The sequence below is a fragment of the Microlunatus sp. GCM10028923 genome (genome assembly GCF_042666975.1).
Lineage (GTDB): Bacteria > Actinomycetota > Actinomycetes > Propionibacteriales > Propionibacteriaceae > Microlunatus.
In genome coordinates, this window is sequence record NZ_JBHTFF010000005.1 from 331418 (window position 1) to 386242 (window position 54825).

The following is a 54825-nucleotide window of genomic DNA, read 5'->3' on the forward strand; positions in this document are numbered from 1 at the left end:
GCGTGTCGCCAGGCGGCCGGGTGCTCGGACCAGGACGGCGGGAGCTCCCGTTCCGGCGGATAGGGAGCGAACCTGCGCAGCCCGTCGCCCGGCGGCACGGCATGGATCACCGGGAGCGCCTCCGCGAGTCGGCGTAGCCAGCCGTCCAGGTCGTCCGGCCGCCAGTCCACCCGGCCCGGCAGCCATGACATCACGACCGTCGGCGCACCGGTCGCGCCGCCGCCGAGGTCGGCAGCGAGCAGGCGCGGTGCGACGACCGGGCTGTCGGCCAGCAGCTCGAGAACGTGCGCCTCGTTACCCGGCGTCCATGGCTCCTCGGCGAGCCAGTCCAGGACATAACGGCGCAGGACGACGGGAAGGGTGGCGCCCTGGTCGGTGCCGAGCAGGATTCGGTGGACGGCCGAGGACGTACCGCCCGGCAGGGCTTCCACCTCGATGATCTTGTCGGCGCCGAGCTGCTCTATGAGCCAGCGCAGCGTTTCGGTGGGTGGTCTGCCGCGCAGGGTGCGGTGCAGTTCGGGTTCGAGCTCGTAGCCGTGCCGGGTTGGCTGGGTGAAAGACATGCGGCTGACTCCTGGAGTTGATCGATGACAAGGACCATGGGCGCGCAGACTCCAGGTGGTCCGCGCGCTGCGGCCGGCCGGAGCGTCCGAGCCGGCCGGTGTCCTCGCCCGAGCAGGTCAGCCCGGGGCGATCAAAGGATCAACATCACGTGAGCATTCTCGCAGACGGAGCTCAGCTGGCCTTGGGGAGGCTGGTTCTGGGTGCGGGTGCGGCGGTTTCCCAGACGGTGTGGGCGAAGGTGCCGTTGCCGAGGTCGTGGTTGCCGTGGTGGTTGGTCAGGTAGACGTAGCCGTGGGGTGAGCGGAAGATCATGGTGCCGGGTTCGGGTTGTCGTCGCCGCCACCCGCCGTGCGTGACCAGCCGGTGCTCCAGCCGCGCTAACGGAATCAGCGCTTCGACCGTGGTCTGCCCGGGTGGGCCGCCGTTGATGATCGGCTGGTAGCGGCGGTGATGATCAAGGTCGAGACTGCGGGTGGCGGTGGACCAGGGGAACACGCTGCCGGGATGGCGGAGCTGGACGTGGCGGCGGTGGCGTTGCGGAATCTCGTAGCAGTCCACCGGTGGCGGTGCGTCGTTGAGGTCGATCACGGGTCGGACCCGGACCCGGCGGTGCCCGAGCCACTCCTTCACCATGGACAATAGGGCCGGGCCAAGATCAGCAACCCGGCACGGACCGTGGCCCCGTTCGAGCGACTCGGCCGCGACGTGCACGACCAGCTCGGCCGGCGGCGTCAGCCGGTCCGGGTTCAACCGTTCGACCAGTCGCTCGACCGCCGCCTGGAAGATCACCGACTCAGTGCCAGGGTTGGTGGTGGGGCGGTCCCGTAGTGACGGGTGCACCTCGGATTCCTCGACCGGCCGACCTGTCTCGGCGGCGATGTCGTCCAAGGCGGCAGCGAGTTCGGCGTCGAACAGTTCCGGTTGGTGGTGCCGGGCCAGGACTTCGACGGCACGCAGCGGGAACGCCAACAACGCCAACGCGTCGGCACGGCGTTCATCCGCCGACGCGGCGTCGGCCGGGAGACAAGCAGCGAGGCGTTGGACGGTGGCGTTGAGCTGGTTGATCGCGAGCGGATCATTCTTGCAGTACAAGCCTTTCAGGCCGTCGTCGTCGGTCTGGGTCACCCACACACCTCGCTTGCCCTTGCGGGCAGCGTGTTGTTCCTCGATCCGGTCCCGGTCGATGGTCATGATCGCGGCATCGAGCCGGTCCTCGAGCTTGCCCCACGGCACAGTGCCGGCATATTCGGCGATCTGCTCATCCACCCAGCGGGCTTGTGCCAGGGTCAGCGTGTGGGTGCGCCGAGCGACCTGCACGCCTTGCCAGCCGAGCACTTCGTACCCGGTGATCTTGGCCCACAACAATGGGAGCCGGTGCCGCAGATCCAACGCCGACCCAACGAACCGGGCTGCTGCGAGCGGTCCTTTCGCCACCCGGCAGCCGAACTCGGCGATCGCTAGATCATTCACCTCCGGCGTGCCTTCCCCGCCAAGCCGGACTCCACGTGCCCCGCCGGGCAGGGCCAGCTCGTCGCGGTGGATCGACTCGGCCGGGTGCAGATCGGCCCACCTGGTGGCCAAGATCAACTCGTCGTTCTCCGCCCACGTCCGGGCCCGGTGCGCCGCCCCGGCAGCCTCCAGGACTGACCCCGCATCCATACCCTCGAACATGTGTTCTATTCTACCTCGGATCGCCGGTAAACCCAACAAAACAAGGAAAGGGTCCCATCCAGTCGTGGCACTGCTGCACTCATTGACCGAATCAGGCGCCACGGTGACCGACATCGAAGTCGATCTTGACTTCCTCGCACCGAAATTGGTGATCACGGGCAGGGTCGATTGCGAGACCTTGCCCCCTTTATGCGATCAGCGGCAACTGAACGGAGCTCCGCACCGGCCGGTGACCACCCGCGCTGAGACAGGACTCCATGATCAACGTCACGAACCCGTTCTCAGGGTGGCGCCCTGATCAACCGACCTCGGAGCGATCGTTCCATGCCACGTCGCGCCGGACTCGGGCGACGTGGGCTGATGGGGCCCCCGATCGCAAGATCAGCCAGACAACGCGCGAGTTTGTTCGGATCTGCAGTACCGACAATCGTCGTGACATCACACCGGACGTCGGTGACCACGCAGTCACCGGACTCTTGGTGACAGGTCGGGTCGCCCGGGTGATACTTCACGGACACTGAGCAACCTTCTGACCACCTGCAGGCGTCAGTCGGGCGGAAGGGTGGTGTCAGATGATCCAGCCCGAGATCAGCAGCGCCGGCAGGACGACCTTCGAGGAGTACGCCGGCACCGCCTGGCCGGCGCTCTATCGCTCGGCGTACCTGCTCACCGGCAATCACGCCGACGCCGAGGATGTCGCCCAGCAGACGCTGGAGAAGGCCTACCGGTCCTGGTCCCACGTCGTCGCCGCCTCCGTGCCCGAGGCCTATCTGCGATGCATGCTCACCAACACGTTTCTCTCCGGTCGGCGCTCGAAGCGGCACCGTCTGGAACTGTTGACCGACTCCTGGTCCGGAACCGAACAGCCGCACCCGCGGCCGGGGCCGGAGGATCAGTTGATGCTCTGGCCCCGGCTGAAGTCCCTGCCACCCCGACAGCGAGCGGTGATCGTGTTGCGCTACTTCGAGGACCTCAGCGAGGAGCAGATCGCCGAGGCTCTCGGCTGCTCACGCGGAACCGTGAAGTCCACCGCACACCGCGCGATCAAGGCGCTGCGAGCCGCGCTGATCTCGGACGGCCCGAGCCGGAGGAGGGAGAACTGAGATGAACGAGACCTTGGACGACGTCCTACGCCGCGAACTCCGGGAGGTGGCGGACCGCTTGACGGTCCCGCCGCGGCCCGCACTGCGGCAGGCTCCGAGCCGCGCCGCGCGACTCCGGCGCCCCTTGTTGGTCGCTGCCGCCGTCACGCTGATCGCCGGCCTGGTTGCGGTCCTGGCGGTGTACGGAGCCGGCCGATCGATGCAGCCGGCATTCCCGCCAACTCCGACCGCCGGTACGACAACGGCCGACGGCTTCAGCCTGCAGCTGTCCACCACGCCGCCCCGCGTCCTGATCGCCGACCGGCCAGACCTCGCGGTCTACGACCCGGCGGGCGAAAGCTGGTCCGGACGACTGCGGTACAACGACGACTGCGAGTGCTTCGTCCTGCTCGAGGACGGCGTTGCCGGCGCCGTGACCATCGTGGCGTGGCTCCCCGGATCCGTGGGATTCACCGAAGGAGGAAAGCGCGGGATCGAGCTGTACTACGGCCGTCGGATCCTCGAGGGCGCGCACCTCACCGGATCGGCAGTCCGCATAGCGGCTCCCGATCCTCCGCCGATCGACCTGCCTGACGATCTCCGGTTGCGGCCGGGCTGCCTGGTGATCTTCGGGGTCGAGTGAGTCGACGGCGAAGGATGCACAACGTCCGTCGAGCGGCCGACTCCGTGCGACGCTGTGATCAGGAGTGAACTCGACGCCCTGCTTGCTACGCTGCGCAATCTCCGCACGAGCGCGCTGGACAGGCTCGCCGGGCTCAGCGAGGAGGACGCCCGACGCAGCACCGTGCCGTCGGGGGCCAACCTGGCGGGCCTGATCCAGCATCTAACCTTCGTCGAGGCCAAGTGGGATCGAGCAGATCGTCGGGGGACGCAAGCCCAGCCGCGGCCAGCGGTCGATGCTCGTCGACGCGTCGGTGTCACTGCGAACCCTGCGTGCCGACTATCGGGCCGCCTGGGCCACCAGCGACGCGATCATCCGGGAGCTCGGCGATCCGGCGGCGCCGATCACGTACAACGGCAAGCCCCGCGATCTCCGCTGGGCCCTCCTCGCGGTGATCGGTGAGACGGCCCAGCACGCCGGTCACGCCGACATCATCCGGGAACAGATCGACGGGAAGACCGGCCGATGACAGGTTCTCCGACCGTCTAGCTCTCGTTGGCGATCTCGTCCATCTTCGCGGCGACCTCGGCGACCGGGGTCTTGTCCAGGAACAGGTCGGAGGCGGCCTTGTTGATCTCCGGGTCCTTGGCCACCCAGTCCTCGCCGACCGGCATGTTGACGGTGGCTCCGGCGGCCGACTCCAGGTACGGCGCGACGTCGATCCCCTTGCCCTTCCAGTACGAGACATAGCCGTCGCTCGCGCCGTTCAGGGCCGGGATGATGTAGCCGGCGTCGCCCATGATCTTCTGCGCCTTCTCGGAGCCGAGGAACATGATCAGCTTCATGGTCTGTTCCGGGTGCTTGGAGGCGGCGTAGGCGACCTCGCCGAGGCCGTTGATCATGACCGTGCGACCGGCCGGGCCGCGCGGGATCGGGGCGACGCCGATCTCGAACTTCACCTCGGGCAGGGCGAACGGCAGCAGCGCGTTGTTGGCGTCGAACATGGCCACCTCTCCGCGGTAGAACATCTCGGTGGCCTGGCCGGTCGGCGGGTTGGTCCGGGTGCCGTCCGGGGACAGGTGCCATTTGAAGATCAGGTCCCGGGCCCATTGCAGCGCCTCGACGGACTTCGGCGACGCGTAGCCGAACGCGCCGGTCGCCGGATCCTTCACCTGACCGCCGTTGGAGGCGATCCAGTTCAGCCAGGTGGTCTGGCCGTGGTTCCAGGACAGGAAGCCCCACTGCTTGATCGCGGACGGGTCGAAGCCGGACTCCCCCGCCGTCTTGCCCGCCTTGTCGACGGTCAGCTTGCGGGCCAGTTCCTCGAACGAGCCGGAGCCGTCCGGCTTCCACTCCAGGTCGCCCGGCGCGTCGACGCCGGCCTTCCCGAGCAGGTCCTTGTTGTAGAGCATGCCGACGACGCCGAGGTCCTTCGGCATTCCGTACTGTTGATCTTCCCATTTGTACGAGTCGACGACGTTCGGGTGATAGGCGGCGAGGTCGATCCCGGCCTCGGACAGTTGATCTTGGATCGGGGCCAGCACACCCTTCGAGGCCAGGTCCGGGAACCGGTCGACGGTCAGCCAGAACACGTCCGGGCCGTTGCCGGAGGCCAGCTCGGCGGTGAGCTTGGTCCAGTACTGGTCCCAGGGCAGCAGTTCCATCCGGACGGTGGTGTCCGGATTCTCGGCGGTGAACGCCTGGAACACGTCCTTGTAGCCGACCTCCTGCTGTTCGTCCCAGAGCCGGTAGACCAGCTCGACCTTCTCTCCTGGCGTGCTGGGCGTGGGCTCCTGGTTGCCGCAGGCCGACAGGGCCACCGTCCCGGCGGCGCTGATCAGAATCGTGCGTCGTGGAAAGGTGCGTGACATGAGTTGTGCCTCCTGATTGTTGCCGGCCTACTTGAGGCCGGTGACCGCGACGGAGCGGACGATGAATCGTTGGAAGAAGACGAACAGAACGAGCAGCGGCGCCAGTGCGATCAGGCTGCCGGCCATGACCGCGTTGTAGTCGACGCCGACCTCGCCCTTGAACAAGGCGATGCCGACCGAGAGCAGCCGCTTCTCGCGGCTGCTAGTGATGATCAACGGCCAGAGGAAGCTGTTCCAGCTGCCGACCACGGCGAGCGTGGTCACCGTGACCAGGATCGGCTTGGACAGCGGCAGGATGATCGACACGAGGGTCCGGACCGTTCCGGCGCCGTCGATCCGGGCCGCGTCCTCGAGGTCGGCCGGGATGGTCCGGAAGAACTGCCGGAGCAGGAAGATCGCGTACGGCGTGCCGAACATGGTCGGCAGCACCAGCCCGGCCCAGCTGTCGATCAGGCCGAGCCGCTGCATCATCAGGTACAGCGGGATCATGGTGACGACGGCCGGCACCATCATCGTCGACAGGTAGATCCAGAACAGCACATCCCGGCCGGGGAAGGTCATCCTGGCGAAGGCGTACGCGGCCAGCGTGCCGAAGATCAACTGGCCGGCCACGATGATCACCGTGACGACGACGGTGTTGAGCAGGTAGCCGCCGAAGCCGGAGTCGAACAGCCGGCCGAACGCGGCCAGGCTCGGCGGCCAGGACGGCTGCCAGGGCAGGGTGGCGAACAGTTCACCCGGGCCCTTGAACGCGGTGAGCACCGTGATCAGGTACGGGAACACGGCGAAGACGGCGCCCACCACCAGGATCGCGTACGCCGCGATGCTGGCCGGAATCGATGATCGAGACATGGGACCGAGGACTCCTCAGGAGACGTCGTACGTCGTGCGACGTTCGAAGTAGGCGAACTGGGCCAGGCTGACCGCGAGGATGATCACGAACAGCGCGACCGAGATCGTCGAGCTGTAGCCGAAGTCGAACTTCTCGAACGCCTGGTGGTAGATGTGGTACGTGATCACCTCGGTGCTGTCGCCTGGTCCGCCCTCGGTCATCACGTAGATCGTGTCGAACGCCTGGAACGAGCCGATCACGTTGGTGATCAACACGAACAGCAGCGTCGGCCGGAGCAGCGGCATGGTGATCGTGAAGAAGTGCCGTACCGCCGAGGCGCCGTCCAGCGCGGACGCCTCGCGCAGGCTCTCCGGGATGTTCTGCAGCCCGGCCAGGAAGAACAGCATGTTGTAGCCGGCGAACTGCCAGACGTGCACCGCGGCGACCGACGGCAAAGCCAGCTCCGGCGTCGACAGCCAGGCCGGCCCGGCGATGCCGAACAGGCCGAGGAAGGAGTTGATCGCGCCCCGGGCCGGGTCGAAGATCCAGCCCCAGACCAGACCGAGCGCGACCGGCGCGGCCATCCACGGGATCACCAGCAGTGCCCGGAAATACTTCATCCCCTTGAGTTTCCGGTTCACCAGGGTGGCCAGCAGGAGGGACAGGATCGTGGTGCCGGGTACGCAGATCAGCACGTACCCGACGGTCACCAGCAGCGAGTGGCCGACACCTTCGTCGCCGAACAGCTTGGCGTAGTTCTTCAGGCCGATGAACCGCGGCGTGCCGAGCAGCTTCCAGTCGAACAGGCTGACGATGATCACGATCAGCACCGGCGCGAGCAGGAAGCCGAGGATTCCGATCATGCTCGGCGCCAGCATTGCGTAGCCGGTCAGCCCGTGCCGGAGGGCCAGCCGGCTGCGCGGACGAGCGGTCGGTCTAAGCATCGACCGGGTCCGTACTGCTGGCGGTCAGGAGCTGCCGGGTCCGGGCCAGACCCCAGTCGTCCAGGGCGGCGATCGGGTCGCTGGCCAGCCGGAGGCCCGGCGAGCGTTCGATGTGGTCGGCCCAGGCCTCGCGGGCCTGCACCTCCGGCCGGACGATCAGGCAGTCCGGGTCGTTGGCCCAGAACCGGCCGTGCAGGAAGTCCCGGGCCCGGGAGGTCACCCGGGCGCCGTGCTGGCCGGGCTGGCTGATGTCGCCGCTCGGCGGTTCCACCAGCGGGTCGGTGTCCGGGGAGACCCGCATCAGGTCGACCAGGCCGACGCTGGGCAGGATCGGGGCACCGCAGCCGTGCAGGATCCGGTTCTCGCCGACCGCGTCCCTGATCAAGCTCATCCCGGCCCGGTAGGCCTCGATGCCGTCCACCTGGTCGTGCCGGCGGCCCTCGATCGCCCCGGCGTAGATGAAGTCGAGCTTGAAGTGGTCGTAGCCCTGCCGGCACAGTTCGGTGAACACGTCGGTGACGTGCTGCGCCGCCCCCGGATGGGTCACGTCCAAGATCAACTGCTGCTGCTCCCAGTTGTGCCCCGCGTCCGCGTCGCCGACCAGCCACTCCGGATGCCGCCGGGCCACCTCGCTCTTCGCGCCGACCAGGAACGGCGCCACCCAGATGCCGGCCCGGCGTCCCGAGGCCCGGATGTCGCTGGCCAGCCGTACCGTCGAGCCGAAGTCGTCCCGGGTGGTCAGCCAGTCGCCGATCTCAGACTGGTAGCCCTCGTCGAGCAAGATCAGGTCGACGCTCAGTTCATGATCATCGATGGCCCGGACGTCGGTCATCACGTCCCGCTCGGTGACCTTGCCCCAGTAGGCGTACCAGCTGCACCAGCCGGGGCCGTACACCTGGGTGTCGACCGCGCCGTGCCGGGCGCCGAAGTCGGAAGCCCACTCGGCCAGCGCGCGGTTCGGATCCGGGTAGCTGCCGGTGCGCCGCTCCACGTCGCCGTCCGCGGTGATCACTACGGAGTCCGACCGGACCTCGCAGCGCAGCGTCGGCACCCGGTCCGGCGTCGCCGCGGCGAAGACGGTCACCTGGTCGCCGTCGGCGACCGCGAGCAGGCCCTCGCCCTGGAAGACGCCGGGCGGCAGCGGCTCGACCGGGCGGTTCACCTCCGGCCGGTACGCCATCACCAGGTGGTTCGGCGCCGTCGGCCGGGGCGGCTGATCACCCGGCCGATACCACCCGCTCGGGCTCCACGACTGCCAGCCGTGCTCGTAGATCTGCACGGTACGGGGATCGCAACTGAGCTCGGCGACTGGCTCGAAGGGCATGGACGAAAGGGCCTTCCACTAGCAGGATGTTGCTTGACACTAGGGTGCGATCCAGGGGGATGACCATGAACGACGCTGCTGAGATCGAGCACGATCTTGCTACGCAGCTCCTGATCGAGCTCTACAGCGAGACTCCGCCGCCGAGCCGGCTGGTGACCGGGCACTTCCACAGCGGCCCGGACTACCGGGTGGTCCGGCCGGACGGCGTCGGCAGCTGGTACCTCGTCTACACCGTGGCCGGCGCCGGCCGGTTCCGGGTCGGCGACAACACCGTCGCGCTGCGGCACGGCGACCTGGCGCTGGTCCGGCCGGGCACCGAGCACGACTACGCGACCGTCGGTGCGCACTGGGACAACTGGTGGGCGCACTTCCAGCCACGCCGCGACTGGCACTCCTGGTTCGCGCTGCCCGAGGCCCTGCCGGGGGTGCACCATGTCCGGCTGCAGCGGCCGTCGGAGACCGACCGGGCGCTCTCCGCCTTCGCCCGGCTGCACCTGGACGCGCAGCGGGCCGGCCTGTCACCGACCGGCGACACGTACCTGCATCTGCTTGATCAGACTCTGGCCACCCAGCTCGCGCTGAACGGCATCGAGGAGGTGCTGCTGGTCGCGATCAGCAGCCTGCGCCAGGGCACCCGGCAACTCGACTCACGGGTCCAGCTGGTGCTGGACGCGATCACCACAGACCCCGCGAAGACGCACACGCTGACCCAGCTGGCCGGCCTGGCCCAGGTCTCGGTCTCCCGGCTGGCCCACCTGTTCAAGGAGCAGGTCGGCGATTCGATCATGAACGTCGTCCTCGGCCTCCGGCTGCAGCGGGCCGCCGAGCTGCTCGCCGCGACCGATCTCTCGATCGCCCAGATCTCCCGCGCCGTCGGCTTCGACGCCCCGCACTACTTCAGCCGCCAGTTCGCCCGCCGCCACGGCCAGTCCCCCTCCGCCTACCGCACCTCCCAAACCCACTGACCGGGCACAAAAGCAGCCGTTTGGGCGGCGTGTCGCTGCTGAGGTGCCCGGTCGAGCGGTGCGGGATGGATCAGAGACAGAACGGGTGCCCGGCCGGATCTGCGTAGACGGGGCCATCCATCGGGATCGCTCCGAGCCGTACAGCCCGGGCCCGGGCCGCCTCCGCGCCGTCGGGGAACCGGTAGTCGACGTGCAGCTGGGCCGGATAGGCCGGGTCGGGCCAGCGCGTCGCCGGGAACTGCGCGTGCTGGAAGGCCAGGTTGGGGAGCTCGTCGTCGGCAAGATCAAGTTCCACCCGCTCGACGGTGTCGATCGTGCGCTCCGGTACGCCGAGCAGGCCGGCATAGAAGTCGGCCAGGGAACGTGGGCTCAGGCAGTCGATCACCAGCCGGCCGATCCGGGCTTCCCCGGACGGGTGGGGATAGAGGCAGAACGGGTGACCGGCCGGGTCGGCGAAGATCCTGAAGTGATCTTGGTCGGCGAGCCGGGCTGCACCGAGCTCGCGGACCCGTTGATCGGCGGAATCGAGGTCGGGCACGAACAGATCCAGGTGCAGCTGTTGCGGATACTCCGGGTCCGGCCAGCGGGGCGGCCGGGCGTCGGACCAGCCGTCACCGTCCAGGGCCAACTGCAGTGGAGTGTCCGGCGGTTCCCGGGTCAGCTTCAGCCAGCCGTACGGCTCGAAGGCGCGCAGCCCGAGCAGTTCGCCGTAGAACGCGGCCAGCACCCGCCGGCCCTCCTGCCCGTTGATCAACTCCGGGCTCCCGATGGTGATCGTCATCGCGTCCGTGTCACGCAGCAAGTGGGCCATCCGCTCACCCTCACACCCCGTACCGGACATCTATGGTCCGGTACGGAACTCGACTCCGATCGTGGAAACCACCGCCGCGTCTGACCGCCTCGAACTTCCACACTGTCCTCGAGGGACACGGCCGTTCACCGCCGAGGCCTCAGGCAGGTCGTAGCCCTCGGCCGCCGAGGTCGCCCATCCCCTCTCGCCGACTGGGCAGTTGTGCAGCGACACGCCGCCAAAACGCCTGCTTTTGTGCCCAGTCAGCGGAAGGGGGGAGGGGGCTTTAGGGGGTGAGGGCGATGTTGAGTTCGGTGGCGGCGGCGTAGTCGGCGCCGCCGGCCACGCCGACCAGGCGGACGTAGCGGGCCTGGGTGCCGGCCGGGAACCGGGCGAGCTTGGCGTCGATGGTGCCGTCCCAGGTGCCCGTGGTGATCTCGGTGAAGGTCTGGCCGTCGGCGCTGCCCTCGATCCGGTACTCGGAGATCCGGCCGTTCGGTACGGCGCCGTCCTGGCGCGGGGTGTAGACCAGGGCCTCGATGGCGCGCGGCTGACCAAGATCAAGGGTGATCGACTGCGGCATCGGCGCGTGTGGCGCCCAGGCCGAGTGCCACATGGTGGAGCACTTGCCGTCGAGCGCCGAGGCCGGGCCGTGCGCGGCGTTGCCCTGGCTGGTCGCGGTCGCCGTGATCTCCTTCTGTGGCAGGAACTTCAGCGGACCGAACGGTCCGTCGACGGGCGGCGGGGTGCCCGGCACCCTGGTCACCCGGCCCACGCCGGGATCGGTGACCTGGGCGTGCGTCCGCAGGTGGTTCAGGAACACGTCCTGGCCCATCCGCGGTGCACGCACCAGGTCCTGGTGCTGTTCCTCGATGGTCGGGTAGCCGTACTGGCGGCCGTGCAGGACCAGGACCGAGGTGGTCGCCACCCGGTACGTGCGCTGCGCGCGCAGCGGCTCCCCGTTGATCAACACCTTCGCCGGATCGATCCGCTGACCGGGCGGCTTGCCCTCGTCATAGCTGTACGAGACGTTGCCGGACACCGCGAGCGCGGTCGACCGGCTGCAGCCGTAGGCCGGCGGCAGCCACTGCTCCTCCAGCACTTGATCAAGTTCGGCGCCGGTCAGGCTGATGGTGGTGATCGGGGAGATGCCGACCACCGGCCAGGCCTCGCCGTAGAGCACCCGCCCGGGCGCGTCCGCCGGCGACGTGCCCGGCGCGTAGGCCAGGCCCTGCGGCACCACGTCGACCCCGATGTCCGGCGGCACCAGCGCCAGGTCGGCGTTGCCGTGTCGGCGGTGCTTGGCCTCGGCCAGGTAGAGATCGGCGGCGAGGTTCATGATCCGGCTCTCCTGGGTGGTGGAGAACTCAAGATCACGAGTGATGCTGCTCAGCGGATCGTCCTGCCGGACCTTCCACTTGGCGAGCCAGTAGTCGACGATCTTGGTGATCCCGGCGTCCGGGGTGACGTCCTTGGTCACCGGGTGGTTGGTCGCCTTGGTGGCGTCCCGGATCACGTCGCCGGTCGCCGGGTCGATCGTCAGCTGCACCTCGCCGATCAGCTTGGCGTTGTCGCCGGCCTCGATCACCGGCCGCGGGTTCCCGTTCGGATCGGGGATCATGCAGTTGAACTGGGTGTGCCAGTGGCCGCCGAAGATCGCGTCGATCGCCGGCGACATCTTCCGGGCCGCGTCGAACAGCGAGCCGTTCGGGTTCTTGCACTCGTTGTAGAGGCCGCTGTGCTGACCGCCGTCGTGGGCGGAGACCACGATCGTTTCGACGCCCTTGGCCTGCAACTGCTCGGCGGCCCGGTCGGCACCGGCGACCAGGTCCTCGAACTCGAAGCCGCTGCCGCCGATGGACAGCGACTCCTCCGGGGTGCCGGGCAGGGTCAGACCGATGAAGCCGATCGGGATGATCTTGCCGCCCGGGCCGCGGACCTCACTGATCCAGTACGGCGGCAGCGCGCTCCGGTTCGTCGCCGGGTCGATGATGTTCGCCGCGTGGTAGCCGTAGTCGGTCCCGGCGAACGGCTGCCCGGTCGAGTCGGGGAAGCAGCTGTCGAAGCCCGGCTTGCCGTAGCACTCGCCCGACATCATCCTTTGCAGGAACGGGAACTCGCGGTCGAACTCGTGGTTGCCGGCGACGTCGAAGTCCATCCCGAGCGCGTTCAGCACCTCGATCGTCGGCTCGTTGGCGAAGGCCTGGGTGTAGTCCGGCCAGCCGCTGAACTGATCACCGGACCCGATCAGGAACGAGTTGGGCTGACCGGCGCGAAGTCGATCAAGGTGCGCCTTCAGGTAGCCGGCACCGCCGACGTCGATCGCGCCGTTCGGCCCGGTCACCTTCTGGTTGTGCGCGGGGTCCAGATACCCGTGCAGGTCGGTGATGCCGAGCACCTGGACGGTGACCGGCTCCTCCTCGGCCTGCGCCGGCAGCGGCAGCAGGAACAGCGCGGCGGCGGCCAGCACCGCGATCAAGGTCTTCGTCGATGCCTTCACGATCGGCACGCTAGCCCGCGCCGCCGGGCCGCCGGAACGCAGAATCGTGCTGAGCTCGTACACGATCCTCTTGAGTACGGGCTCCGGGTGAACGGTCAGTGACCGAAGACCTGCAACTCGTCGACGAAGATGTATTCGGCGAAGTAGCCGGGCTTCTTGGTCGCCGCGAACCGGACGTGACGGGCCTCGACCTGCGCGAAGCCGAGATCGAACCAGCGGTCTGCCGCCCGGTCCGTCGTGGCGCGTTCGGTCCAGGTCGTGCCGTCGTCGCTGGTCAGCAGCGCCACCTTGTCCGGCGCATACCGGTGCTCGCCGTCGAAGTACTGCCGGAACCGGGCCATGCTGATCGTCCGCGTCTCACCAAGATCGAAGTCGACGGTGATCGTCCGCTCCGGGCCGCTGTCGGTGAAGTAGTACGCATACGACTTCCCGTCGCTGTAGTGCCCGGCGAACACGCCGTCCGTCGACTCGCCGCCGGCGTCCGGGTAGCCGGGGTCGGCGAACTCCGTGCTCGGCGTGTAGCCGGCACCGGCGGCCAGGTTGGTCGGCGACTTGGCAAGATCACCGAGCACCGCGACCTCGTCCAGCACCAGATAGTCGGCGTACGGTCCGTCCGCCTTGGTCGCCTCGATCCGGACGGCGGTCGCTTCCACCGGGTCGAAGGACGAACGGAACCAGGTGCCGGACGGCCAGGCGGCCTCGCCGACCGTCCGGAAGTCGCCGCCGGCGGTCTTGATCGACATCGTCACCCGGTCCGGCGCGTAGCGGTGGAACCCGTCGTCGAACGCCTGCAGCTGCACCTCGGAGATCAACTTCGGCCCGTCCAGATCGACCGTGACCGACACCGTGCGCGGGTTCTGCTCACCGCCGAGGTAGTAGCCGTAGCCGATCCCGTCCCGCCCGTCGCCGGCGATCACGCCGTCGGTCGCCTCCCGGTTGCGGTCGTCCCGGTAGAACGGGTCGTCCGGTTCGGCCGACTTGGTGTAGCGCGCGCCGGCGGCCACGTTGCTCAGGCCCGCGGCGGGCCCGTACGCCTCGATCTCGTCGAGGAAGATCATGTCCGCCCCGGCACCGTGCTCCTTCGTGTACGTGAGCTTGACGAACCGGGCCTGGTGCACCGGGAAGCCGACGTCGTACCAGGTGCCGCCCGGCTCGGTGCCGGCCGGGACGGCCTTCTGCTGGAAGGTCTTGCCGTCCGCACTGGTCTCGACCTTGATCGAATCCGGCGCGTAGCGGGCGCTGTCGTACTCCTCGTAGCGGTGCACCCGGACCTGGTCGAGGGCCCGTTGATCACCGAGGTCGACGATCACCGCGTACTCCTCGGTGGCATCCGCGGGCACGTCGTAGCCGAAGGAGCGGCCGTCCGCATAGTGCCCGGCCAGCAGCCCGTCCGTGGCCTCGCCGTCACCGCGGTCGGGGTAGTCGGCGCTCAGACCGCCGGGCTTCGTGTACGACGCACCGGCGGCCAGGTTGGGCCGGTCCAGTTCCGCGCCGGCGACCGCGAACCCGGTCAGCCGGTCGGCGCTGACCCGGACGTAGCGCGCCTTCGCGTTCAGCCCGGCGAACTCCACCGGCCGATCCGTCGTCCGCGCGGTCACCCAGCGCTTGCCGTCGGCGGACAGTTCGATCGTCGCGCCGGCCTTGGCGCCGCGCAGCCGGATCCCGTCGAGCTGGAACTGCGCGCCGAGATCGATCACGCCGACGCCGGACCGCGCGGTGCGCTTGCTCGACGGGACCGGCTCCTCGCCGGCGGCGGCCCGCAGCAGCAGGGCCCGGATCCGTTGCATATAAGCGGTGTCGCGACTGTACCGGTTGGCCTTGTCGACCAGGCTCGCGGCCAGGTCCTTGGCCAGGGTCGGGTCCTTCTTCCCGGCCAGCTCGAGCAGTTCCCGATCTTCCAGGCCGTCCCGCAGCGACTCCAGCCGGATGGTGCCCTTGAGCTTGTTGTTCTTCTTGTCCGGCTTGGTGATCCAGCCGTCGCCGCGGACTTCCTGATCTTCCATCTTGTACTGCCAGTTGTTGTACGCCCAGTGCAGATAGCCGGACAGGTCGTGGCCGTAGGCGTACCACATCGTCGCGCGCTGGTGCCAGACCGGATTGTCGATGAAGCGGTTGAGATAGCTGTAGGTCGGGACGTTGCAGTTGTAGAGCCAGACGTCCTTCCCGGCCGCGATCTGCTTCGCGTAGTAGTCCTCGTGCTCGTTCAGGGTCAGCTCGTTCGGGATCAGGAACGACTGGTGTTCGGCGACCGCCTCGACCGAGCCCCAGTCCACCACGGCGTCGGACAGCTGCACCTCCGGCCAGTGGCTCCGGTACTTCGCGGCCAGGCCCTTCTGCATCTTCAGGGTCTCCGCACCGCTCGGCTCGTCGCCGACGTGCATCCACCAGAGGTCCTGCCAGCCCTTGTCCTGCACATGATCACGAAGCGCCGGCACGAGTTGATCAACGAAGGCCTGCGCCTCCGCGCTGTCCCAGGCCCAGTAGTCGCGCTTGCCCTCGCTGTTGATCACCTCGAGCTGCGGGTACGGGTCGCCGTGCACGTTCGCCCCGGCCATCCAGAAGCCCTCCAGCCGCTTCACCACGCCGCGCTCCACGAAGAAGTCGACGAACTGGTCCAGCACCGTCCAGTCGAAGGTGTACCGGCCGTCGGAGTCGGGCTTGCTGCCGGCGCCGATCAGCAGTTGCAGCAGGTTGACCTGGAGCGTGTTGTGCCGGTTCTCCTTCATCGACCGGGCGAACTCCTCCATCAGCTTCCACCACTCGGGGCTGAATCGATCATGGCCGTAGAAGAGTTCGATGGTGTCGCCGTCGCCCTCGTCCCAGGACAGCGAGCCGTACTGCAGCATCCACAGGTCGGCGGTGAAGCTGCTCTGCGCCGCATCCGGGATCGTCGCCGCCACGACCGTGAGGGTGAGGTCCACCGTGCTGGTGCCCTGGTCGGTGATCACCGAGACGGTCCCGCGGTAGTCGCCCGGCTCGGTGCCCTTCGGAACGAACGCGCGGACCCAGATCGGCTGGGTGGTGCGGGCCGGGACGTCGATCGTCGGCTCGTTGCCGAGCGCGTCCGGGAAGTCGCCCGGCGCGGTCCGGATCGGGCTGGTGATCGGCTGCCGGCCGGCGAAGGTCGAGTTCGCGGGTAGGTGCTCGAACTCGACGAACCGGTAGTCGAGGTTCTTCGCGGAAAGCGTGCCGGGGCCGCTGAGGTCGCTGAACCTGACCTCGTTGATCGTGAAGGGCGCGGACTTGCGGATCAGCAGCTGGCCGGACTCGAACTCGTTCCGGGCCGCGAGCAGGTCCAGCGCGTCCGGCGCGTCCGGCGGCGGGGTGTCGGCGGCGAAGACGTTGTCGTACGACGTCGCGGTCCAGACGCTGGTCAGCACCGACTCCTCCTCGGCCGCCGCTCGCGTCGGCGGGCTCACCAGCAGCCCGGCCACCAGCCCCATGATCAACACCAGGACACCCCAATTGCGCCTCATCACGCCTCCTCGTCGTCGGCACCTTGCTATCCGGTGCGTGCGACCGGCGTCCAGGTAATGGGCTAGACCACTCCGGTGACGGCGGGTACGGTCGAGGCATGTCTCCGCCCGGCTGACCTTTGAATCTTCGGGTCTACGCGCTGTCCGCACTGCGCGAGGCCATCCCGTTGTATCCGGTCTATGCGCTGCTGTTCGCCGGCAGCGGGTTGTCGGCCGCGCAGATCTCGTCGCTGTTGATCATCTGGTCGGCCGTCACGTTCGCGCTGGAGATCCCGTCCGGTGCACTGGCCGACCGGGTCTCGCGGCGCCGCCTGTTGATCATCGCCGCCCTGATCCGGGCGACCGCCTTCGCCCTGTGGGTGACCGTGCCGTCGTACCCGGTGTTCGCCCTCGGCTTCGTGCTCTGGGGCACCTCCAGCGCGCTCCGATCCGGCACCTTCGAGGCCCTCGTGTACGACGAGCTGTCCGCGGCCGGGGCCGCGAGCGCGTACGGGCGGGTCATCGGCACGTCCGGCACGGTCAAGCTGCTGGTGGGAGTAGGCGCGACCCTGGCCGCGGCCCCGTTGTTGATCATCGGCGGCTTCCCGCTGGTCGGCTGGGTCAGCGCGGCGGTCTGCGTCGGCGAGGCCGTCCTGTCCTGGACGTTGCCCGAGCGGCCGCGGACGGGCCGGGTCGGCGAGGGTTTCCGCGGCTACCTCGGCACGCTGCGCGCCGGGCTGCTCGAGGCTCGCCGCAACCGTCCCGTCTTCGCGCTGCTGATCGTGCTGGTCGGCCTCGGCCTCGGCGCCTTCGACGAGTTCGTACCGCTGCTGTTGGACGGGCAGGGCGTGCCGACCGCACTGATTCCGATCTTGCTGGCCGGGCAGGGAATCCTGGCCGCCGCCGCGAGTTGGGCCGCGGGCAGGACCACAACGTTCCCTGAGCGCTGGCTGGTCCCGACCGTGGTGTTGATCATCGGCGCGGTGGCACTCGCCGCCGGCGCCCTGGCCGATCACCCGGTGGGCTTCGCCGGGCTGGTGGTGGCCCTGACCGCGACGACGTTCGTCACCGTGCACGCCCAGATCCGGCTGCAGCACGCGATCACCGGCGACGCCCGGGCCACCGTCACCTCGGTGGCCGGCTTCGGCGGCGAGTGCGCGGCCTTGATCACGTACGGGGCGATCGCCGGCTTGTCGGTCGGGCTGCCGATCACCGCAGCCGTGGCCGCGATGGCGATCCCGATGCTGCTGCTCGCCCTCGCCCTGCCGCGACTTCTCCGCCCAGGCCCCGGCGGTCCCTGAGCCTTGGGAGAATCTCCGCATGAACCAGTCCGACCCGTCCTTCCCCAGCCTGCACATCCGGCCCGCGCAGGGCTGGCTCAACGACCCGAACGGCGTCTGCCGGATCGACGGCCGCTACCACGTGTTCTTCCAGTACAACCCGGCGGCGCCGGTCCATGCCGACGTGGTCTGGGGTCACGCCAGCTCGACCGACCTGCTGCACTGGACCGAGCATCCGGTAGCCCTGGAGCGGCGGCCAGGGACGATCACCCAGGTCGGCTGCTGGACCGGCTGCATCGTCGACGACGACGGCGTGCCGACCGCGGTCTACACGGCGGTCCATGATCAGGCCAGCAACGCTCAGGTCGCGCTGGCCCGCAGCGACCGGGAGTTGATCACCTGGACCCAGGACGATCTGGGCGTGATGGGGATGCCGGATCCGGCGTTCACCGACGTCCGGGACCCGTTCGTGTTCACCGTCGACGGTCGCCGGTACGCCATCCAGGGTGCCGGCAAGCCGGGCGCGGAACCGGCGATCCTGCTGTACGGCTGCGACCGGCTGGACGCTTGGACCGAGCTGGGCCGGCTGGTCGACCACTCCGATCCGATCGCGGCCGAGCACGCCCCCGGCGACATCTGGGAGTGCCCGAACCTCGCCCTGATCGACGGCCGCTGGGTGTTGATCATCTCGCTGATCCAGAACGCCGGCACCGCGGCGCCGTCCGACGTGGCCTACCTGGTCGGTGATCTGGTGCCGGACGGGGACGGGCTCCGTTTCGTGACGACCTCCGGCGGCGCGCTGGACACCGGCACCACGTTCTACGCGCCGCAGCTGGTCGCGTTGCCGGACCGCACGCTGCTCTGGGGCTGGGCCCGGGAGACCGGCCGGTCGGCCGAGGACCTCGCGGCGGCCGGCTGGGCCGGCGTGCTCACGTACCCGTGGGAACTGAGAGTCGTCGACGGCGTCCTGATCAGCAGCCCGGCCGCGGAACTCACCGGCCTGCGCCGGGCCGAACTCGATCCGCGGAGCAAGATCACCGACCGCGCGTTCGAGGTCACCGGCCGGTTCCGCGGCCGGTTCACCCTCTCGGCGGCGGAACCGGTGGTCGACCTGACCGCGGAGACCGACACCGAGCTCCGGGTGCTGGTCGACGGCAGCCTGCTCGAGGTGTTCGTCGAGGGCCGGCAGCCGATCACCGTACGCGCCTATCCGGCGGCCGGCACCGGCTGGCAGGTCGAGGCCGCCGACGCCGGCCTCAGGGCGTGGCGGCTGGGTCTGCCGGAGACCGGCTGAGCAGTGCGTCGGCCAGCTCGACCGGCCGGCTGAGGGCGTTCAGGTGACCGCCCGGGATCACCGCGAGTTGATCAAGACCGAGGCGTTCCCGGGCCACCCGGCGCTGGAACTCGAGCGGGAAGAACCGGTCGTCGGAGCCCTGAATCACCTGCGTCGGCACCGCCGGCCAGGAGTCCAGCGGCCACACCTGGGCGAAGACGCCGTCCAACTCGGCCACGTCGGTGCCGGCGAACGCCTGCTCGGTGAGCTCCGGCGAGACGTCATGGAAGAAGTCCCGGGCCAGGTCGAACTCGGCCGGTCGTTGATCACGGGCCGCCGCCTCCGCACTGGCCGGCCCCTGACCGGTGTTCTCCCACCAGTCGCCCGCGGTCTCGCCCGGGCGCGGGATCATCGGATTCACCAGGACCAGCCGCTCGACCCGCAGCCGCGAGCACAGCAGCGGAGCGGTGAACGCCCCGAGCGACTGGGCCACCACGGTCCAGGGCCCGTCGCCGTCGGCCGCGGCGGCCGCCGCGTCGGCATAGTCGTCCAGGGTCGAGGTGGCCGACTTCGGCAGGTCGACCGCCACCGCCCGGTGCCCGCGGCGCTCGAGTTCGGCGACCAGCCGATGCCAGAACCAGGGTCGGCCGTCGGCCCCGGGGATCAGCAGCAGGTCGGTGCTCATCACCCGAGCAGATCGTTGATCACGATCACCTGTTCCCGGCTCGGCCCGACGCCGATGCCGGAGATCCGGGTGCCGCAGAGCTCCTCCAGCCGCCGCACGTAGGCCTGGGTGGCCTTCGGCAGGTCGCGGAAGAAGCGGCAGCCGGAGATGTCCTCGGACCAGCCGTCCAGGAACTCGTAGACCGGCTTGGCGTGGTGGAAGTCGGACTGCGAGACCGGCATCGTGTCGTGCTTCTCGCCGTCCACCTCGTACCCGACGCAGACCGGCACCTTGTCCCAGCCGGTCAGGATGTCGAGCTTGGTCAGGAAGATGTCGGTGAACGCGTTCGCGTTCGTCGCCGACTCGACCACCAGCGCGTCGAACCAGCCGCAGCGGCGCTTCCGGCCGGTGGTGGTGCCGAACTCGGCGCCCACCTCGCGCAGCCGGTCGCCGTCGGCGTCGAACAACTCGGTCGGCATCGGACCCTCACCGACCCGCGTCGTGTACGCCTTCGCGATGCCGACCACCCGGTCGATCCGGGTCGGGCCGACCCCGGCACCGACGCAGGCGCCGGCCGCGATCGGGTTGGACGACGTGACGTACGGATACGTCCCGTGATCGACGTCGAGGTGATGCGCCTGGGCGCCCTCGAAGAGCACCACCCGGCGCTGGTCCAGCGCGTCGTTGAGCACCCGGCTCACGTCGGCGACGTGCGGCCGGATCCGTTCGGCGTGCGAGAGCAGATGCTCGGTGACCTGGACCGGGTCGAGCGCCCGCCGGTTGTAGACCTTCACCAGCAGGTGGTTCTTCTGCTCCAGCGAGGCCTCGACCTTCTGGCGCAGGATCGACGCGTCGAAGAGGTCCTGGATCCGCAGGCCGATCCGGTTCACCTTGTCCGCGTAGGCGGGGCCGACGCCGCGGCCGGTGGTGCCGATCTTGGCCTTGCCGAGGAACCGTTCGGTGACCTTGTCGATGGTCTGGTGGTACGAGGCGATGATGTGCGCGTTGGCCGAGACCATCAGCTTGGACGCGTCCACGCCGCGGGCGGCCAGCCCGTCCATCTCCTGGAACAGGACGTCAAGGTCGACCACCACGCCGTTGCCGATCACCGGGATGCAGTTCTCGTTGAGAATGCCGGACGGCAGCAGGTGCAGCGCGTACCGTTCCCCGTTGACCACGATCGTGTGCCCGGCGTTGTTGCCACCCGAGTACCGGACGCAGTAGTCGACGCGGTCGCCGAGCTGGTCCGTCGCCTTGCCCTTGCCCTCGTCGCCCCACTGGGCTCCGACGACAACGATGCCAGGCATCTGATCACCGCCTTCACAACCGAAGAAAGCCCCCTTCTCGCCAGGCCAAGGGCCTGGACACAAGCGGGCTCGTGCGCGGTCACTCTACCGAATGCCGCCGCTCGGTACTGTTGAGCCACATCGGCGGGCGACCCAGTGGGGGGTACGTGAGCGAACTCGAACACCACCGCACCGACGCCGCCGGCGACGAGGTCCGGGCCGACGGGCCGGTGATCGTCGTCACGGCGATGAGCCTGACCGCCGAGGCCCGCGACGCCCTGGCCGCGCAGCTGGGTCCCGGCCACGTGGTCCGGGACATCCGGGACGCCGGCAGCACGGCCGACCTGGTCCTCGTGCCGCCGGTCAGCCGCCGGCTCATCGGCGGCCTGAAGGCCCTGTTCCCGGGCGCCCGGGTGCTGGTGGCCGAGTTCTCCGATCCGCTCTTCGGCGCCGACTTCGACGGCCCGGTGGCCCGCAGCGTCAGCGCCGGCGCTGACGGCTACTTCGTCGCGCCCTCCCTGGACGAGCTGGCCGCGATCACGTACGAGGCGGCGCAGGGACGACCGATCGCCGGGGTCCTCAGCCCCGGCCCGGACCACGCCGCCGAGCTCCCCGGCGGCCCGGCCGACGCCGGCCCTGGCGCGCCCGTGATCATGATCGACCTGACCGGCTGGCCGGACGACGAGGTCTTCCGCCGGTTCGCCGAGGCGGTCGCCGATCAGCTTCGTGATCAAGGAATCGCCGTCCTGCTGCGGCCGAAGGGAGATCCGGATCCGGGACGCCAAGGAGGCGGATGATCATGGCCGACGACGCCGTACAGCAGTCGATCACGTCGTTCTGGAACGAGGTCGCCCCCGGCTACGACGAGCCCGCCAACGTCGCGGCGCCGGGCACGGCGGACTACGCGGCCTGGCGGGAGGCGATCGGCTCGGTCCTGCCGGCACTGCCGGTCGGGGTGCTGGACGTCGACACCGGGACCTGATCTCGCGCAGTGTCCTGTGGACCCTGCGGGAGCCCGGCCGCGCCTTCCGGAACTGGCACACCCTGCTCCGGCCGGGCGGGTCGGTCGTCGTGATCTACGGTCTCGCCGACCGCCCGGCCCCGGAGCCCGTCCCGCCGGAGCAGCGGGCCGGGCTGTTCCAACGGACCTACACCGACGAGATCCGGACCGCGCTCGCCGCCATGTACCTCGATGATCACGGTCCGCTGATCGAACTCGCCGAGGCCGCCGGCTTCGCCGACGTGACCGTACGGCCACTGAACCGGTTGGCCGGCTGGGAGAACTCACCGGGCTCCCGGTTGCCGTACGCACTGGTCGGGCACCGACCGGTCGTCGGCGGCGCGTGATTGACGGACCACGATTGACCGGGCGGGGCGGGACCTCGGCCCTACACTGCCGCCATGGCCGCCGGCAGTCGCAGGGTCCGCGCAGCCAGGCGCCGACAGCGGCGTCTGGCCAAGGGGACGCATGACCTCACCGAGGTGCAGTGGACCGCGCTGCTGTCCGCCTGGGCCGGCTGTGCGTACTGCGGAGCCGAGGATCCCTCGCTGCAGCGCGACTGCGTCCTGCCGATCTCCCGCGGCGGCCGGTACACGCTGGACAACGTCGTACCGGCCTGCCGTTCCTGCAACGCCAGCAAGTGCAACTTCGAGGTCACCGGCTGGCTTCGGCGCAAGCAGCTCGACGAGCAGGACTTCCTGCTGCGCTACGCCGAGATCCGCGCCACCCTCGTCACCGACCTCGACGACCTCGACGACCCGCGGAACTGACCCGTGCGACTGACCGGTACTCCTGCGGCGCTGGCCGACCTGGCGTCGCCCAAGGTCGACGCTCGACTGCGGCGGCTGGTCGAGGTGCTGCTTCGTGATCATGTGCTGGACGTCCGGACGGTCCGGACCGGGCATCCGATGGGGCCGGTGACGCCGGGCGGCCGCGACAACGACCACTACTTCTACCGGGCCGTTGATCTTGTGGCCGTGGACGGCCGGCCGGTGGCCGGGCGGCCGATCCCGGAACCCGTCGTCTCCCTCGGCCGGACCCTGCTCACCCTGCCGACCGAGCTGCGCCCGACCAGCGTGCTCGGGCCGGCCGAATGGCACGCCGCGCTCGGCGGCGGCCGGCGGACCGGCTTCCGCGACGAGCCGGCGGTCAATGCGCGGCACCATGATCATCTTCATCTCGGCTACGGGGCGCCGGTCAGGACGACGTACGTGCGCCGGTCGGCCCGGGTCGTGCTCGTCGATCCCGGCGGCGCCCTGCTGCTCGTCCGGTCCCGGTTCCGGTCCGAGATCTCCGGCCCGGAGCTGGCCTGGTTCGTCCCGGGCGGTGGCCTCGAGGCGGGCGAGACGCCGCAGCAGGCTGCGGTCCGGGAGATCCGCGAGGAGACCGGCATCGACCTGACCGGGATCCCGCTGCTGCCGCTCGCGTACGCCGAGGGGGACGGGACGCTGGGCGAGTTGTCCGGGCCGATGCGGGACGACTTCTTCCTGGCCGAGGTGCCTCGGACCGAGGTCTCCAACACCGCCCTCGAGGCGTACGAACGCGAAGCCCTGGACCACTATCGCTGGTGGACGCTGCCCGAGCTCCGCCGGACCAGCGAACGCATGATCCCCGCCGGACTCGTCGATCTGCTGCACGACCACCGGGAAGCAGCCTCCTGGCCGGCCCCACGCCGCCTCGCCTGGTGACGCGGTCGCAAGAAGTTGGATGACGTCCGCTCGGGGATCCTCGCAGTGCTTGATCACTTCGCCCCAGAGCCTGATCCGCGGCTGACACTCAGGCGAGGTGGGCGCGGAGGCCCAGGCAGAACGGGACGTTGTCGCCGCGGTCCGGTTCGATCACCCGCTCGACGGTCAGGCCGCTGTTGATCACGGCGTTCCAGTAGTCGGCCAGGGTGAGGTGGCGCATGCCGAACCGGGACCGGATGCCGCCCTCGCCCCACCACGGCGCGGAATGGTGCCAACCGGTATCGCGGTAGGTCGGGTGCACGATCCGCAGCTCGCCCTCGGTCTGCACGTGCGGCCCGTTGAAGCACGGGTGGACGCCGTAGTTGATCATGACGCCGCCCGGCCGGAGCACCCGGGCGACCTCGTGCAGGACCGCGGCGAAATCGTCGACGTCGGTGGAGATCCAGGCGGCCAGGACGGTGTCGAAGGACCGGTCGGCGAACGGCAGCCGCTGCGCGTCGCCCAGCACGACCCCGCCGTCGTACCTGGAGCGGGCGTGCCGGAGTTGATCACCGGAGACGTCGAGGCCGACCGGGGTCCGGCCGGAGTCCTTGATCACGTCGGCGTACGCTCCGGTACCGCAACCAAGATCAAGACAGCGCCCGGTGCCGGAGCCCAGCAGGTCACGGAGCGGCTGCAGGTTGCGGTTCGCCGGGTCGCTGTTGGCCGCCTGGTACCAATCCGCCTGCCCGTCGTAGCGCGCCATGCCCAGACGCTAGCGTGAAATCATGACCCGGGACGAGGTGCTGGAGCTGTGTCTGTCGCTGCCGGGAGCGGTGGAGGACTATCCGTTCGGCGACGACTTCGCGGTGATCAAGGTCGGCGGGAAGATCTTCGCGCTGCTGCCGCTGGGTGCTGAGCCCGGCGCGGTGAGCCTGAAGTGCGATCCCGCGCTCGCCCTCGAACTGCGCGACCGGCACCCGGCGATCGTGCCCGGCTATCACCTGAACAAGCGGCACTGGAACACGGTCGTGCTGGACGGCAGTGTGCCCGGCGACGAGCTGGCCGAGTTGGTCGAGCACTCGTACGACCTCGTCGTCGCCGGCCTGACCCGTGCCGTGCGGGCGACGCTGCCCGGCGAAACCAGGTAACGCCAGGGCCTCCCGGTCCGGCGGAAGCTCTCGTACCGTCGAGGGATGGGCCATCGCGACGACGTACGGGAGTTCCTGGTGTCCCGGCGGGCCAAGGTCACGCCGGACCGGGTCGGCCTGCACGGCACGGCGGGCCGGCGGCGGGTGCCGGGCCTGCGCCGCGAGGAGGTCGCCTCGCTGGCCGGGGTGAGCGTCGACTACTACATCCGGCTGGAGCGCGGGAATCTCGGCGGCGTCTCGGAGAGCGTGCTGGACGCGCTGGCCGACGCGCTGCTGCTGGACCAGGCCGAGCGGGGTCACCTGTACGACCTCGCCCGCGCCGCCAACCGGAACGCGCGGAACCGGGCCGGCAGCCCGGCCCGGCAGATCCGGCCCAGCGTCCGGCAGTTGCTCGACGCGATCACCGGGGCTCCCGCGTACGTCCGGAACCGGCGCCGCGACGTGCTGGCCGCGAACCGGCTCGGCCGGGCCCTGTTCTCCGAGCTGTACCGGGATCCGGAGCAACCGCCGAACCTGGCCCGCTTCGTCTTCTTCAGCGAACGCAGCCGGTCCTTCTACCTCGACTGGGACCGGGCCGCCGACGACACCGTCGCCGCGCTGCGGACGGAGGCGGGCCGGAACCCGTACGACCGCAGCCTGTCCGACCTGATCGGCGAGCTGGCCACCCGGAGCGAGGAGTTCGCCGGCCGGTGGGCCACCCACAACGTCAAGCTGCACCAGTCCGGGATCAAGGAGATCCGGCATCCCGTGGTCGGCGACCTGCGGCTCGACTTCGAGGCTCTGGAACTGCCGACCGACCCGGGGCTGGCCGTGATCGTCTACAGCGCCGAAGCCGGCTCCGGCACGGCCGACGCGCTCGCCCTGCTGGCCAGCTGGGCCGCCACGGCGGACGTCGCCGGACCCGATGATCATGAGGAGACAAGGAGTTCGCCCGCAGCAGAGAGCCATTGACCGCACTCCTGAGGTACGGGTTCGCTGGGGACCGTGATCTCCCAGTGGCGGGTCCTGGCCGTGCACGCCGACTTCCGGCGCCTGTTCGCGGGCGGGTCGGTCTCGCAGCTCGGCTCGACCGTCACCTCGGTGGCGCTGCCGCTGACGGCGGTGCTGTTGCTCGACGCGACGCCGCTACAGATGGGGCTGCTCGGTGCGGCGACGTTCCTGCCGCACCTGGTGCTCGGGCTGCCCGCCGGGGTGTGGGTCGATCGCTGGCCGTACCGGCGGGTGCTGGTGCTGACCGACCTGATCCGGGCGGCCGCCCTCGCCGCCGTACCCGTGCTGGCCTGGCTCGGACTGCTGCAGATCTGGCAACTCGCCGTGATCGCGCTGGTCACCGGCAGCTGCGCGGTGTTCTCGGCGATCGCCGAGGGATCCTTCCTGCCCGAGCTGGTGCCACGCGGGGAGGTGCTCGCCGCCAACAGCGCCATCGCGCTCCGGAACTCGCTGACCAGCACCAGCGGCACCGCGCTCGGCGGGCTGCTGGTGCAACTGCTGACGGCTCCGCTGGCGATCGTCGTCGACGCGGTGTCGTACCTGGTCTCCGCCGTCTGCGTGGGCCGGATCCGGACCCCGGGCCGCCGCTCGGCGCCGGGCCGGGAGCGGCGGTTCCTGCGCGACATCGGGGAGGGCATCCGGGTGGTCTTCGGCCGGCCGGAGCTGCGGGCGTTGACCCTGTCCGCGACGATCGGCGCGCTGGCCGGCCAGCTCCAGGCGGTGATCGTGATGTTGTTCCTGGTCCGGGACCTGCAGCTGGCGCCGGCCGTGATCGGCGTCCTGCTTGCGGTCGCCGGAGGTGCCGGCTTCGCCGGGGCGGCGGTTGGCGTGCCGATCACCCGCCGGCTCGGCCACGGGCCCGCGTTCATCACCGGGACCCTGGTGTCGAGCCTGGCCGGGGTGGTGCTGGCGCTGGCCGGCGGTCCGCTGCCGCTCGTGCTGGCGGTCGTCGTGGTCGCGCGGATCCTGCAGGGTTGGGGCCCGACGCTGTACGGGATCAATCAGCAGACGCTGCGGCAGACCCTGATCGCGCCCGACCTGCTGCCCCGGGCGCAGGCGACCTGGCGGTTCCTGGTGTTCGGGATGCAGCCGATCGGCGCCCTGCTCGGCGGCACCCTCGGCTCGCTGATCGGGCTGCGCGGCACCCTCGTCGTCGGCAGTGTGATCATGCTGGCCGGCACCGTGGTGGCCTGGTTCAGCCCGCTGCGATCACTGCGGCGGTTGCCCGATCAGCCGGCGTCGGCGGCCGGGGCCTCGGACCTGGCCACCAGCGGTACGGACTCAGGCGCCACCGGCTCGGGCGTCACCGGCTCGGGCGTCACCGGCTCGGGCGCCTCCGGCGCCGGGGCGGGCGGCAACGCCAACTCGGCGTAGGCGGTCTCGGAGGAATCCCGGAGGAACTGCGAACACCGGTCGTACTCCTCGGACTCGCCGATCCGCTGCGCCGCCTGGGCCAGGGCCCACAGCGCACGCAGGAAACCACGATTGGGTACGTGCTCCCACGGGACCGGCCCGGCGCCCTTCCAGCCGGCCCGGCGCAGCGCGTCCAGCCCGCGGTGATAACCGGTCCGGGCGTACGCATAGGCAGCGACGTCACCCTCGCGGGACCCGATCCGCAACGAGCCTTCGGCGAGCAGGGCCCAGCACAGGCTCGAGGCCGGATTCGCGGCGACGATCTCCATGAACCGTTCCCGGCCTCGCTCGGCGATCTGAGCGACGGCCGGATCGGCCGGAAGCTCGGTCGGCGCCGGACCTGCGCCGGGTGCGGCAAGCAGGTTCTGGTGCGTGTGATCCTGACTCATCCGGATAAATGTATCCCAACCGTTGCGAAGGTCCGTTCGACACCACCCTCCTAGATCCAGTCGTGCCGCCGGAACAGGATGAACAGCGCGACCGCCGCCGCGACCATGATCACCAGATAGACCCAGAACCCGGCCTGGGATCCGATCCCGGGAAACTCCACGTTCATCCCGACGAACCCGGTGACCAGCGTCGGCACCGCGATGATCGCGGCCCAGCCGGTGAGCCGCTTCACGTCGGCGTTCATCCGCTGGTTGGCCAGCCCGAGGCTGGTGTCGAACAGCGAGGCGAGCGCGTCCCGGACCGCGTCCGTGGCCCGGACCACCCGGTCCTGCCGCTCGGCCAGCAACGCCCAGTGCCGGGCCTGGATCTGATCATGGCCCTCGCTGTCCTGGCTCAGGTCGGTCAGCACGTCGAGGGTCGGCTGCGCGATCCGGCGCAGCTCGGTCAGCGCGCGGCGCAGCCGGAACGCGTGCAGGTGCTCGTCCCGGGTCAGCGGCCGGTCCTGGAACAGCGCGCCGGCCAGCTCGTCGCTCGCCGACTCCAGCCACTCCACCGCGTCGGCCTGGCTCTGCACCGCGCACTTCACCAGCACCTGCAGGGCGTCCACGACGCCGCCGCCGGCCAGCCGGTCTCCGTCGTCGACCAACGCCCGCGCCGGCTGTACGGTCGCCGGGCCCGGACCGGCCAGGCAGATCAGCACCCGGTCGGTGATCACCATCGCCAGCGGGTCGGCGGTCAGCTCGGCGGCGTCCCGGTCGACGGTGATCACGCTGGTGATCAACAGCCGGGTGCCGCCGAACGTCTCGTACTTCACCCGGCGGTCGGTCGCCAGCAGGTCCCGGATCGCCCCCGCATCAAGATCGAGTTCCTGGGCCAGCGGGCGCAGCCGCAACTCCAGGCCGGGCTCCCGCGGCACCACCCACCAGGCCACCGAACCCGAGTGCAGTTCGAGCACGTCGCCGAGATCGTCGCCGTCCAGGTCCTCGGCGATCACCGCCTGGCCGGTCCAGACCCGGCTCATCGGCGTCACCCGACCGTCGCTGATACGTGGGGTGCTCACTTCGGTGAGCCTACTCACCCCGTGGCGTAGATCTCCGTCTCGACGATCCGGGAGTAGTCGCCGTTGTTGTTGCCCCAGCAGAGGATCCGTACGGCGCTGGTGGTGACGGCCGGGAACGTCGTCGTCACCATGCCCAGTTTGTTGCCCCGGACCTCGGCGACGGTGGCCCAGTCGCCGTCCCGCCAGACCTGGACATCCCAATCGGAGAGCCCGTACCGGCTGGCCGGCTCGGCCGCCGAGTCCAGTGTGTAGAGGACCACCCGGTCGATCTCGGCCGGCTCCACCAGCTGGTACGAGACCCAGTCCGGCCAGGCCCGGGAGGTGGCGTCGTTCCAGCCGGTGAAGGTGGCCCAGTGACTGCTGTCGGTGTCGCCGTCGTTGGTGCCGCAGACCGAGAACCGTCCGTGCCGCGACGACATCTCCGGCGTGGCCGACAGGGCGACGTTGCCGTTGTCCGGCGGCGGTACGACGTCGACGGACACCTCGGCCGACGAGCTGCTGCCGGCGGTCAGCCGGACCGGGTAGGAGGCGGGCGTGGTGCCGTACGGCACGGTGACCGTGATCGGCGCCTCCAGCGTGAACCCGGCCGGCAGGTAGCTCGACACCAGCTTCCGGGACAGCTGCAGCGGCCCGTCCTCGGCCAGCCAGGCGTCGCCGTAGACGGCCTCCCGGGTCGGGTTGTGCAGCCGCAGCGTGAACCGGGCCGTGGCGCAGTCGAGCGCGGCCAGGTCGACCGACTCCAGGTCGGCACTCACCTGCAGCCGGTCCACCGGTGCCGCGGCAGCCGGTGGAGCCGTGATCACCAGACTGCCCAGCACCAACATCATGATCGACAGCAACACCCAGCCACCGCGCCCTGAGCCTGTCGAAGGGCCAGGACGGGTAGTGGGCTTCGACAAGCTCAGCCCGCGTTGGATCACGATCATGATCAGTTCCCCCCTCAAGATCAACAGGCGTCAGGCGGAGTCGAGGATCAACTCCGGCCGACCGGATTCGACGACGATCCGCTGCCGGACCGAGATCGGGGCGTCCCGACGGGTGACGTACGGGACGATCTTGAAGTCCGTGCTGAGCGCTTCCGGCGTCACCGTGCAGAGCAGGTAGCCGCGCTGCTGGTTGGCGAACTTCAGGTGCGGGTTCTCGACCAGCCGGGTCTGCAGCGCCGGCGTCGTGTCGGCGCCGTCCCGGTCGCTACAGATCGAGGTACCGACCAGTTCGACGCCGACCGGCTTCGACTCGAGATTGTCGAAGTCCGCCAGCAGTTCCATGGCGTAGTTGGTGTGCGCGTCGCCGGTGAGGACCACGAAGTTCTCCGTGCCGGATTCCCGTACCGCATCGAGAATCCGTTGCCGGGCCGGGACATAGCCGTCCCAGGCGTCCATGTTGAGGGACAGCCCGGTGCCGCCGGCGCTGTCCAGCTGGGCGAACGGGATCTGCTGCGGAACGATCTTCCAGCGAGCCGGCGAGTTGGTCAGGCCGTTGATCAGCCACTGTTCCTGTTGATCACCGAGCACGGTCCGGGACGGGTCGCGGCGGATTGCCGAGTCACCCGAGCCCGGAGCTTGATCATCGCGGTACTGCCTGGTGTCGATCACGTCCAGTTGGGCCAGCTTGCCGTACCGGAATCGCCGATAGAGCTTGAGATCCGGACCGTCCGGCTCCGGCAGCCGCAGCGGCAGGTGCTCCCAGTAGGCCCGGTACGCGTTCGCCCGCTGCACCGCGAAGTCGATCGGCTGGTTCCAGCTGTCGGAGTCCAGGCTGACGTAGTTCGAGGTGACTTCATGATCATCCCAGGTGGCGATCCAGGGTGCGCTCTGGTGCGCGGCGATCAGGTCCGGCTCGGACTTGTAGAGCGAGTACTGCAGCCGGTACCGCTCCAGCGTGATCGCGTCGGCGGCGAACTCCGGCGGCAGCGGCTCCGGCACCTCGTGCAGCCCACCCTCGGAGTTGATCCCCGACTCGTAGATGTAGTCGCCGAGGAACAGCACCGCGTCCAGGTCCTCGTCGGCGATGTGCCGCAACGCCGTGTAGTAGCCGTCCGGGAAGGACTGGCAGGAAGCGACCGCGAACTTCAGCCGGTCCGGGTTCGCGTCCGCGGCCGGCGCCGTCTTGGTCCGGCCGGTCTGGCTGACCTGCCCGCCCGCCTTGAACCGGTAGAAGTACTCCCGGCCCGGCCGCAGCCCACGGACGTCGACGTGCACCGAGTGGTAGTACTCCGGGTGGGCCAGCGTCCGGCCGCGGAGCACCTGCCGGCTGAACTCCGGGTCCGCGGCCACCTCCCACTCGACCCGCCAGCTGGCCTGCGGCATGCCGCCGTACGGCTCCAGCGGCTTCGGTGCCAGCCGGGTCCAGATCACCACCGCGTCCGGCAGCGGATCGCCGGACGCGACGCCCATCGTGTACGGGTACGGCAGCGGGTCCTCGACGATCTTGGCCTCGCTGCGCTGCGGCGTACCGACGCTGAAGGCCAGCGCCGCCGCGGCCGTGGTAGCGGTCAGGAACCGTCTCCGGTTCCATCCCGCGGCGATCGCCTCCGGGAAATCGGCATCATCGATGATCTTGCGACGTCCCACTTCGTCCCCCCAAGTCCGTGGCCCCCGACGACGCAAGCGTCAGGCCGGTTGCTCCTTCAACGCCGTCTCCAGCTCGGTCCTGATCTGGTCACCGCCCTGGCTCCGCCACTGGTTCAGGAACTCCTTCAGGTCCGTCATCGGCCGGTCACCGACGACGATCCGGTTGACGAAGTCCTCCTGCAGCAGCTTCAGCTGCGGTGCCCGGCGCTCGTTGGTCTCCGAGGTCAGCCCCTGGGTCGGGTCCGGCTCGGCGGTCGCCGCCATCTGCTCGTTGATCTTGATGCACTCGTCGACGCCCTCGAAGATCCACGCCTGCGGGCCGAGCCCGTAGTTGAGCGCGCCGCGGTCGGTCTCGAGCGTCGAATCCTTGATCATCGCCGGTTCGCCGTCCGTGCCCGCGGGGCGCGGCTCGTAGTAGTCGCCCGGAGCGCCGTACTTGAGGAAATACCACTCCTCGCTGCCGAACGGCGCCCGCCGGTAGTTGAACACCCGCAGGATCTCGGCCAGCCGCTCCTTGTCCTCGGCCACCTTGGCCGAGATCGCGTTGATCCCGTACGAGCCCGAGGACCGGACGAACAGCGGTTCCACCGAACCATCGTGACCCGGCGGGATGAACGCCGAGAGACCACCACCACTCGCCTTGACGGCTTCCGAGTAAGCGTTCGGGAAATACCAGTTCTGCGCCGAGATCGAGCACAGGCCGACCTGGCCGGTCGTGATCAACTCCAGATCCTTGGCGGAGTTGGCGCCGATGGCCAGCGTGTCGGGGTGCAGCCCGCCGGCCTTGAACAGGTTCGCCGCCCAGGCGACTGCCTGCTCGTACTCCGGCGTCTCGTACGCGTGGATCAGCTTCTCGCCCTCCAGCCGCCAGGTGTTCGGCACCCGGAACATCGCGTTCGCGACCGAGCCGATCGTGCTGGTGAAGCTGTACCCGCCGCCGCCGAACACCTTCCGGCCCGGCTGGGGGTTGCCCTTCGACATGGCCGCGAGCACCTCGGCCAGTTCCTCGGCGTTCTTCGGATCCTCGGCGAAGCCGAGCTTCTCGGCCCAGTCCCGGCGCAGCCGGTACTGCGTCTGGACGGCCGGGATGTCGATCGGCACGCCGTAGATCCGGCCGTCGATCGCGCTCGCCTTCCACTGGTCCGGACGGATGTTGGAAAGGTTCTTGTACTCCAGGATTCCGTCACCGCCGAGCACGTCGCTCAGGTCGGCGAACGCGCCCTGCCGGCAGGCCTTGGCACAGGCCGCGAGATTCATCAGCTGCACCACGTCGGGCAGGTCGCCGCCGGCCAGCAGGGTGGCGAACTTGGCCTCGTACTCCGCGTACGGGATCGTCGACATCTGGAAGTCGACGTTGAGCCGCTCGTTCAGCCCGCGCCACCACGGATTCTTGTCCAGTGGGGGAACCGGGGAGCTCCAGGTGACGTGGACGTGGGTCATCGGGGCGCCCGTGCCCGGCGGCGTGTCGACGGTCTTGATCAACTTCGCCGGCAGGGTCTCGTACCCGATCGGGACGCCGGCCTCCTTCGAGACGATCGCGCCGTCGAGCCGCGGCGTTTCGGTGTAGGCGGGCGGGGTGAACGGCGTCTTCTTCTCCGGCCCGGCTCCGCCGCCCGGACTGGTGCCGCAGCCGGCCGCCGCGATCGCCGCGGCGCCGAGCCCGAGGCCCAGGAATCCTCGGCGACCGAGGACGCTGGATTCGATCATGATCAAACTCCTCAACCCTTGATGGCGCCGGTCAGGACGCCCTTGGTGAAGTACTTCTGTACGAACGGATAGACGATGAGGATCGGCAGGGTCGCCACCACGACGATGGCCATCTGGACCGATTGCGGGGCGACCGCGCCGATGTCGGGGTTCTCCATCTGGCTCATCGGCGAGCCCTGGAGGACGTACTGGTTGAGCACCAGCTGGATCGGCCACTTCGCCGGATCGTTGAGATAGATCAGCGGATTGAAGTACGCATTCCAGTAGCCGACTGCGTAGAACAGGCCGATCACGGCGAGCACCGCCTTGGACAGCGGCAGCACCAGCGAGGTGAAGATCCGCCACTCGCCGGCCCCGTCCACCCGCGCCGCGTCGAACAGTTCGCTCGGCAACTGCATGAAGAAGTTGCGCATCACGATCATGTTGAACGCCGAGATCAGCACCGGGAAGATCAACGCCGCATACGTGTCGACCAGGCCGAGCGTCTTGACCAGCAGGAAGTTCGGGATGATCCCGGCGCTGAACAGCATGGTCAGCAGGACCATGATCAACGCCGCCCGGGCGAACGGCACCTGCCGGGTCCGGGTCAGCCCGTACGCCAGCATGGCCGTGAAGCCGACCGACAGCACCGTGCCGATCAGCGTGACGCCGGCCGACACCAGCAGCGACCGGGTGACGATCCCGCCGGCGAAGATCGTCTTGTACGCGTTCGTACTCCACTCCGACGGGAACAGGCCGAACTGGCGCTGGGCCGTCGGCGCGCCGAACGAGGAGAGGATCACGTACGCGAACGGGTAGAGCATGATCAGCACGATCGCCGCGATCACGATCCCCTTGAGCACCCGGACCGCGAGCGGCGGCTTGCCGAGCCAGGCCGGCCGGTTCGCACCGGACGGCGGGGTGACCCTGATCGAATCCAGCGCGGTGGCCATCAGATCAGCCCCTCGTTGCCGGTCCGCTTGGCGACCAGGTTGGCGACGATGATCAACACGGTGCCGACCACGCCCTTGATCAACCCGGCTGCGGCACCGATGCCCCAGTCGCCGCCCTGGACGCCGCGGAAGTAGACGAAGGTGTCCAGCACCTGGGCCGCGGCGACCCCGACCGAGGGCTGCTGCAGCAGGATCTGCTCGAACCCGACGCTCAGCACGTCACCCAGGCGCAAGATCAGCAGCAGCACCACCACGGGCAGGATCCCGGGCAGCGTGATGTGCCAGATCCGGCGCAACGAACCGGCCCCGTCGGCGGCGGCGGATTCGTACAGCTCGGTGGGGATGGCGCTGATCGCGGCGAAGAAGATGATCGTGCCCCAGCCGATGTCCTTCCAGATCACCTGCGAGGTGAGCAGGATCTTGAACGTCTCCGCGCTGGCCATCAGGTTGACCTGGCCGCCACCCAACTGCGCGATCAGGTCGGCCACCGGGCCGGCGCCGCCGAGCACCTGCTGCCAGATCGAGATCACGATCACCCAGGAGATGAAGTGCGGCAGGTAGACGATCGACTGGACCATCCGCTTCACCCGCTCCGACAGCAGCGAGTTGAGCAGCAGCGCGAGCAGGATCGGGGCCGGGAAGGCGAAGACGATCTGCAGGCCGGAGATCACCAGCGTGTTGCTGACCGTGGTCCAGAACTCGACGTCGCCGACCAGCCGGGTGAAGTTCTCCATCCCGACCCAGGTCGACCCGGCGAAGCCGAGGAACGGCGAGTAGTCCTGGAACGCGATCACGATGCCGCCCAGCGGCAGGTAGTGGAAGATCACGAAGAAGAGCACCCCGGGCACGATGAACGTGTACATCCATCGTTCCCGCCACATCCGCTGCCCCAGGCCGAGGCGGCGTCGGGTCAGCCGGCGATCCGACGGCCCGGCAGACGGACCGGCATCACGAGCCCGCTCTCTGGTGACGGTCGAGACACTCCCCACGTCATCGGCCACGGGCTTAAGTTAACACGCTCGATTGCGAAGTTAACATACGTTGCGGTAACCGTGATCCGAACGTTCCCGGAACGGTCACGACGCCCCGACGGTGACGATCTCGACCCGGCCGCCGGAGTCCCGTACCGCGGACAGGAACTCGGGGTCGGCGGACCGGTCGACGACGATCAGGTCGAAGTCCTTGGTCGGCGCGATCGAGTGCAGCGCGGTCCGGCCCAGCTTGCTGTGGTCCATCAGCAGCACCCGCTTGGTCGCCGACCGCATCATGGCCCGCTTGATCAGCACGATGTCCGGCTCCTGGTGGAACACCTCGCCCGCGGTCATCGCCGACGTTGACGCGATCAGGATGTCGGCCCGCAGGGTGTCGATCATCTCGTTGCACATCATGCCCAGATAGGAATCGTGCGTCTCGGAGTATTCGCCGCCGAGCACGATCAGCCGGTGATCGCCGTCCTGGCGGACGATCTCGGCGACCGGCCGGGAGTTGGTGATGACGGTCAGCGGGCTGACGCCGTCCAGTTGCCGGGCCAGCTCCAGCGTGGTCGTCGAGTCGTCCAGCAGGACCGCCATGCCGGGCTCGATCAGGGTCCGCGCATAGGTGGCCAGGGCGACCTTGATCTCCCGGTTGACCTGCATCCGGTACCGGATGTTGGCCTCGAACACGTTCGACGGCTGGGCGCTCACACCGCCCCGGAACTTCCGCACCACCCCCTGCCGGGCCAGCTCGTCGAGGTCGCGGTGCACCGTCATCAGGCTGACCTCGAACCGCTCCGCCAGCTGGTTGGCGGAGATCGAGCCCTCCGCCAGCACCAGGTCGGCGATCCGGTGCAGCCGGGACGCCCGGCGCGCGGCCGGCTCCACGGTGCCGGTCACCGGAGGCTCGTGAGATCTGGGAGCCGGTCAGGTCGAGTTATCACGAAATCATGTTATCTTCACTTTCGCGGGGGCCATAGCGTCCCGGGCAGACCGGCTCAGATCCGGGTCAACTGCGGGGCCTGGGACGCTAGGCACGGCCGCACGTGGAAGGGAAGTCGATGGCACTCGTGCTGACCGCCCATCGGGGATCGCCCGACCGGGCACCCGAGAACACGCTGCCGGCCTTCGCCGCCGCGATCGCCGCGGGAGCCGACGAGCTCGAACTTGATCTTCAGGTCACCACCGACGACCAACTGGTCGTCTTCCATGATCAGACCGTGGACCGGATCACCGACGGCACCGGACCGCTGGCCGACTTCTCGCTGGCCGAGCTGCGCGAGCTGTCGGTGTCCGGGGAGCGGATCGCCACCTTCGAGGAGGTGCTGGACGCGGTCGCCGGCCATCCGTTGCAGGTGGAGCTGAAGGCGCCGAAGGCCGCCGCCCGGCTGGCCGCCCTGTTGCGGGCGCGGCCCGAACTCGAGGACCAGTTCCGGGTCAACACCGGCGAGACCACCTGGCTGGCCGACCTGCACCGGCTGCGCCCGTCGACCCGGCTCGCGTACAGCGCCGAGGGCGCGTCCACCTCGCTGGTCGACCGGGCGGTGGGCCTGGGCGCCGAGGCGGTCTACCTCAGTCTGCCCGACCTGACCCACGAGATCGTCCGGTACGCCCACGGCCGCGGACTGCGGATCACCGGCTGGCTGGCCAACACCGAGTCCGACATCGAACGCGCCCTCGACCTCGGCCTGGACGGCGTCACCACCGACTACGTCAGCGTGGTCCGCCCGGTGATCGACCGCCTACTCCCGGTCTGATTCCGCCGACCCGGCACAAAAGCAGGCGTTCTGACGGCGTGTCGCTGCTGTTGTGCCCAGTCGGCGGTTCGGGGCGGGTGCGCATTCCCGGGTGAGCACTCCCGGCGCTGCTGCGCTGGTCGTGACCAAGCCCGAGTCGCCGCGATCTCGAGGTTCCGCCGGAGCCGAGGGGCCTCGAGCCACACCGTAGATCTTGCGGTCGGTGGCCTGCCGCTTCGGTCCTGCCGACATCGAATGGACGCTTCGACCGCGATCCGGCGCCGGGAGTTGCCCTTTGCGTCCAGTCGGTGTGGCCTGATCACCGACCACGGGAGAGCTTGCGGTCTGGGCTGTCCCGTCGGGGCGAGAGCACTCGCTCTCGGCCTGCGGCGCACTCTCCACCCTTCCGCTGCAGGGCTACTCCAACCGCCGCGGCGGTGCCGCGACTGCGCCCTCCGATCCGCCGCGATTCCGCTGACTTGGCACAAGCGCAGCGACACGCCGCCAGAACGCCTGCTTTTGTGCCCGGTCAGCGGTTCTTGGGGTCAGGTCAGGTCGCGGCGGAGGGGGACGAGGACAGCGACGGCGGCCGACAGCGCGGCGTAGCCGAGCAGGATCGCGGCGCCGCCGACCGGACTCATCAGGGCCGGCAGGCCGAGGCCCGCCTCGTTGGTGATCACGTCGGTCAGGAACGTGAAGTTGATCAAGGCCGAAGTGGCGCCGCCGGGCAGGAACGGGTAGAGCGCGTTCACACCGGGGATGATCATGAGGACGTACTCGAGGAAGTAGAAGTAGCCGAGCACGATCGCGATTGCGACGATCTGGTTCCGGGCCAGGGCGCCGATCGCGACGCCCAGCACCATGTAGACCGCGGCGGCCACCGCCAGCTGCGCGAGCATGATCAACAACGTGGCCGGGCCGATCCCGAGCGGTACGCCGCGGACCGCTGCCGCCAGCACCACGGCCAGGCCGGAGGACGCGGCGGCGATGCCCCCGTAGCCGAGCCCGAACAGCGCGAACGCGACGAGCTTCGCCGCGAGCACCCGGCCGCGCCGCGGAACCGCGAGGAACGTGCCACCGATGGTCCGGTGCCGGTATTCGCCGGTGATCGCGATGGTGCCAATCAGGGCGGGCACGAACAGGACCAGTCCGCTGAGCCCGACCGCCGTCCCGACGCCCTCGGCCGTGTCCAGCCCGGGCAGCGGCGGGGTCGCGTTCTCCGGGCCCATCAGGCCGATCACGGCGGTCAAACCACCACCACAGAGGACGGCAACGACCGCGGCCACCCAGGGCAGCCGGGTGGAGAACAGCCTGGTCAGTTCGCCCTTGATCGTGGTGATCATGACAGCACCCCTTCCCGGGTGATCGCGAGGAACGTCTCCTCGAGGGTGATGCCGCCGGCCGTGACCTCCGCCAGCGGACCGGTCCGGGCGATCCGGCCGTTGTTGATCAAGACGACGTCGTCCACGCTGTGCTGCACCTCGGTCAGCAGGTGGCTGGAGATCAGCACCGTCCCGCCGCTGGAGGCGAAGTCGCGCAGGAAGCTCCGCAGCCAGACGATGCCGGCCGGGTCCAGTCCGTTGGACGGCTCGTCCAGCACCAGCACCTGCGGATCGCCGAGCAGCGCGGTGGCCAGCGCGAGCCGCTGCTTCATCCCGGTCGAGTACCCGCCGACCCGGCGGTCGGCGAAGTCCTCGATCCCGGCGGCGGTGATCACCTCCGCGACGCGCGCCGCCGAGTGCCCGCCGAGAGCCGCGTACGTCCTCAGGTGGCCGCGGGCCGTCGTCGCCGGATGCGCGGCGGCGAGATCGACCACCGCGCCGACCGTCGCCGTCGCGTTCGGCAGGTCGCGATAGGACCCGCCGCCGAACCGGGCCGTGCCGGCGTCCGCCCGGACCAGACCGAGCAGCATCCGCAGCGTGGTGCTCTTGCCGGCGCCGTTCGGACCGAGGAAGCCGGTGATCCGGCCCGGCTCGGCCGAGAACGTCACGTCGTCGACCGCGCGGACGGAGCCGTACACCTTGGTCAGTCCTTCGACCCGGATCCCGATGCCCGTCATCGGGCGACCGCGGAGCGTACGGCGGCCGCGACGACCTCCGCCTCCGGCGTGCTGATCAGCAACTCGTCGAAGCCCGTCGTCTCCCGCCGGACCCGGACCCGGAGCAGCGGCAGACCGCGCTTCATCGAGACCAGCCGCCTGGTCCCGTCCGGATGTGTGAACGTGCCGAGCTTGCGGAAGCCGGAGATCACCAGGCCGGACCGGGCCCCGAGCACCTCGTACGACCAGCCCGCCGACACCTCGGCGCCGAGGACCGAGGCGGCCGGCACGACGAGCGTGGACCGGCCGGCCAGGAGCGCCTCCCAGCCCGGGAAGTCGACCCGGAGTTCGTCGTGGTGGTGGCAGACCTGAGTCATCGAGATCCCCTCGTTCCTTCGCGATAGCATCGTTCTAACAGCAAGAATATTATCACGATGAGAATGGTGAAGCAGAATGGGTTCCTCAGCGACGCCGATCGCCGAGATCGTGATGCACCCGGTGCGCTTGCGGATCATCCAGCAGTTGGGCGGCCGGCAGTTGACCACCGGCCAGTTGCGCGAGGCGCTGCCAGACGTGTCCCAGCCGACCCTGTACCGGCACGTCGCGATCCTGGTCGACGCCGGGATCCTCGCGGTCGTCGAGGAGCGACGGGTCCGCGGAGCGATCGAGCGGACCCTCGCCCTGGGGGAACGGATGGCCCACATCGATCACGGCGGGCTGCAGGCCATGACCGACGCCCAACTGCGGAACGCCTTCCTGGCCTTCCTCGCCGACACCGGCGGCCGGTTCGACCGCTTCCTGGATGCCGCAGACCCCGACCTGCGCGGCTTCCTGGGCTTCGGCACCGGCGCGCTCTACGTGTCAGCCGATGATCTTGAAACCATCCAGAACGGCCTGATGGAACTGCTGGCCCCGTACCGGACCGACCAGGGCGACGGCCGCCGCCGCGTCGACCTCACCACGATCCTGATCCCCGAACCCCCAACCAAGACCCGCTGACCGGGCACAAAAGCAGGCGTTCTGGCGGCGTGTCGCTGCACTTGTGCCGGGTCGATCCACGGGGCGAGAGCGGGCTCGGCACGGCACGGCACGGCACGGCACGCGAGCCTGTACCAGGCGTCAGGAGTCGATGATCGCGAGGAGTGCCGCGGTGTACGGAGCGGGATCAAGATCACCACGGACGGCGAGTTGCTGGGTGTAGCCCTGACAGAGGGCGACGAAGGCCTCGGCAATCCGTTGGGTACGGGCGGTCCGGCGACCGGGCAGCAGCACGGCCACCGCGTGCCGGAGTTCGTCGAGCTGGCGCTGGACGACCTCGGCGAGGCGCGGCGAGAGGGCGGCTTCGGCGTAGATCTGGGCGACCAGGCGAGCGTGGTCCTGGGTCCGCGCCAGCACCCGAAGTCGCTCCAGGAACTCGGCGACCGAGGCCGCGGTGAGTTCGGCCGGGAGGGCCTGGCTCGACTCGGCACAGATCGCGGCGATGATCTCGTCCTTGCCCTTGAAGTAGCGGTAGATCGCCCCGACCGACATCCCGGAGGCCTCCACGAGGTCCGTCATCGAAGTGCCCGCGAAACCACGGGTGGCGAACTGGGTCCGGGCGGCATCGATGATCTGCCGACGGCGCGCGTCGAGGTGGGCCTGGCTGACCTTCGGCATAGAGAATGACCGTTCGTTTTACGTGCTAGGGTCTGTCAGCGTACCCCGCTCGTCACCTCTCGGGAGTCCCCTATGGCCCAGGCCAGAATCGCCGCCGTCAACCTCGAGTGCACCGATCCGTTGGCCTTGGCCACCTTCTGGGCACGGCTGCTCGACGGAAAGATCATGGTGGAGACGCCGGAATACTGCGCCGTCCAGGTCGGCGACCTCTTTCTCGGCGCTGCGCAGGTCGTGGACTATCGGCCACCGACCTGGCCTTCGGCCGCACGGTCTCAGCAGCTCCATCTCGACCTCGCGGTCGACGACCTGGACGCCGCCGAGCACGCGGCGATCGAGCTCGGCGCGACCAAGCTGCATCACCAGGCCCGGCCGGAGAGCTTCCGGGTCTTGCGCGATCCCGCGGGACACCCGTTCTGCCTGCGTTCCTGACTCCACGCCCGACCAACAGGGGCTACTCGGGCCAGCACCAGACTTCGGCGTCGGCGATCGCGGCGGACGAGTAGAGCGGGTCGTCGGTGATCTTGAGCTCACCCTCGACCGGCTCGCCGTTGATCATGATCGTGCCGACCCGGCAGGGCATCCAGACGGTCGACAGGATGTTGGTCACGTCGCCCAGCTGGTACGCGTCGTTACGGCCGAGCCGGCGATCGATCGGGTCCGCGATCTCGACCTCAAGATCATCCGCGGCGGCCCGCAGCCCGGTCGCAAGATCAAGATCCCAGTCCACCGGCGCCTTGATCAACTCCGGTTCGTGCCACGGCAGACCGGCGCAGACGTCTTCGAAATAACGGTTGTACGACTCCGCCAGCCAGAGTCCGAGTTCCGGGTCCGGGCCGATCACCCGGACCCGCTCGGCGTCTCCGTACACGACGGCATGGCCGGCGCCCCGCTCCGACCAGTCGACCCGCCAGACCGAGGCGTAGGCGACCGGCGCGCCGTCCCGATACAAGGTCAGGAACGGATTCGCGCCGATCAGCCGTACCCGCATCGTTGGTCAGGCGTTCAGCGAGACGCGACAAGTTCCGGCTACGCCGACTCCGGAGCACGCGACACCCACATCGCTCCGCTTCGAGCAACCGCTCCGCCCCGCGATCGTCGCCATCATGCGTTCAGCGTTGTTCCGGTGCTGCGCAGGTGCTCGCAGGCCTCGACGACGCGCTTGGCCATGCCGGCCTCGGCCAGCTTGCCCCAGGCGCGCGGGTCGTACGCCTTCTTGTTGCCGACCTCGCCGTCGATCTTGAGCACACCGTCGTAGCTGGTGAACATGTGCGCGACGGCCGGGCGGGTGAACGCGTACTGCGTGTCGGTGTCGATGTTCATCTTGACGACGCCGTAGTCGACCGCGGCGCGGATCTCTTCCAGCGTGGAGCCGGAGCCGCCGTGGAAGACCAGGTCGAACGGGCGCTCCTTGCCGATCTTGGCGCCGACCTCGTCCTGGATCTGCTTCAGCACCTCGGGACGCAGCTTGACCGCACCGGGCTTGTAGGAGCCGTGCACGTTGCCGAAGGTCAGCGCGGTGATGTAGTGGCCCTTCTCACCGGCGCCGAGCACCTCGACGGTCCGCAGCCCGTCCTCGACCGTGGTGAAGAGCTTGTCGTTGATCTCGTGGCTGACGCCGTCCTCCTCGCCGCCGACGACGCCGACCTCGATCTCCAAGATGATCTTGGCCTTGCTGGTCCGCTCGAGCAGTTCGGCGGCGATCGAGAGGTTCTCCTCGACCGGCACCGCGGAGCCGTCCCACATGTGCGACTGGAACAGCGGGTTCTCGCCGCGCGCGACGCGCTCCTCGGAGATCGCCAGCAGCGGCCGGACGAAACCGTCCAGCTTGTCCTTCGGGCAGTGGTCGGTGTGCACGGCCACGTTGATCGGGTAGTTCTTCGCCACCTCGTGGGCGTACGCCGCGAGGGCCACGGCGCCGGTCACCATGTTCTTGATGGTCGGGCCGGAGGCGTACTCGCCGCCGCCGGTGGAGACCTGGATGATGCCGTCCGAGCCCGCCTCGGCGAATCCCTGCAACGCTGCGTTCAGGGTCTGGGATGAGCTGATGTTGATCGCCGGGTACGCGAAGGCGTTCTGCTTCGCCTTCTGCAGCATCTCGGCGTACACCTCGGGGGATGCGATGGGCATCGGTCACCACTTTCTTGCTGTACGTGTGCTAACAGCCGCAGTCTGTCAGAGCCGCCCCGGCGGATTGTAGACCGGGTTCCCCGGTGGTTTCTGCGGACGCGGCTGAACCGGAAGCGGTTCGTCCGGAACCTTCCGTACGGTGCGGTCATGACGACGAAACCCGTACTGGATCTGATCATCCTGGACTGCCCGGACGCCCTGGAACTCGGCCGGTTCTATTCCGAGCTGCTCGGCTGGGCGATGGAGGATGACGCCACCCGGGACTGGGTCACCCTGGTGCCGCCAGGTGGTGGCATCACGCCGGACAACCCGGACGGCCGGCCGTCGCTGGCGTTCCAGCGGATCGACGACTGGGTGGCCCCGACCTGGCCTGGCGGCGCCCATCCGCAGCAGTTCCATCTCGACTTCAACGTCGGCGACATCGACGCGGCCGAGCCCGGTGTGCTCGCCCTCGGCGCCCGTCGGCACGAGCATCAGCCGTCGACGAACGGCGGCTTCCGGGTGTACGTCGACCCGGCCGGGCACCCGTTCTGTCTGATCAGGTGATCAGCTGTCCAGCTCGGACAGATCGACTCCGTGCCGGCCGGCCGAATAGGCCCGCGCGGTCTGGTCGATCGTCGCCGGCTTGACCGCTATCGCCTCCAGCGCCACCGACACCGGCTCACCGTCGGTCCGGCGCAGCTGGAGCCGCTCGGCACGCAGGAAGCCGCCCTTGATCACGACCAGCCCGGCCACCTGCGGCCAGCCGACGAACGCGCCGGCGAGTTCGACGCCGGTCCGGTCGATCCGGAGCGCGAGCCCCTGGCCGACCTCGGCGCGTTCCTGCCGGGCCAGCCGGAGCCCGACCCAGCAGACCACGATCCAGGCCACCGCGATCGCGATCACGGCGGCGTAGATCGCGATCACCCATGGCCCGGTCAGGTCGTCCCGACGCCAGATCGAGAAGCCGATCATCACCAGGAGCGTGATGCCGAGGCTGATCAGCCGTGCCCGGAGCTGCTGCTTGCGCCGCGCGACCCGGTTGTCCGCGGCCGTCGGGTCGTACGGGACGGCGAGCGCCTCGACACTGCGATCGGTCATGCCGGACAGTCTCGCAAATCGCCGCGCGCCGACGCCGCCCCAGCCCGATCCTGATCCCGGCTCACGCCCACCCCCGGCACCGCACCGATTCGCCGACCGGGCACCTGTGCAGCGACACGCCGCCAGAACGCCCGCTTTTGTGCCCGGTCAGCGGGCGCTTTGGGTTAGGGAAGGTCGGCGGTGCCGAAGAAGGCTCGGCACTGGGTGTCCACGAAATCGGTGGCGATCTCCAGTACCTCGGTGCGGCCGACCGGGAGCAGGGTCGAGGAGTAGTTCGGGCAGGGGTGCGGGTACGGGTTCGGCACCGCGACCGGGGCGGTCACCTCGCGCCAGGGCTTGGCCGGGTTGCCGTCGGAGACGAACAGGGTGCTGCCGTTGCCCGCGGCCGGCGTACCGTCCGGGTTCTTCAGCTGCTGGCCGACCACGATCAGCCGGCCGTCCCGGGTGCCGTCCGGGGCCCAGGTGAAGGTCGGGGCGGCGACGAAGTAGTTGCCGCTCTCGGCGACCACCCGGTTGTGTCCGCCGAGCGGATCGCCCCAGTGGATGCCGTCCCGGGAGGGCCGGGTGTAGACGGCGCAGTCGTACTGGCTGCCGGGGACGCCGCAGATCTCGTACACCATCAGGTACGAGCCGTTCGGCAGCCGCCGCACGTTGGGCATGCCGGGCCGGCCGGCGCCGGGCTCGGCGTCGACGACGTAGCGCTTGTCGGTCCAGGTGACGCCGTCGTTCGTGGTCATCCGGGCCAGCCGCTGGTCCCGCGGCGCGGTCGCGGTCTCCTCGGCGAAGTAGACGGCCAGCCGGCCCCGGCCGTCGACCGAGAACTCCGGTTCCCAGGTGCCGCCGTCGTGCGGCGAGGTCATGATCGTGCCGAGCCGGCGCCAGGTGTCGCCGGCGTCGTCGCTGCGCCAGACGTCGAGGCCGGTCCGCATCGGCTGCGCGTTCTGACCCATGGTGCCGGCCCAGAGCACGGTGCCGGCCGGCATCCCGGCGGCGGCCTGCGGCAGTTCGTAGATCGAGCCGCAGCACAGGCCCGGCTTGCCGAAGCCCTGCGCGGCCGGGATCAGGGTGACGTGCTGGAAGCTCTTGCCGTCGTCCTTGCTACGGAAGATCGCCACCTCGCCGCCGCGTTCGGTGAAGGTGGTCGCGCTGGCCAGGATCTGGCCCTCCGCCTCGCCGTGCTGCAGCCGGATGGCGCGCGGATACATGCTGGTCGAGCCGTACAGCGGCTCACCGGTGGTCGGCACGGCCGCGGCGGGAAGGACCGGCGCCAGGCCGATCCCCAGCACCACGGACAGCAGAATGATCAAGGTCAAGCGGGGTGTCATCGTCGGCAGCCTCTCCTGGCACGTCATCGGGCTCCGACGAGATTACAACGTTAAGACCCGATCCCGGCAGGGTCTGTCCACGGCGATGATCACAGCGGCGGTACGTCGACGAACCGCTGCACCAGGCGGGCCTCGCAGAAGGCGACGATCCGCGAGATGCCGGTCGGCGTCGTGGTCAGCACCGCGACCCCGAACGGCTGGAAGCGCCCGTCGGCGTCCCGGCGGTACGTCACGCCGGCCGGCTGGCCGTTGGCGCTGCTGGCGAACATCCGGTACTCCCCCGGCTTCGTCAGCACCTGCTCCGCGAAGAACGGCAGGCAGGTCCCGAATCCGGCGAACCACGTCGTCGAGGGAGTCATCTCGATCGAGACGTCGCGGCGCAGCACGGCCTCCAGGGCGCCGACGTCGGCGTTCTCGAACGCGGCGATGTAATGATCAAGAAGCTCCCGCCGTTCCGGCTGCACCGGACCGGTCGGCTGCTCGCCGGCCGACCGAAGTTGATCAAGGCGGGCCCGGGCCCGTTGCAGGAGGCTCTTCACGGCCGCCGTCGACAGGCCCAGCGCCTCGCCGATCTCGGCGGCGGACCAGCTCAGCACCTCGCGGAGCAGGAAGGCCGCCCGCTGCCTCGGCGGCAGTTGTTGCAGGCAGGTGATCAAGGCGAGCCGGAGGCTGTCCCGCTCCGCGACGATCGTGGCCGGGTCGTTCACCAGGACGTCCGGGATCGGTTCCAGCCAAGGAAGATCGGGACGCGCGGCCGGCACACTCCGTGGGTCGTCGCCAGGCCCGCCGAGGCCGGAGGGCAGCACCCGGCGGCTGCGGTGTTCCAGCGCGGTGAGGCAGACGTTGGTCGCGATCCGGTAGAGCCAGGTGCGTTCGGACGCGTCGCCCCGGAATTGATCTTGGGACCGCCAGGCCCGCAGCAGCGTCTCCTGCACCAGGTCCTCGGCGTCGGCCACCGAGCCGAGCATCCGGTAACAGTGAGCCAGCAGCTCCCGCCGGTACGGCTCCGCCCAGTTCCCGGGCTCGGCGTCACTGTTGATCATCGGGCCTCCGGTAGGTCAGCGTGATCACGCCGGAGCTCTCCCGGTTGGCATCGACCAGCCGCAACGCGTGCCCGGTGTCGCCGAAGAGATGCTTGCCGGTGCCCAGCACCAGCGGATAGAGGGCGATCTCCAGCACGTCGACCAGGCCGTGCGCCAGCAGTTCGCGGACCAGGCTGACGCTTCCGTACGTCACGATGTCGCCGCCGTCCTGCTGCCGCAGCGCCGCGATCGCCGCCACCGGGTCGCCCTCGATCACCCGGGCGTTCCAGGGCAGCGGGTCGCGCAGGGTGGTCGACGCCACCAGCTTGGGCAGGGCATGCATCCGCTCGGCGTACGGTCCGGTGTTGGCCGACCAGGCGCCGTGCAAGAGCTCGAACGTGGTCCGCCCGAGCAGGAAGTAGTCGGCCCGCTCCAGTTGCTCGGTCGCCCGCTGCCGCGACTCCTCGGTGAAGCCGGCCAGCGCCCAGCCGCCGTGCTCGGTCTCGCCGAACCCGCCCGGATCCTGAACGACCCCGTCCAACGACATCAGCATCGAAACCTTCAGTGCTCTCATACAAGGAGAGACTCGGTGATCGGCGCCGAGGAATCGGTCGACTCGGATCTAGTTTTCGCGGGCGCCGCGCGGGGTGATCGCCATGTGGATCCGGTACCGGTCGGCCCGGTACCAGGAGGTGGAGAGCTCGATCACCCGGTCGCCGGCGTGAGTCACGCGCTCCTGCACCAGCAGCGGGGCGCGGCGGGCGATGCCGAGGATCCGGGCCTGGTGGGCGTCGGCCGACTCGGCGCGGACGGTCTGCTCGCCGCTGGTCACGACGACCCCGTACTCGCTGGCGAAGATGTCGTAGAGGGTGCCGAGTTCGCGTTGCAGCAGGCCCGGGAACAGGGCGGCCGGGTAGTGGCCGACCTCGTACGCCATCGGAGTGCCGTCGGCGGTCCGCAGGCGCTCCACCCGGATCACCGGCTGGCCGGGCCTGATCCGCAGCGCGTACGCGACGTCGTCGCCGGCCGGTTCGTCGGTGGCGGACAGCACCACGGTCGCCGGGATCAGGCCGCGGTCGCGCATCTCCCGGGAGAACGAGGTCAGATGCAGCCGTGAATCCACCTGCGGCCCGGTGACGTAGGTGCCCTTGCCGTGCACGCGTTCCAGCACTCCGGCCTCGACCAGGTCCGCGATCGCCTGCCGTACGGTCACCCGGCTGACGCCCAGCCGGACCACCAGGGCCCGTTCGGACGGGATCGCGTCGCCCGGATGAAGCTCGGCGTCGATCAGCCGCTCCAGGATGTCGCGGACCTGGGCCCGCTTCGTGGTGGCGGCACCGATCGGCCGGTCGATCCGGTAGCGGCCCATGTCCATGGCCGCGGCCACGGTCGCGGGGTCGAGCTGAGGGGTGGAACTGGGCGGCATGGGGCTCTTCACGTCCGTGCTCGGGTCGTTCGCATCGCGCTCCTGAAGGTAGACCAGTCAATACCAGTAATTTACGGACATGTTTCGGCCACGACAAGCAGGGGCGGCTCAGGGCCGTCCAAGGTTCATGTCAGCGTCACTCCGACGCCCCGCTCAGGTGGTCGCCCGGACCGGTCCCGACCGGATCACCTCCCGGGCGTGTTCGAGGGTGCGGGTGGTCTCGATGTACTCCAGCCACCAGTCCGCGCCGGCGTCCGCGAGCGAGGTCACGTAACGGGTCTCGACCTCCAGGTCCGGCCGGCGCTCCCGGCCACCGATGATGATCATGAAGTCGCGGTCGCCGGCGCCGGCACGCAGGGTCCGGACATCCTCCGGAGTCAGGTCGCGGGACCGGTTGTCGGCCGTCACCCCGTACAGGCAGCAGCCGTCCCAGCGCAGCGCGCGCCGCCTCGGTCCGCGCCGCTCGAACGACCCGCCGACCACGATCGGGATCCGCGGCCGCTGCACCGGTCTAGGCCGCAGCATCACGCCGTCCAGATGGACGTGCTCGCCCCAGTAGGTCACCGGTTCGCCCGACCACAGCAGGCCCAGCGCCGCGAGCGACTCGTCCAGCATCGCGGCGCGGGTGACCCACGGGTCGTACGTGTCCGACGTCCGGTCGTGGAAGAACACGTAGTCCTCGACGAAGACGCCGTCCCAGCCGGAGGACTCGGCCAGGCCGGCCAGCTCGGCGATCGTCCGCGGGTCACCCCACGGCCCGACCGGGCCGAGACCGAGTCCGTACTGCATGCCGACGACGGTACGGGCCGCCACCGACAGTCGGCCGGGCTCCGGGCTGGTGACTCAGGCGGCCGCGTCGAGCGCGATCGTCGTGGCGAGTTCGCGGGCCCGCCGGTGCGCCTGCGCCATGGACTCCTCGTGCTGCGGGACGAGTTCGGCGAGGGCCGGCACCTCGCGGGCCATGGTGAGTTCGGGAATCACGGTGGCGACGTCGAGGCCCAGGAGTTCCGGCCGCCCGAGCAGCGCCTCGAGGGTCGGCACGACGTAGTCGAAGCCGTGGTTGGGTGCGCCCGGCCCGTAGCTGCCGCCGCGGGCGGAGACCAGGACGGCCGGGCGGCCGGCCACCGGGGACGGCCGGACGGTGCGGCCGAAGATGATGATCTGGTCCAGCCAGGCCTTGAAGACCGAGGGCATCGTCAGGTTGTACATCGGCACCGTGAACAGATAGGCACCGGCGTCGACGAATTCCTTGATCAACTCGTCCTGGACCGCGGCCGCGGAGGCCTGCTCCGCGGTGTGTTCGGCGGGGTCGGTGACGCGTGCGGCGATGCCGGCGGCGTTGAGGTGCGGTACGGGCTGCGCGGCGAGATCGCGGTGGACCACCTCGCCACCCCAGCCCTCAAGGAAGGACCGGGCCACCTGGTGGGAGACGGAGGCGTCACCGAGCGAGGAGGAGTCGACGTGGAGCAGGTAGGACATGGTCTGTTTCCCTTCTTCAGAAGTGATGGGGAGATGCGCGATACTGGTCGTGCGGTTACACACCGGAAGTGAGGTAAGAAATGGCGTCAGCACGACAGCTCAGGGGTCCGTGCCAGGCCTGGCCGGAGGACAGCGCGTTCATCCGGGAGGTGCTCGACCGCATCGGCGACAAGTGGACGGTGTTGATCGTCGCCACCCTGAGCGGCCGGACGCTGCGCTACTCCGACCTCCAGGCGAGCATCCCCGGAATCTCGCAGCGGATGCTGACCCAGACGCTGAAACACCTGGAGCGCGACGGCCTGATCACGCGCACCGCCTTTGCCGAGGTGCCGCCGCGGGTGGAGTACGAACTGACGAAGCTGGGCCGGTCGCTGCTCAAGGCGGTGACGGCGATGGCCGGCTGGGCCGCCGCCCACCACACCGAGGTCGCCGGCCACCGGGCCGCCAGCACCCGGACCGGAGTGGGCCGGGCCAAGTCCTCGGCCAAGGCCGGCTGACCCGGGCCTCGGAGCAGAACCCGCAAACCTGATCACCTGCGTCGCCATGCCCATCCCTAACCTCACTAACAGTGCGTAACACCATCATGAGTCGGTAAGAACGGGCTTACAAAAGGCACTTTGAGGTACGTAGGCCGCGGCCTGCCCGGCTCAGCCGGACTCGGCCAGCCGGGCCCGGAGCAGTTCCTGCTCGACCGGGTTCGCGGCCAGTTCCAGGGCCCGCCGGTCGGCGGCGCGACCCTCATCGTGGCGGCCGACCCGGTGCAGCAGCCGGGCCCGGACGGCGTGCAGCAGGTAGTAGCCGGCCAGCCGTTCGGCCAGCGGATCGACCTCGGCCAGGGCGGCGGCCGGCCCGGCCAGTTCGGCCACCGCCACCGCCCGGTTCAGCATGATCACCGGCGACGGGTCGTGGCGCAGCAGCAGGTCGTAGAGGGTGACGATCTGCAGCCAGTCGGTGTCACCCCAGGACGGCGCGGCGGCGTGGCAGGCCGCGATCGCCGCCTGCAACTGGAACCGGCCGGGCGCGCGGGCGTGGGCGGCCAGTTCGAGGAACCGGTCGGCCCGGTCGATCATGGTCCGGTCCCAGCGTTCGCGATCTTGGTCCACCAGCAGCACCAACCGGCCGTCGACTCCGAGCCGGGCGCCGGAACGGGCCTGCTGCAAGGTGAGCAGGGCGAGCAGACCCCACGCCTCCGGCTGGTCCGGCAGCTGCCGGGCGACCAGTTCGGCCAGCCAGAGCATGTCGCCGGCCAGGCGTTGATCTTGGGCATCCAGGTAGCCGGTGTTGTAGGCGACCGTGATCACGGACAGCACGTCGTCGAGCCGGCCCGACAGTTGATCTTGATCCGGCAGGGCGAACGAGATCCCGGCCGCGGTGATCTTGCGCTTGGCCCGGACCAGCCGCTGGGCCATGGTCGCCGTCGGGGTGAGGAACGCGCGGGCGATCTGCTCGGTGGTCAGTCCGACCACGGCACGCAGGGTCAGCGGCAGCCGGGTCTCCGCCGCGAGCGCCGGATGGCAACAGGCGAAGAGCATCGGCAGCCGCTCGTCCAGCTGCCGGCCCGGTTCCGGCGCCGGCTCCCGTACCCAGGGCTCGTCGGCGCCGAGACCATCGAGCCGGCGGAGTTCGCGGGACTGCCGGCGGAGCAGATCGATCGCGCGGCGGCGGGCTGTGGTGGACAGCCAGCCGCCCGGGTTCGGCGGCGGGCCGTCCCGGCGCCAGGCCCGGAGCGCGTCGGTGATCGCCAGCTGCACCGCCTCCTCGGCGACGTCGAAGTCGCCGAGCCGGCGATGCAACTGCGCGACGATCAGCCCCGCTTCGGCCCGGACGATCCGCGCCAACTCGGCGTCGGCGTGGTCGACCGGCGGTTCGGTCACATCCCGGCGTGGTCGACGATCGGCCGGATCTCGACGGCGACCCCGGGCAGGCTGAGCGACGGCCAGTCCTTGGCCATCGCGATCGCCGCGTCAAGATCGGGAACGTCGATCACGCTGAAGCCGCCGATCGATTCCTTGCCCTCGATGAAGGGCCCGTCGACCACGACCGGCGCGCTGCCGTCGGCCCCGGACTTGACCGTGGTCGCGGTGTCCCGGCCCTGCAGCTCGGCGCCCGAGTCGGTGATCGCGGCGCCGTGCTTCTCGAACCAGCCGAAGATCGACTGGTAGACCTCCTGCCGCCGGTCGGCGGGCACGGCCTCGTCCAGGTCGGTGTGGCTGGTGAACATCAAGACGTACTTCATCGGTTGTCCTTCCGTTGATCGATTCTGACACCGGGTCCACGACGGCCGGCGACGGAAATCGACAGATCGGGAGAACTTTCTTCAGGCCCACCGCAGGGCCCAGTGGTACATCGCGATCGCCGCGGCGGCGCCGGCGTTGATCGAGCGGGTGGATCCGTGCTGCGTGATCGCGACCAGGTCCCGGCAGGAGGCGACCATCTCGTCGGTCAGCCCGGGGCCCTCCGAGCCGAAGACCAGGCAGCACCGCTGCGGCAGCTCGGTGCGCTCCAGCGGCAGACTGCCGGGCAGGTTGTCGACGCCGATCATGACCGTGTCCAGCTCCGCCATCCGGGCCGCGAGGTCGGCGACGGAGGCCTGGTGCTCCACCTGCAGGTAGCGGTCGGTGACCATCGCGCCGCGCCGGTTCCAGCGCCGCCGGCCGATGATGTGCACCCCGGCGACGTTGTACGCGTTCGCGGTCCGCACGATCGAGCCGATGTTGAAGTCGTGCTCCCAGTTCTGGATCGCGACCCGGAGCGGATGCCGGTGTTGATCAAGGTCGGCGACGATCGCGTCCAGCCGCCAGTACCGGTAGCGGTCGACCACGTTGCGCCGGTCACCGGCCGCGAGCAACTCCGGGTCGAGCCTCGGGTCGTCGGGCCACGGTTCCGGATGCGGTCCGACGCCGGGCTGGTCGGAGAGCTCGCTGCCGTCGGTGTCGGTCACCGGAGCATTCTGTCTCAGCGCGCGGCGGCGGCCGATTCGGTGGCGGAACCGTTACCCGGTACGGGATCCGGCGTGCCCCGCTCGCCCTGCCGCTGGTCGAAGGCGAACCGAGCGTGGTTCCCCAGCACCGACAACCCGTCGGCGACCGTGACCGTGAAGGTGATCGCGCCGGTGTTCTGCACGGTGCCCCGGCCGGCCAGCGTGCCGGGGCCGGTGATCCGGCCGGAGTTCGTCAGGGTCGCTCCGGCCGGGACCTGCAACGTGCCGGAACCGATCGTCACCGTGCCGGCGTTGGCCAGCGAGCCGAACCTGGTCGAGCCGGCGCCGGCCCCGATCGCCGAGCCGGTGACCGAGGAGGCGGTGACGTCCGCGCCGGCGCCGATGATCACGGCGCCGCCGGCGGCCAGGTCACCGCCGCCGATCCCGGCTCCGCGCTGGGCGATGGCCCGGACCGTGCCGCCGTTGATCGTGATCGTTCCGGCCGCCCCGCCGCCGTTGCCACCGCCGATCCCGGCCGCGAAGTCGGCCCCGTCGGCGATGACCGTACCGCCGGTGATCATGGTCGTGCCGCCGGCGCCCTCGGTACCGCCGCCGATGCCGGCCCCGGTCCGGCCACCCTTGCTGGTGATCGTGCCGCCGGCGATGGTCACCTCGCCGCCGGCGCCGCTCCAGCCGCCGCCGATGCCGGCGGATCCGGCACCGCCGGTCGCCGCGACCGTACCTTCGGTGACGGTGATCCGGCCGCCCGGATTCTCCATCCCACCGCCGATCCCGGCGCCTGCCGGACCGCCGGCCGCGACCACCAGGCCGCCGGTGATCATGATCGCTCCGGCGGGCGTCGAGGAGTTGCCGCCGAGTCCCGGAGCCCGGTTGCCGCCGGCCGCAGTCACGTCTCCGCCGTTGATCGTGATCATGCCGCTGGGGCCGCCCTGGCCGCCGCCGATGCCGGCACCGTAGTCACCGCCGATCGCCGAGACCGTACCGCCGGTGATCATGATCGTGCCGCCGCCACCGAGGTAGCCGCCGCCGATCGCCGCCCCGGCGTGGCCTCCGGTCGCCGAGACCGTACCGCCTTCGAGAGTGATCGTTCCGGCGCCGGCGTTGTCCCGGCCGCCGATCCCGGCACCGCCAGGCGCGCCCTGCGCTGTCAGCGTCCCGCCGCCGGCCGAGTCGCGGATGATCAAGGCCGCCCGCTCCGGGACGCCGAGACCCGCGCCCCGGTCCCGGCCGGTGATCGTCAGCGCGTGGCCGGTCAGGTCGAGCACCACCTCCCGGTCGACCGGCACCATGATCGCCTCGTCGGTCGCCGCCACGGTGATGTCCGCCGTCAGCCGGACCACGTCGTCACCGCTCGCCTTGCCGAACGCGGCCGCCAGTTCGCCGGGCGTACCGACCTCGACGGTCGCCGCGATCACCGGTGACGCGGGCAGGATGATCCAGGCGGCGGTGAGGACGGCCGCGGCCAGCGCAGGCCAGGCTCGTCGAAGGGTCCAGGGCTTCCGCAACCGGTCCCGCACTCCTTGCATCCCGCACCACTCCGCTCGCCCTCGACGAACTCGGGCAAGCAACCGGGCCCGAGTTACCCCGAGAACCCGCCTCTGATCGTGCCGCATCTGACCGCTTTTGACCAGATGTCCCGGACGATCTTGATGGATCGGCGAGACGGCGCCAACAATTCATCAGGTCGGAAATCACGAGCCGGCCCTGCTGTTCGACTTTCTGCTCAACACCCCGCATCAGAGGGAGAACGCATTGTCCAGACTCGGTAAACCCACTCTGCTCGCGTCGGCACTGGCCCTGGTGCTGACCCTCGCCGGAACACTCCTCTCGGTACCGACGGAGGCTCAAGCCGCCACCCCGTCCTCGAGGTTCCCGCTCGCCGACCCGAACACGGTCCTCGCCAAGGACGGCACCTACGTCACCTACGGGACCAACGTCGGAGCCACGGTGGGCCCCCGCTGCGGCGCACCGACGGGCGTCAAGCTGTTCGTACCCTTCCTCAATCACGGCTCGGGCGACTCGGTGAGCATGTCCGACTGCGCGGCCGGTGACGCACTGCCCGGCGGCCCGGGCGCCTGGACCGGGGACACCGAAGTCTGGGCACCGGGAGTCGTGGAGTTCAACGGCACCTACTTCATGTACTACACGGCGACCAAGAAGGACTCCGGCCAGAAGTGCATCGGGCTGGCCACGTCCGGCGGCGCCAAGTCCCCGTTCACCGTCCGCGGCGAGTGGGCCTGCCCCGCCGGTGGCCGGTGGGCCATCGACGCCGACCCGTTCGTCGCCGGCGGCAAGCTCTATGTGGTCTACCGCGATGACGCGATCACCACCTGGCCGGACACCGGGATCTCCGTCGTGCAGGTCGGTTCCGACGGTTTCGCGCTCTGGAACACCCGCCGGGACCTGATGAAGAGCACGGACCTCAACTGGGAATCCACGAACATGTCCGGGGAGACCCGCGTGATCGAGAACCCGTCGATCTTCGTCGGCGGCGAGGGCCACTACTACCTGACGTTCTCCGGCAACAACTGGCGCAGCGCCCGCTACTCGACCGGCATCGCCGACTGCGGCACCAGCCCGCTGCCGTCCAGCCGCTGCCGACTGTTGCAGGACGGGGCGAACCAGCCGTACTTCGGTTACACCGGCGCCGGCGGGCTCGGCCCCTACCGGGGGCTGCCGGGCAATCATGCCGGTCCCGGCGGGATGGACGTCTTCTACACCTCCGGAAACCGCCGCTGCGTCGTCTGGCACTGGTACGACACCGCAGCCGACCGACGCCACCCGATCATCGGTGAGCTCAAGCTCAACTCCGGCGGCTTCTACGTCGAGTGACGCCTGCCCATGATCAAGAGCCGGGCTGGGTGATCCAGCCCGGCTCTCGCAGGATGATCAGCAATGCTCGATCCACTTGTGGGACCGGACGTTGTCGTCGATGTTCTCCCAGAAGCCGGCACCGTTGCCGCCGGCGACCCGGTTGAACACGTGCGTCTCGTCCCGCAGGTTCCACTTCGCGCC

57 protein-coding genes and 2 pseudogenes (2 of these 59 only partly in view) are annotated in these 54825 nt (G+C 69.7%); 21 read left to right on the forward strand and 38 right to left on the reverse strand.

Annotation, left to right across the window (positions count from 1 at the left end):
• Window positions 1-563 carry the 5' portion of a phosphotransferase family protein gene (locus ACFQU4_RS14800; RefSeq protein ID WP_377493087.1) on the reverse strand. 352 nt of this gene lie to the left of the window's left edge, so the window shows 563 of its 915 coding nt (coding positions 1-563); the start codon lies at window positions 561-563; its stop codon lies off the left edge, out of view.
• Window positions 564-735: 172 nt separating this feature from the next.
• Complete coding sequence (locus ACFQU4_RS14805; RefSeq protein ID WP_377493089.1) at window positions 736-2235, reverse strand: DUF222 domain-containing protein; 1500 nt, start codon at window positions 2233-2235, stop codon at window positions 736-738.
• A 64-nt stretch (window positions 2236-2299) separates the two neighbouring features.
• Between ACFQU4_RS14805 and ACFQU4_RS14810 the strand changes: the two genes are divergently transcribed.
• The 4 genes and pseudogenes from ACFQU4_RS14810 (at window position 2300) to ACFQU4_RS14825 (ending at window position 4468) form a co-directional block, all read left to right on the forward strand.
• Window positions 2300-2533, forward strand: coding sequence for a hypothetical protein (locus tag ACFQU4_RS14810; RefSeq protein ID WP_377493091.1), 234 nt, complete (start codon window positions 2300-2302; stop codon window positions 2531-2533).
• 274 nt (window positions 2534-2807) lie between these two features.
• Window positions 2808-3338, forward strand: a complete 531-nt coding sequence (locus ACFQU4_RS14815) for a SigE family RNA polymerase sigma factor (protein ID WP_377493093.1) — start codon at window positions 2808-2810, stop codon at window positions 3336-3338.
• A 1-nt stretch (window position 3339) separates the two neighbouring features.
• Window positions 3340-3960 carry a hypothetical protein gene (locus ACFQU4_RS14820; RefSeq protein WP_377493095.1) on the forward strand — a complete coding sequence of 207 codons (621 nt, stop codon included), beginning with the start codon at window positions 3340-3342 and terminating at the stop codon, window positions 3958-3960.
• 54 nt (window positions 3961-4014) lie between these two features.
• Window positions 4015-4468, forward strand: a pseudogene (locus ACFQU4_RS14825) (DinB family protein).
• 16 nt (window positions 4469-4484) lie between these two features.
• Here the strand turns inward: ACFQU4_RS14825 and ACFQU4_RS14830 are convergent.
• The 4 genes from ACFQU4_RS14830 to ACFQU4_RS14845 are packed head-to-tail and all read right to left on the reverse strand — an operon-like array spanning window position 4485 to window position 8910.
• The gene (locus ACFQU4_RS14830) at window positions 4485-5810 is read right to left on the reverse strand and encodes an ABC transporter substrate-binding protein (RefSeq protein WP_377493097.1); all 1326 of its coding nucleotides are present in this window, start codon (window positions 5808-5810) and stop codon (window positions 4485-4487) included.
• A 27-nt stretch (window positions 5811-5837) separates the two neighbouring features.
• Complete coding sequence (locus ACFQU4_RS14835; RefSeq protein WP_377493099.1) at window positions 5838-6662, reverse strand: carbohydrate ABC transporter permease; 825 nt, start codon at window positions 6660-6662, stop codon at window positions 5838-5840.
• Between the two features lie 15 nt (window positions 6663-6677).
• Window positions 6678-7586 (reverse strand): carbohydrate ABC transporter permease, encoded by a 909-nt coding sequence (locus ACFQU4_RS14840; RefSeq protein WP_377493101.1) that lies wholly within the window; start codon window positions 7584-7586, stop codon window positions 6678-6680.
• Window positions 7579-8910, reverse strand: a complete 1332-nt coding sequence (locus tag ACFQU4_RS14845; RefSeq protein WP_377493103.1) for a glycoside hydrolase family 36 protein — start codon at window positions 8908-8910, stop codon at window positions 7579-7581. Before ACFQU4_RS14845 ends, ACFQU4_RS14840 begins: the two co-directional genes overlap by 8 nt.
• A 65-nt stretch (window positions 8911-8975) precedes the next feature.
• Here ACFQU4_RS14845 and ACFQU4_RS14850 point away from each other — a divergent pair, with 65 nt between their 5' ends.
• Window positions 8976-9875, forward strand: coding sequence for a helix-turn-helix domain-containing protein (locus tag ACFQU4_RS14850; protein WP_377493105.1), 900 nt, complete (start codon window positions 8976-8978; stop codon window positions 9873-9875).
• A 70-nt stretch (window positions 9876-9945) separates the two neighbouring features.
• Here ACFQU4_RS14850 and ACFQU4_RS14855 read toward each other — a convergent pair whose 3' ends face one another.
• The 3 genes from ACFQU4_RS14855 to ACFQU4_RS14865 form a co-directional block, all read right to left on the reverse strand.
• A complete protein-coding gene (locus ACFQU4_RS14855) occupies window positions 9946-10686 on the reverse strand; it encodes a VOC family protein (RefSeq protein ID WP_377493107.1) in 741 nt (246 codons plus the stop codon).
• 265 nt (window positions 10687-10951) lie between these two features.
• Window positions 10952-13165, reverse strand: a complete 2214-nt coding sequence (locus tag ACFQU4_RS14860) for a discoidin domain-containing protein (RefSeq protein ID WP_377493109.1) — start codon at window positions 13163-13165, stop codon at window positions 10952-10954.
• Between the two features lie 95 nt (window positions 13166-13260).
• Window positions 13261-16641, reverse strand: a complete 3381-nt coding sequence (locus tag ACFQU4_RS14865) for a glycoside hydrolase domain-containing protein (RefSeq protein WP_377493111.1) — start codon at window positions 16639-16641, stop codon at window positions 13261-13263.
• A 119-nt stretch (window positions 16642-16760) separates the two neighbouring features.
• Between ACFQU4_RS14865 and ACFQU4_RS14870 the strand changes: the two genes are divergently transcribed.
• The gene (locus tag ACFQU4_RS14870) at window positions 16761-17921 is read left to right on the forward strand and encodes an MFS transporter (RefSeq protein ID WP_377493113.1); all 1161 of its coding nucleotides are present in this window, start codon (window positions 16761-16763) and stop codon (window positions 17919-17921) included.
• 19 nt (window positions 17922-17940) lie between these two features.
• Window positions 17941-19194 carry a glycoside hydrolase family 32 protein gene (locus ACFQU4_RS14875; protein WP_377493115.1) on the forward strand — a complete coding sequence of 418 codons (1254 nt, stop codon included), beginning with the start codon at window positions 17941-17943 and terminating at the stop codon, window positions 19192-19194.
• Here the strand turns inward: ACFQU4_RS14875 and ACFQU4_RS14880 are convergent.
• A complete protein-coding gene (locus tag ACFQU4_RS14880) occupies window positions 19157-19858 on the reverse strand; it encodes an alpha/beta fold hydrolase (RefSeq protein WP_377493117.1) in 702 nt (233 codons plus the stop codon). The genes ACFQU4_RS14875 and ACFQU4_RS14880 overlap by 38 nt on opposite strands.
• A complete protein-coding gene (locus ACFQU4_RS14885) occupies window positions 19858-21144 on the reverse strand; it encodes an adenylosuccinate synthase (RefSeq protein ID WP_377493119.1) in 1287 nt (428 codons plus the stop codon). The genes ACFQU4_RS14880 and ACFQU4_RS14885 overlap by 1 nt, the downstream gene beginning before the upstream one ends.
• 146 nt (window positions 21145-21290) lie before the next feature.
• On the opposite strand from ACFQU4_RS14885, the gene ACFQU4_RS14890 reads away from it, so the two are divergent.
• The 5 genes from ACFQU4_RS14890 to ACFQU4_RS14910 all read left to right on the forward strand — a co-directional run bounded on the left by ACFQU4_RS14890 (window position 21291) and on the right by ACFQU4_RS14910 (window position 23811).
• Window positions 21291-21920, forward strand: coding sequence for a hypothetical protein (locus ACFQU4_RS14890; protein ID WP_377493121.1), 630 nt, complete (start codon window positions 21291-21293; stop codon window positions 21918-21920).
• A complete protein-coding gene (locus ACFQU4_RS14895; protein ID WP_377493123.1) occupies window positions 21917-22105 on the forward strand; it encodes a hypothetical protein in 189 nt (62 codons plus the stop codon). Before ACFQU4_RS14890 ends, ACFQU4_RS14895 begins: the two co-directional genes overlap by 4 nt.
• An 89-nt stretch (window positions 22106-22194) precedes the next feature.
• A complete protein-coding gene (locus ACFQU4_RS14900) occupies window positions 22195-22470 on the forward strand; it encodes a hypothetical protein (RefSeq protein WP_377493125.1) in 276 nt (91 codons plus the stop codon).
• 54 nt (window positions 22471-22524) lie between these two features.
• Window positions 22525-22893, forward strand: a complete 369-nt coding sequence (locus tag ACFQU4_RS14905) for an HNH endonuclease (protein ID WP_377493127.1) — start codon at window positions 22525-22527, stop codon at window positions 22891-22893.
• Between the two features lie 3 nt (window positions 22894-22896).
• Window positions 22897-23811: an NUDIX hydrolase gene (locus ACFQU4_RS14910; protein WP_377493129.1), complete on the forward strand. Its 915-nt coding sequence runs from the start codon at window positions 22897-22899 to the stop codon at window positions 23809-23811.
• An 88-nt stretch (window positions 23812-23899) separates the two neighbouring features.
• Here ACFQU4_RS14910 and ACFQU4_RS14915 read toward each other — a convergent pair whose 3' ends face one another.
• Window positions 23900-24556, reverse strand: coding sequence for a class I SAM-dependent methyltransferase (locus ACFQU4_RS14915; RefSeq protein ID WP_377493131.1), 657 nt, complete (start codon window positions 24554-24556; stop codon window positions 23900-23902).
• A gap of 22 nt (window positions 24557-24578) precedes the next feature.
• Between ACFQU4_RS14915 and ACFQU4_RS14920 the strand changes: the two genes are divergently transcribed.
• From ACFQU4_RS14920 to ACFQU4_RS14930, 3 genes and pseudogenes are all read left to right on the forward strand, one after another.
• The gene (locus ACFQU4_RS14920; protein WP_377493133.1) at window positions 24579-24941 is read left to right on the forward strand and encodes an MmcQ/YjbR family DNA-binding protein; all 363 of its coding nucleotides are present in this window, start codon (window positions 24579-24581) and stop codon (window positions 24939-24941) included.
• 45 nt (window positions 24942-24986) lie between these two features.
• Window positions 24987-25892 carry a helix-turn-helix domain-containing protein gene (locus ACFQU4_RS14925; RefSeq protein ID WP_377493135.1) on the forward strand — a complete coding sequence of 302 codons (906 nt, stop codon included), beginning with the start codon at window positions 24987-24989 and terminating at the stop codon, window positions 25890-25892.
• A gap of 60 nt (window positions 25893-25952) precedes the next feature.
• Window positions 25953-27140: pseudogene (locus ACFQU4_RS14930) on the forward strand (MFS transporter); the annotation flags it as partial.
• Between the two features lie 20 nt (window positions 27141-27160).
• Here the strand turns inward: ACFQU4_RS14930 and ACFQU4_RS14935 are convergent.
• The 8 genes from ACFQU4_RS14935 to ACFQU4_RS14970 all read right to left on the reverse strand — a co-directional run bounded on the left by ACFQU4_RS14935 (window position 27161) and on the right by ACFQU4_RS14970 (window position 35880).
• Window positions 27161-27733 carry a DUF3151 domain-containing protein gene (locus ACFQU4_RS14935; protein WP_377493137.1) on the reverse strand — a complete coding sequence of 191 codons (573 nt, stop codon included), beginning with the start codon at window positions 27731-27733 and terminating at the stop codon, window positions 27161-27163.
• A gap of 50 nt (window positions 27734-27783) precedes the next feature.
• Entirely contained in the window at window positions 27784-28794 is a 1011-nt protein-coding gene (locus ACFQU4_RS14940) for a magnesium transporter CorA family protein (RefSeq protein WP_377493139.1), read from the reverse strand.
• A gap of 14 nt (window positions 28795-28808) precedes the next feature.
• A complete protein-coding gene (locus ACFQU4_RS14945) occupies window positions 28809-29636 on the reverse strand; it encodes a hypothetical protein (RefSeq protein WP_377493141.1) in 828 nt (275 codons plus the stop codon).
• A gap of 114 nt (window positions 29637-29750) precedes the next feature.
• On the reverse strand, window positions 29751-31367 hold the full coding sequence (locus ACFQU4_RS14950; RefSeq protein ID WP_377493143.1) for an alkaline phosphatase D family protein: 1617 nt from the start codon (window positions 31365-31367) through the stop codon (window positions 29751-29753).
• Window positions 31368-31406: 39 nt separating this feature from the next.
• Window positions 31407-33074 carry an extracellular solute-binding protein gene (locus ACFQU4_RS14955; protein ID WP_377493145.1) on the reverse strand — a complete coding sequence of 556 codons (1668 nt, stop codon included), beginning with the start codon at window positions 33072-33074 and terminating at the stop codon, window positions 31407-31409.
• 11 nt (window positions 33075-33085) lie between these two features.
• Window positions 33086-34006: a carbohydrate ABC transporter permease gene (locus ACFQU4_RS14960; RefSeq protein ID WP_377493146.1), complete on the reverse strand. Its 921-nt coding sequence runs from the start codon at window positions 34004-34006 to the stop codon at window positions 33086-33088.
• Window positions 34006-35007 carry an ABC transporter permease gene (locus tag ACFQU4_RS14965; protein WP_377493148.1) on the reverse strand — a complete coding sequence of 334 codons (1002 nt, stop codon included), beginning with the start codon at window positions 35005-35007 and terminating at the stop codon, window positions 34006-34008. Before ACFQU4_RS14965 ends, ACFQU4_RS14960 begins: the two co-directional genes overlap by 1 nt.
• A gap of 75 nt (window positions 35008-35082) precedes the next feature.
• Window positions 35083-35880 carry a DeoR/GlpR family DNA-binding transcription regulator gene (locus ACFQU4_RS14970; RefSeq protein ID WP_377493150.1) on the reverse strand — a complete coding sequence of 266 codons (798 nt, stop codon included), beginning with the start codon at window positions 35878-35880 and terminating at the stop codon, window positions 35083-35085.
• Between the two features lie 161 nt (window positions 35881-36041).
• Here ACFQU4_RS14970 and ACFQU4_RS14975 point away from each other — a divergent pair, with 161 nt between their 5' ends.
• Window positions 36042-36737, forward strand: coding sequence for a glycerophosphodiester phosphodiesterase (locus tag ACFQU4_RS14975; RefSeq protein ID WP_377493152.1), 696 nt, complete (start codon window positions 36042-36044; stop codon window positions 36735-36737).
• 524 nt (window positions 36738-37261) lie between these two features.
• Here the strand turns inward: ACFQU4_RS14975 and ACFQU4_RS14980 are convergent.
• Genes ACFQU4_RS14980 through ACFQU4_RS14990 form a run of 3 tightly spaced genes read right to left on the reverse strand, consistent with a single transcriptional unit; the run spans window position 37262 to window position 39131 of the window.
• A complete protein-coding gene (locus ACFQU4_RS14980) occupies window positions 37262-38059 on the reverse strand; it encodes an ABC transporter permease (protein ID WP_377493154.1) in 798 nt (265 codons plus the stop codon).
• Window positions 38056-38775, reverse strand: coding sequence for an ABC transporter ATP-binding protein (locus ACFQU4_RS14985; protein WP_377493156.1), 720 nt, complete (start codon window positions 38773-38775; stop codon window positions 38056-38058). Before ACFQU4_RS14985 ends, ACFQU4_RS14980 begins: the two co-directional genes overlap by 4 nt.
• Window positions 38772-39131, reverse strand: a complete 360-nt coding sequence (locus ACFQU4_RS14990; RefSeq protein WP_377493158.1) for a hypothetical protein — start codon at window positions 39129-39131, stop codon at window positions 38772-38774. Before ACFQU4_RS14990 ends, ACFQU4_RS14985 begins: the two co-directional genes overlap by 4 nt.
• Before the next feature lie 76 nt (window positions 39132-39207).
• Between ACFQU4_RS14990 and ACFQU4_RS14995 the strand changes: the two genes are divergently transcribed.
• Window positions 39208-39753 (forward strand): helix-turn-helix domain-containing protein, encoded by a 546-nt coding sequence (locus ACFQU4_RS14995; RefSeq protein WP_377493160.1) that lies wholly within the window; start codon window positions 39208-39210, stop codon window positions 39751-39753.
• Between the two features lie 120 nt (window positions 39754-39873).
• Here the strand turns inward: ACFQU4_RS14995 and ACFQU4_RS15000 are convergent, their stop codons facing one another.
• Window positions 39874-40410 carry a TetR/AcrR family transcriptional regulator gene (locus ACFQU4_RS15000; RefSeq protein ID WP_377493162.1) on the reverse strand — a complete coding sequence of 179 codons (537 nt, stop codon included), beginning with the start codon at window positions 40408-40410 and terminating at the stop codon, window positions 39874-39876.
• A 72-nt stretch (window positions 40411-40482) separates the two neighbouring features.
• On the opposite strand from ACFQU4_RS15000, the gene ACFQU4_RS15005 reads away from it, so the two are divergent.
• Entirely contained in the window at window positions 40483-40839 is a 357-nt protein-coding gene (locus ACFQU4_RS15005) for a VOC family protein (protein ID WP_377493164.1), read from the forward strand.
• A 22-nt stretch (window positions 40840-40861) separates the two neighbouring features.
• Here the strand turns inward: ACFQU4_RS15005 and ACFQU4_RS15010 are convergent, their stop codons facing one another.
• Together ACFQU4_RS15010 and fbaA are read right to left on the reverse strand one after the other, a co-directional pair.
• Complete coding sequence (locus ACFQU4_RS15010) at window positions 40862-41398, reverse strand: hypothetical protein (protein WP_377493166.1); 537 nt, start codon at window positions 41396-41398, stop codon at window positions 40862-40864.
• Window positions 41399-41511: 113 nt separating this feature from the next.
• Complete coding sequence (fbaA, locus tag ACFQU4_RS15015; protein ID WP_377493168.1) at window positions 41512-42537, reverse strand: class II fructose-bisphosphate aldolase; 1026 nt, start codon at window positions 42535-42537, stop codon at window positions 41512-41514.
• 147 nt (window positions 42538-42684) lie between these two features.
• On the opposite strand from fbaA, the gene ACFQU4_RS15020 reads away from it, so the two are divergent.
• Entirely contained in the window at window positions 42685-43083 is a 399-nt protein-coding gene (locus tag ACFQU4_RS15020; RefSeq protein ID WP_377493170.1) for a VOC family protein, read from the forward strand.
• Here ACFQU4_RS15020 and ACFQU4_RS15025 read toward each other — a convergent pair whose 3' ends face one another.
• From ACFQU4_RS15025 to ACFQU4_RS15055, 7 genes are all read right to left on the reverse strand, one after another.
• On the reverse strand, window positions 43084-43617 hold the full coding sequence (locus tag ACFQU4_RS15025) for a hypothetical protein (RefSeq protein ID WP_377493172.1): 534 nt from the start codon (window positions 43615-43617) through the stop codon (window positions 43084-43086).
• A 164-nt stretch (window positions 43618-43781) separates the two neighbouring features.
• Window positions 43782-44942 (reverse strand): sialidase family protein, encoded by a 1161-nt coding sequence (locus tag ACFQU4_RS15030; RefSeq protein WP_377493174.1) that lies wholly within the window; start codon window positions 44940-44942, stop codon window positions 43782-43784.
• Between the two features lie 89 nt (window positions 44943-45031).
• A complete protein-coding gene (locus ACFQU4_RS15035; protein WP_377493176.1) occupies window positions 45032-45985 on the reverse strand; it encodes an RNA polymerase subunit sigma-70 in 954 nt (317 codons plus the stop codon).
• Complete coding sequence (locus tag ACFQU4_RS15040) at window positions 45972-46517, reverse strand: dihydrofolate reductase family protein (protein ID WP_377493178.1); 546 nt, start codon at window positions 46515-46517, stop codon at window positions 45972-45974. The genes ACFQU4_RS15035 and ACFQU4_RS15040 overlap by 14 nt, the downstream gene beginning before the upstream one ends.
• Window positions 46518-46586: 69 nt before the next feature.
• The gene (locus ACFQU4_RS15045) at window positions 46587-47390 is read right to left on the reverse strand and encodes a GntR family transcriptional regulator (protein ID WP_377493180.1); all 804 of its coding nucleotides are present in this window, start codon (window positions 47388-47390) and stop codon (window positions 46587-46589) included.
• A gap of 153 nt (window positions 47391-47543) precedes the next feature.
• A complete protein-coding gene (locus ACFQU4_RS15050) occupies window positions 47544-48179 on the reverse strand; it encodes an LLM class flavin-dependent oxidoreductase (protein WP_377493182.1) in 636 nt (211 codons plus the stop codon).
• A 54-nt stretch (window positions 48180-48233) separates the two neighbouring features.
• Window positions 48234-48869 (reverse strand): FMN-dependent NADH-azoreductase, encoded by a 636-nt coding sequence (locus ACFQU4_RS15055; protein WP_377493184.1) that lies wholly within the window; start codon window positions 48867-48869, stop codon window positions 48234-48236.
• A gap of 80 nt (window positions 48870-48949) precedes the next feature.
• On the opposite strand from ACFQU4_RS15055, the gene ACFQU4_RS15060 reads away from it, so the two are divergent.
• Complete coding sequence (locus ACFQU4_RS15060) at window positions 48950-49366, forward strand: winged helix-turn-helix transcriptional regulator (protein WP_377493186.1); 417 nt, start codon at window positions 48950-48952, stop codon at window positions 49364-49366.
• A 150-nt stretch (window positions 49367-49516) separates the two neighbouring features.
• Here the strand turns inward: ACFQU4_RS15060 and ACFQU4_RS15065 are convergent, their stop codons facing one another.
• From ACFQU4_RS15065 to ACFQU4_RS15080, 4 genes are all read right to left on the reverse strand, one after another.
• The gene (locus ACFQU4_RS15065) at window positions 49517-50743 is read right to left on the reverse strand and encodes an RNA polymerase sigma factor (protein ID WP_377493188.1); all 1227 of its coding nucleotides are present in this window, start codon (window positions 50741-50743) and stop codon (window positions 49517-49519) included.
• On the reverse strand, window positions 50740-51105 hold the full coding sequence (locus ACFQU4_RS15070; protein WP_377493190.1) for a YciI family protein: 366 nt from the start codon (window positions 51103-51105) through the stop codon (window positions 50740-50742). Before ACFQU4_RS15070 ends, ACFQU4_RS15065 begins: the two co-directional genes overlap by 4 nt.
• Before the next feature lie 81 nt (window positions 51106-51186).
• Window positions 51187-51810: a TrmH family RNA methyltransferase gene (locus ACFQU4_RS15075; protein WP_377493192.1), complete on the reverse strand. Its 624-nt coding sequence runs from the start codon at window positions 51808-51810 to the stop codon at window positions 51187-51189.
• 14 nt (window positions 51811-51824) lie between these two features.
• Complete coding sequence (locus tag ACFQU4_RS15080) at window positions 51825-53315, reverse strand: hypothetical protein (protein WP_377493194.1); 1491 nt, start codon at window positions 53313-53315, stop codon at window positions 51825-51827.
• Window positions 53316-53562: 247 nt separating this feature from the next.
• Here ACFQU4_RS15080 and ACFQU4_RS15085 point away from each other — a divergent pair, with 247 nt between their 5' ends.
• On the forward strand, window positions 53563-54642 hold the full coding sequence (locus ACFQU4_RS15085; protein ID WP_377493196.1) for a family 43 glycosylhydrolase: 1080 nt from the start codon (window positions 53563-53565) through the stop codon (window positions 54640-54642).
• Between the two features lie 57 nt (window positions 54643-54699).
• On the opposite strand, the gene ACFQU4_RS15090 is transcribed toward ACFQU4_RS15085, so the two are convergent.
• Window positions 54700-54825: the 3' portion of a hypothetical protein gene (locus ACFQU4_RS15090; RefSeq protein WP_377493198.1), read on the reverse strand. The gene runs 342 nt beyond the window's last position; the window shows 126 of its 468 coding nt (coding positions 343-468); the start codon falls outside the window, past its right edge; the stop codon is at window positions 54700-54702.

Excerpts from the sequence above, each read along its gene's own strand:
- ACFQU4_RS14805 (WP_377493089.1), bottom strand. The coding sequence starts at position 2,235 with ATGTTCGAGGGTATGGATGCGGGGTCAGTCCTGGAGGCTGCCGGGGCG.
- ACFQU4_RS14815 (WP_377493093.1), top strand. The coding sequence starts at position 2,808 with ATGATCCAGCCCGAGATCAGCAGCGCCGGCAGGACGACCTTCGAGGAG.
- ACFQU4_RS14820 (WP_377493095.1), top strand. The coding sequence starts at position 3,340 with ATGAACGAGACCTTGGACGACGTCCTACGCCGCGAACTCCGGGAGGTG.
- ACFQU4_RS14830 (WP_377493097.1), bottom strand. The coding sequence starts at position 5,810 with ATGTCACGCACCTTTCCACGACGCACGATTCTGATCAGCGCCGCCGGG.
- ACFQU4_RS14835 (WP_377493099.1), bottom strand. The coding sequence starts at position 6,662 with ATGTCTCGATCATCGATTCCGGCCAGCATCGCGGCGTACGCGATCCTG.
- ACFQU4_RS14840 (WP_377493101.1), bottom strand. The coding sequence starts at position 7,586 with ATGCTTAGACCGACCGCTCGTCCGCGCAGCCGGCTGGCCCTCCGGCAC.
- ACFQU4_RS14845 (WP_377493103.1), bottom strand. The coding sequence starts at position 8,910 with ATGCCCTTCGAGCCAGTCGCCGAGCTCAGTTGCGATCCCCGTACCGTG.
- ACFQU4_RS14850 (WP_377493105.1), top strand. The coding sequence starts at position 8,976 with ATGAACGACGCTGCTGAGATCGAGCACGATCTTGCTACGCAGCTCCTG.
- ACFQU4_RS14855 (WP_377493107.1), bottom strand. The coding sequence starts at position 10,686 with ATGGCCCACTTGCTGCGTGACACGGACGCGATGACGATCACCATCGGG.
- ACFQU4_RS14865 (WP_377493111.1), bottom strand. The coding sequence starts at position 16,641 with ATGAGGCGCAATTGGGGTGTCCTGGTGTTGATCATGGGGCTGGTGGCC.
- ACFQU4_RS14875 (WP_377493115.1), top strand. The coding sequence starts at position 17,941 with ATGAACCAGTCCGACCCGTCCTTCCCCAGCCTGCACATCCGGCCCGCG.
- ACFQU4_RS14880 (WP_377493117.1), bottom strand. The coding sequence starts at position 19,858 with ATGAGCACCGACCTGCTGCTGATCCCCGGGGCCGACGGCCGACCCTGG.
- ACFQU4_RS14885 (WP_377493119.1), bottom strand. The coding sequence starts at position 21,144 with ATGCCTGGCATCGTTGTCGTCGGAGCCCAGTGGGGCGACGAGGGCAAG.
- ACFQU4_RS14895 (WP_377493123.1), top strand. The coding sequence starts at position 21,917 with ATGATCATGGCCGACGACGCCGTACAGCAGTCGATCACGTCGTTCTGG.
- ACFQU4_RS14905 (WP_377493127.1), top strand. The coding sequence starts at position 22,525 with ATGGCCGCCGGCAGTCGCAGGGTCCGCGCAGCCAGGCGCCGACAGCGG.
- ACFQU4_RS14915 (WP_377493131.1), bottom strand. The coding sequence starts at position 24,556 with ATGGCGCGCTACGACGGGCAGGCGGATTGGTACCAGGCGGCCAACAGC.
- ACFQU4_RS14920 (WP_377493133.1), top strand. The coding sequence starts at position 24,579 with ATGACCCGGGACGAGGTGCTGGAGCTGTGTCTGTCGCTGCCGGGAGCG.
- ACFQU4_RS14925 (WP_377493135.1), top strand. The coding sequence starts at position 24,987 with ATGGGCCATCGCGACGACGTACGGGAGTTCCTGGTGTCCCGGCGGGCC.
- ACFQU4_RS14935 (WP_377493137.1), bottom strand. The coding sequence starts at position 27,733 with ATGAGTCAGGATCACACGCACCAGAACCTGCTTGCCGCACCCGGCGCA.
- ACFQU4_RS14955 (WP_377493145.1), bottom strand. The coding sequence starts at position 33,074 with ATGATCGAATCCAGCGTCCTCGGTCGCCGAGGATTCCTGGGCCTCGGG.
- ACFQU4_RS14960 (WP_377493146.1), bottom strand. The coding sequence starts at position 34,006 with ATGGCCACCGCGCTGGATTCGATCAGGGTCACCCCGCCGTCCGGTGCG.
- ACFQU4_RS14975 (WP_377493152.1), top strand. The coding sequence starts at position 36,042 with ATGGCACTCGTGCTGACCGCCCATCGGGGATCGCCCGACCGGGCACCC.
- ACFQU4_RS14980 (WP_377493154.1), bottom strand. The coding sequence starts at position 38,059 with ATGATCACCACGATCAAGGGCGAACTGACCAGGCTGTTCTCCACCCGG.
- ACFQU4_RS14985 (WP_377493156.1), bottom strand. The coding sequence starts at position 38,775 with ATGACGGGCATCGGGATCCGGGTCGAAGGACTGACCAAGGTGTACGGC.
- ACFQU4_RS14990 (WP_377493158.1), bottom strand. The coding sequence starts at position 39,131 with ATGACTCAGGTCTGCCACCACCACGACGAACTCCGGGTCGACTTCCCG.
- ACFQU4_RS14995 (WP_377493160.1), top strand. The coding sequence starts at position 39,208 with ATGGGTTCCTCAGCGACGCCGATCGCCGAGATCGTGATGCACCCGGTG.
- ACFQU4_RS15000 (WP_377493162.1), bottom strand. The coding sequence starts at position 40,410 with ATGCCGAAGGTCAGCCAGGCCCACCTCGACGCGCGCCGTCGGCAGATC.
- ACFQU4_RS15005 (WP_377493164.1), top strand. The coding sequence starts at position 40,483 with ATGGCCCAGGCCAGAATCGCCGCCGTCAACCTCGAGTGCACCGATCCG.
- ACFQU4_RS15010 (WP_377493166.1), bottom strand. The coding sequence starts at position 41,398 with ATGCGGGTACGGCTGATCGGCGCGAATCCGTTCCTGACCTTGTATCGG.
- fbaA (WP_377493168.1), bottom strand. The coding sequence starts at position 42,537 with ATGCCCATCGCATCCCCCGAGGTGTACGCCGAGATGCTGCAGAAGGCG.
- ACFQU4_RS15020 (WP_377493170.1), top strand. The coding sequence starts at position 42,685 with ATGACGACGAAACCCGTACTGGATCTGATCATCCTGGACTGCCCGGAC.
- ACFQU4_RS15025 (WP_377493172.1), bottom strand. The coding sequence starts at position 43,617 with ATGACCGATCGCAGTGTCGAGGCGCTCGCCGTCCCGTACGACCCGACG.
- ACFQU4_RS15030 (WP_377493174.1), bottom strand. The coding sequence starts at position 44,942 with ATGACACCCCGCTTGACCTTGATCATTCTGCTGTCCGTGGTGCTGGGG.
- ACFQU4_RS15035 (WP_377493176.1), bottom strand. The coding sequence starts at position 45,985 with ATGATCAACAGTGACGCCGAGCCCGGGAACTGGGCGGAGCCGTACCGG.
- ACFQU4_RS15040 (WP_377493178.1), bottom strand. The coding sequence starts at position 46,517 with ATGCTGATGTCGTTGGACGGGGTCGTTCAGGATCCGGGCGGGTTCGGC.
- ACFQU4_RS15045 (WP_377493180.1), bottom strand. The coding sequence starts at position 47,390 with ATGCCGCCCAGTTCCACCCCTCAGCTCGACCCCGCGACCGTGGCCGCG.
- ACFQU4_RS15050 (WP_377493182.1), bottom strand. The coding sequence starts at position 48,179 with ATGCAGTACGGACTCGGTCTCGGCCCGGTCGGGCCGTGGGGTGACCCG.
- ACFQU4_RS15055 (WP_377493184.1), bottom strand. The coding sequence starts at position 48,869 with ATGTCCTACCTGCTCCACGTCGACTCCTCCTCGCTCGGTGACGCCTCC.
- ACFQU4_RS15060 (WP_377493186.1), top strand. The coding sequence starts at position 48,950 with ATGGCGTCAGCACGACAGCTCAGGGGTCCGTGCCAGGCCTGGCCGGAG.
- ACFQU4_RS15070 (WP_377493190.1), bottom strand. The coding sequence starts at position 51,105 with ATGAAGTACGTCTTGATGTTCACCAGCCACACCGACCTGGACGAGGCC.